Annotated in this window: 44 protein-coding genes, 3 tRNA genes and 1 pseudogene (1 of these 48 only partly in view); 25 read left to right on the forward strand and 23 right to left on the reverse strand. The window is 69.6% G+C overall.

The window, feature by feature from the left end; translation table 11 throughout:
• Nucleotides 1–28: 28 nt before the first annotated feature.
• A complete protein-coding gene (locus Q9R22_RS01850; RefSeq protein WP_311253976.1) occupies nucleotides 29–793 on the forward strand; it encodes a 3-oxoacyl-ACP reductase in 765 nt (254 codons plus the stop codon).
• Nucleotide 794: 1 nt separating this feature from the next.
• A complete protein-coding gene (locus Q9R22_RS01855) occupies nucleotides 795–2,171 on the forward strand; it encodes an LLM class flavin-dependent oxidoreductase (protein WP_311253977.1) in 1,377 nt (458 codons plus the stop codon).
• A 108-nt stretch (nucleotides 2,172–2,279) separates the two neighbouring features.
• Here the strand turns inward: Q9R22_RS01855 and Q9R22_RS01860 are convergent, their stop codons facing one another.
• A complete protein-coding gene (locus tag Q9R22_RS01860; RefSeq protein WP_311253978.1) occupies nucleotides 2,280–3,539 on the reverse strand; it encodes a phospholipase D-like domain-containing protein in 1,260 nt (419 codons plus the stop codon).
• Nucleotides 3,540–3,954: 415 nt separating this feature from the next.
• On the opposite strand from Q9R22_RS01860, the gene Q9R22_RS01865 reads away from it, so the two are divergent.
• The 3 genes from Q9R22_RS01865 to Q9R22_RS01875 all read left to right on the forward strand — a co-directional run bounded on the left by Q9R22_RS01865 (nucleotide 3,955) and on the right by Q9R22_RS01875 (nucleotide 7,668).
• Complete coding sequence (locus Q9R22_RS01865) at nucleotides 3,955–4,761, forward strand: exodeoxyribonuclease III (RefSeq protein ID WP_311254038.1); 807 nt, start codon at nucleotides 3,955–3,957, stop codon at nucleotides 4,759–4,761.
• Nucleotides 4,762–4,764: 3 nt separating this feature from the next.
• Nucleotides 4,765–5,679: a hypothetical protein gene (locus Q9R22_RS01870; RefSeq protein WP_311253979.1), complete on the forward strand. Its 915-nt coding sequence runs from the start codon at nucleotides 4,765–4,767 to the stop codon at nucleotides 5,677–5,679.
• 186 nt (nucleotides 5,680–5,865) lie between these two features.
• Entirely contained in the window at nucleotides 5,866–7,668 is a 1,803-nt protein-coding gene (locus Q9R22_RS01875; protein ID WP_396415657.1) for a glycoside hydrolase family 13 protein, read from the forward strand.
• A gap of 81 nt (nucleotides 7,669–7,749) precedes the next feature.
• On the opposite strand, the gene Q9R22_RS01880 is transcribed toward Q9R22_RS01875, so the two are convergent.
• The 5 genes from Q9R22_RS01880 to Q9R22_RS01900 form a co-directional block, all read right to left on the reverse strand.
• Nucleotides 7,750–8,205 carry a hypothetical protein gene (locus Q9R22_RS01880; protein WP_311253980.1) on the reverse strand — a complete coding sequence of 152 codons (456 nt, stop codon included), beginning with the start codon at nucleotides 8,203–8,205 and terminating at the stop codon, nucleotides 7,750–7,752.
• A gap of 340 nt (nucleotides 8,206–8,545) precedes the next feature.
• Nucleotides 8,546–8,618, reverse strand: a tRNA-Phe gene (locus Q9R22_RS01885).
• A gap of 75 nt (nucleotides 8,619–8,693) precedes the next feature.
• Nucleotides 8,694–8,767: transfer RNA gene (locus Q9R22_RS01890), tRNA-Asp, on the reverse strand.
• A gap of 89 nt (nucleotides 8,768–8,856) precedes the next feature.
• Nucleotides 8,857–8,929, reverse strand: a tRNA-Glu gene (locus Q9R22_RS01895).
• Nucleotides 8,930–9,144: 215 nt separating this feature from the next.
• Nucleotides 9,145–10,092 (reverse strand): universal stress protein, encoded by a 948-nt coding sequence (locus Q9R22_RS01900; RefSeq protein WP_311253981.1) that lies wholly within the window; start codon nucleotides 10,090–10,092, stop codon nucleotides 9,145–9,147.
• Nucleotides 10,093–10,253: 161 nt separating this feature from the next.
• On the opposite strand from Q9R22_RS01900, the gene Q9R22_RS01905 reads away from it, so the two are divergent.
• The gene (locus Q9R22_RS01905; protein ID WP_311253982.1) at nucleotides 10,254–11,615 is read left to right on the forward strand and encodes a D-arabinono-1,4-lactone oxidase; all 1,362 of its coding nucleotides are present in this window, start codon (nucleotides 10,254–10,256) and stop codon (nucleotides 11,613–11,615) included.
• Between the two features lie 38 nt (nucleotides 11,616–11,653).
• On the opposite strand, the gene Q9R22_RS01910 is transcribed toward Q9R22_RS01905, so the two are convergent.
• Together Q9R22_RS01910 and Q9R22_RS01915 are read right to left on the reverse strand one after the other, a co-directional pair.
• Nucleotides 11,654–12,748 (reverse strand): LLM class flavin-dependent oxidoreductase, encoded by a 1,095-nt coding sequence (locus Q9R22_RS01910; protein WP_311253983.1) that lies wholly within the window; start codon nucleotides 12,746–12,748, stop codon nucleotides 11,654–11,656.
• A 164-nt stretch (nucleotides 12,749–12,912) separates the two neighbouring features.
• Nucleotides 12,913–14,328, reverse strand: a complete 1,416-nt coding sequence (locus tag Q9R22_RS01915; RefSeq protein WP_311253984.1) for an FAD-dependent oxidoreductase — start codon at nucleotides 14,326–14,328, stop codon at nucleotides 12,913–12,915.
• A gap of 249 nt (nucleotides 14,329–14,577) precedes the next feature.
• On the opposite strand from Q9R22_RS01915, the gene Q9R22_RS01920 reads away from it, so the two are divergent.
• Nucleotides 14,578–16,038 (forward strand): NCS2 family permease, encoded by a 1,461-nt coding sequence (locus tag Q9R22_RS01920; protein ID WP_311253985.1) that lies wholly within the window; start codon nucleotides 14,578–14,580, stop codon nucleotides 16,036–16,038.
• A 25-nt stretch (nucleotides 16,039–16,063) separates the two neighbouring features.
• On the opposite strand, the gene Q9R22_RS01925 is transcribed toward Q9R22_RS01920, so the two are convergent.
• Complete coding sequence (locus Q9R22_RS01925; RefSeq protein WP_206478759.1) at nucleotides 16,064–17,008, reverse strand: spermidine synthase; 945 nt, start codon at nucleotides 17,006–17,008, stop codon at nucleotides 16,064–16,066.
• Between the two features lie 181 nt (nucleotides 17,009–17,189).
• Nucleotides 17,190–17,483, reverse strand: a pseudogene (locus Q9R22_RS01930) (MTH1187 family thiamine-binding protein); the annotation flags it as partial.
• A 94-nt stretch (nucleotides 17,484–17,577) separates the two neighbouring features.
• Between Q9R22_RS01930 and pta the strand changes: the two are divergent.
• Together pta and Q9R22_RS01940 are read left to right on the forward strand one after the other, a co-directional pair.
• On the forward strand, nucleotides 17,578–19,671 hold the full coding sequence (gene pta / locus Q9R22_RS01935) for a phosphate acetyltransferase (protein ID WP_131332142.1): 2,094 nt from the start codon (nucleotides 17,578–17,580) through the stop codon (nucleotides 19,669–19,671).
• A 118-nt stretch (nucleotides 19,672–19,789) separates the two neighbouring features.
• Complete coding sequence (locus Q9R22_RS01940; protein ID WP_131332141.1) at nucleotides 19,790–21,022, forward strand: acetate/propionate family kinase; 1,233 nt, start codon at nucleotides 19,790–19,792, stop codon at nucleotides 21,020–21,022.
• 143 nt (nucleotides 21,023–21,165) lie between these two features.
• Here Q9R22_RS01940 and Q9R22_RS01945 read toward each other — a convergent pair whose 3' ends face one another.
• On the reverse strand, nucleotides 21,166–21,669 hold the full coding sequence (locus Q9R22_RS01945) for a phosphoribosyltransferase (RefSeq protein ID WP_064846448.1): 504 nt from the start codon (nucleotides 21,667–21,669) through the stop codon (nucleotides 21,166–21,168).
• A 98-nt stretch (nucleotides 21,670–21,767) separates the two neighbouring features.
• Here Q9R22_RS01945 and Q9R22_RS01950 point away from each other — a divergent pair, with 98 nt between their 5' ends.
• Nucleotides 21,768–23,330, forward strand: a complete 1,563-nt coding sequence (locus tag Q9R22_RS01950; protein ID WP_131332140.1) for a nucleobase:cation symporter-2 family protein — start codon at nucleotides 21,768–21,770, stop codon at nucleotides 23,328–23,330.
• A 170-nt stretch (nucleotides 23,331–23,500) separates the two neighbouring features.
• Here Q9R22_RS01950 and Q9R22_RS01955 read toward each other — a convergent pair whose 3' ends face one another.
• Nucleotides 23,501–25,411, reverse strand: coding sequence for an ABC-ATPase domain-containing protein (locus Q9R22_RS01955; RefSeq protein WP_131332139.1), 1,911 nt, complete (start codon nucleotides 25,409–25,411; stop codon nucleotides 23,501–23,503).
• 173 nt (nucleotides 25,412–25,584) lie between these two features.
• Between Q9R22_RS01955 and Q9R22_RS01960 the strand changes: the two genes are divergently transcribed.
• Together Q9R22_RS01960 and Q9R22_RS01965 are read left to right on the forward strand one after the other, a co-directional pair.
• Complete coding sequence (locus tag Q9R22_RS01960) at nucleotides 25,585–26,736, forward strand: helix-turn-helix domain-containing protein (RefSeq protein WP_085106766.1); 1,152 nt, start codon at nucleotides 25,585–25,587, stop codon at nucleotides 26,734–26,736.
• On the forward strand, nucleotides 26,733–27,563 hold the full coding sequence (locus Q9R22_RS01965; protein WP_085106765.1) for a hypothetical protein: 831 nt from the start codon (nucleotides 26,733–26,735) through the stop codon (nucleotides 27,561–27,563). Before Q9R22_RS01960 ends, Q9R22_RS01965 begins: the two co-directional genes overlap by 4 nt.
• On the opposite strand, the gene Q9R22_RS01970 is transcribed toward Q9R22_RS01965, so the two are convergent.
• Nucleotides 27,535–28,782 carry an MFS transporter gene (locus Q9R22_RS01970; RefSeq protein ID WP_131332137.1) on the reverse strand — a complete coding sequence of 416 codons (1,248 nt, stop codon included), beginning with the start codon at nucleotides 28,780–28,782 and terminating at the stop codon, nucleotides 27,535–27,537. The genes Q9R22_RS01965 and Q9R22_RS01970 overlap by 29 nt on opposite strands.
• Nucleotides 28,783–28,857: 75 nt before the next feature.
• Here Q9R22_RS01970 and Q9R22_RS01975 point away from each other — a divergent pair, with 75 nt between their 5' ends.
• From Q9R22_RS01975 to Q9R22_RS01990, 4 genes are all read left to right on the forward strand, one after another.
• Complete coding sequence (locus Q9R22_RS01975) at nucleotides 28,858–29,910, forward strand: hypothetical protein (protein WP_131332136.1); 1,053 nt, start codon at nucleotides 28,858–28,860, stop codon at nucleotides 29,908–29,910.
• Between the two features lie 739 nt (nucleotides 29,911–30,649).
• Entirely contained in the window at nucleotides 30,650–33,313 is a 2,664-nt protein-coding gene (locus Q9R22_RS01980) for an excinuclease ABC subunit UvrA (RefSeq protein WP_131332135.1), read from the forward strand.
• A gap of 244 nt (nucleotides 33,314–33,557) precedes the next feature.
• Nucleotides 33,558–34,880, forward strand: coding sequence for a VWA domain-containing protein (locus Q9R22_RS01985; protein WP_131332134.1), 1,323 nt, complete (start codon nucleotides 33,558–33,560; stop codon nucleotides 34,878–34,880).
• A gap of 376 nt (nucleotides 34,881–35,256) precedes the next feature.
• A complete protein-coding gene (locus Q9R22_RS01990) occupies nucleotides 35,257–35,385 on the forward strand; it encodes a hypothetical protein (RefSeq protein ID WP_276401450.1) in 129 nt (42 codons plus the stop codon).
• Nucleotides 35,386–35,534: 149 nt separating this feature from the next.
• On the opposite strand, the gene Q9R22_RS01995 is transcribed toward Q9R22_RS01990, so the two are convergent.
• Nucleotides 35,535–39,143 (reverse strand): bifunctional proline dehydrogenase/L-glutamate gamma-semialdehyde dehydrogenase, encoded by a 3,609-nt coding sequence (locus tag Q9R22_RS01995; RefSeq protein ID WP_131332132.1) that lies wholly within the window; start codon nucleotides 39,141–39,143, stop codon nucleotides 35,535–35,537.
• Nucleotides 39,144–39,277: 134 nt separating this feature from the next.
• Nucleotides 39,278–41,368, reverse strand: coding sequence for a glycoside hydrolase family 15 protein (locus tag Q9R22_RS02000; protein ID WP_131332131.1), 2,091 nt, complete (start codon nucleotides 41,366–41,368; stop codon nucleotides 39,278–39,280).
• Between the two features lie 210 nt (nucleotides 41,369–41,578).
• Here Q9R22_RS02000 and Q9R22_RS02005 point away from each other — a divergent pair, with 210 nt between their 5' ends.
• The 3 genes from Q9R22_RS02005 to Q9R22_RS02015 all read left to right on the forward strand — a co-directional run bounded on the left by Q9R22_RS02005 (nucleotide 41,579) and on the right by Q9R22_RS02015 (nucleotide 43,440).
• Nucleotides 41,579–42,037 carry a DUF805 domain-containing protein gene (locus tag Q9R22_RS02005; RefSeq protein WP_131332130.1) on the forward strand — a complete coding sequence of 153 codons (459 nt, stop codon included), beginning with the start codon at nucleotides 41,579–41,581 and terminating at the stop codon, nucleotides 42,035–42,037.
• A gap of 363 nt (nucleotides 42,038–42,400) precedes the next feature.
• Nucleotides 42,401–42,829, forward strand: a complete 429-nt coding sequence (locus Q9R22_RS02010; RefSeq protein WP_242670554.1) for a metal ABC transporter solute-binding protein, Zn/Mn family — start codon at nucleotides 42,401–42,403, stop codon at nucleotides 42,827–42,829.
• Between the two features lie 329 nt (nucleotides 42,830–43,158).
• Nucleotides 43,159–43,440, forward strand: coding sequence for a hypothetical protein (locus Q9R22_RS02015; protein ID WP_193519133.1), 282 nt, complete (start codon nucleotides 43,159–43,161; stop codon nucleotides 43,438–43,440).
• A gap of 39 nt (nucleotides 43,441–43,479) precedes the next feature.
• Here the strand turns inward: Q9R22_RS02015 and Q9R22_RS02020 are convergent, their stop codons facing one another.
• The gene (locus Q9R22_RS02020) at nucleotides 43,480–45,330 is read right to left on the reverse strand and encodes an NAD(P)/FAD-dependent oxidoreductase (protein WP_131332129.1); all 1,851 of its coding nucleotides are present in this window, start codon (nucleotides 45,328–45,330) and stop codon (nucleotides 43,480–43,482) included.
• Between the two features lie 359 nt (nucleotides 45,331–45,689).
• On the opposite strand from Q9R22_RS02020, the gene Q9R22_RS02025 reads away from it, so the two are divergent.
• The 4 genes from Q9R22_RS02025 (at nucleotide 45,690) to Q9R22_RS02040 (ending at nucleotide 49,087) form a co-directional block, all read left to right on the forward strand.
• Nucleotides 45,690–45,824, forward strand: a complete 135-nt coding sequence (locus Q9R22_RS02025; protein WP_311253987.1) for a hypothetical protein — start codon at nucleotides 45,690–45,692, stop codon at nucleotides 45,822–45,824.
• 215 nt (nucleotides 45,825–46,039) lie between these two features.
• The gene (locus tag Q9R22_RS02030; protein WP_035960928.1) at nucleotides 46,040–46,357 is read left to right on the forward strand and encodes a metal-sensitive transcriptional regulator; all 318 of its coding nucleotides are present in this window, start codon (nucleotides 46,040–46,042) and stop codon (nucleotides 46,355–46,357) included.
• Between the two features lie 86 nt (nucleotides 46,358–46,443).
• Nucleotides 46,444–46,653: a heavy-metal-associated domain-containing protein gene (locus tag Q9R22_RS02035; RefSeq protein ID WP_131332128.1), complete on the forward strand. Its 210-nt coding sequence runs from the start codon at nucleotides 46,444–46,446 to the stop codon at nucleotides 46,651–46,653.
• Complete coding sequence (locus Q9R22_RS02040) at nucleotides 46,640–49,087, forward strand: heavy metal translocating P-type ATPase (RefSeq protein WP_311253988.1); 2,448 nt, start codon at nucleotides 46,640–46,642, stop codon at nucleotides 49,085–49,087. The genes Q9R22_RS02035 and Q9R22_RS02040 overlap by 14 nt, the downstream gene beginning before the upstream one ends.
• Nucleotides 49,088–49,229: 142 nt before the next feature.
• Here the strand turns inward: Q9R22_RS02040 and Q9R22_RS02045 are convergent, their stop codons facing one another.
• The 4 genes from Q9R22_RS02045 to Q9R22_RS02060 all read right to left on the reverse strand — a co-directional run bounded on the left by Q9R22_RS02045 (nucleotide 49,230) and on the right by Q9R22_RS02060 (nucleotide 53,298).
• On the reverse strand, nucleotides 49,230–49,679 hold the full coding sequence (locus Q9R22_RS02045) for a hypothetical protein (RefSeq protein WP_131332126.1): 450 nt from the start codon (nucleotides 49,677–49,679) through the stop codon (nucleotides 49,230–49,232).
• Nucleotides 49,680–49,759: 80 nt separating this feature from the next.
• Complete coding sequence (locus tag Q9R22_RS02050; RefSeq protein ID WP_242670552.1) at nucleotides 49,760–50,401, reverse strand: hypothetical protein; 642 nt, start codon at nucleotides 50,399–50,401, stop codon at nucleotides 49,760–49,762.
• 63 nt (nucleotides 50,402–50,464) lie between these two features.
• The gene (locus tag Q9R22_RS02055) at nucleotides 50,465–52,129 is read right to left on the reverse strand and encodes a PLP-dependent aminotransferase family protein (protein ID WP_131332125.1); all 1,665 of its coding nucleotides are present in this window, start codon (nucleotides 52,127–52,129) and stop codon (nucleotides 50,465–50,467) included.
• Nucleotides 52,126–53,298 (reverse strand): ATP-binding protein, encoded by a 1,173-nt coding sequence (locus Q9R22_RS02060; RefSeq protein WP_131332124.1) that lies wholly within the window; start codon nucleotides 53,296–53,298, stop codon nucleotides 52,126–52,128. Before Q9R22_RS02060 ends, Q9R22_RS02055 begins: the two co-directional genes overlap by 4 nt.
• A 177-nt stretch (nucleotides 53,299–53,475) precedes the next feature.
• Here Q9R22_RS02060 and pdxS point away from each other — a divergent pair, with 177 nt between their 5' ends.
• Complete coding sequence (gene pdxS, locus Q9R22_RS02065; RefSeq protein ID WP_131332123.1) at nucleotides 53,476–54,405, forward strand: pyridoxal 5'-phosphate synthase lyase subunit PdxS; 930 nt, start codon at nucleotides 53,476–53,478, stop codon at nucleotides 54,403–54,405.
• Complete coding sequence (gene pdxT / locus Q9R22_RS02070) at nucleotides 54,402–55,058, forward strand: pyridoxal 5'-phosphate synthase glutaminase subunit PdxT (protein WP_131332122.1); 657 nt, start codon at nucleotides 54,402–54,404, stop codon at nucleotides 55,056–55,058. Before pdxS ends, pdxT begins: the two co-directional genes overlap by 4 nt.
• Before the next feature lie 75 nt (nucleotides 55,059–55,133).
• Here pdxT and Q9R22_RS02075 read toward each other — a convergent pair whose 3' ends face one another.
• The 3 genes from Q9R22_RS02075 to Q9R22_RS02085 form a co-directional block, all read right to left on the reverse strand.
• Nucleotides 55,134–56,123, reverse strand: coding sequence for a YgcG family protein (locus tag Q9R22_RS02075; protein WP_242670550.1), 990 nt, complete (start codon nucleotides 56,121–56,123; stop codon nucleotides 55,134–55,136).
• 138 nt (nucleotides 56,124–56,261) lie between these two features.
• A complete protein-coding gene (locus Q9R22_RS02080; protein ID WP_131332121.1) occupies nucleotides 56,262–57,152 on the reverse strand; it encodes a universal stress protein in 891 nt (296 codons plus the stop codon).
• 53 nt (nucleotides 57,153–57,205) lie between these two features.
• Nucleotides 57,206–57,671 carry the end of a universal stress protein gene (locus Q9R22_RS02085; RefSeq protein ID WP_131332120.1) on the reverse strand. The gene runs 530 nt beyond the window's last position, so 466 of the gene's 996 nt are visible here — the last part of the coding sequence; its start codon lies beyond the right edge, outside the window; its stop codon occupies nucleotides 57,206–57,208.

Here is a 57,671-nt window from a genome sequence, read left to right on the forward strand (position 1 = left end):
TTCTTCGCCGTGAGCCACAGGAGTGAGCATGCGGATCGAGAACACCATCGTCCTGGTCACCGGCGGAGCCCGCGGGCTCGGGGAGCACCTCAGCCGGGCGTTCGCGCGGGAGGGCGCGCGCGTCGTCGTGAACTACCACTCCAGCGAGGAGCGGGCCCGCGCGCTGGTCAGCGAACTCGGGGAGGACAGGGCACTCGCGGTCCAGGCGGATGTGACCGACGCCCACCAGGTTCGGGACATGGTCGCCCGGGCCCGGGAGCACTTCGGCGCGCCCATCACCGTGGCCGTGAACAACGCCCTGGTGGACTTCAGCTTCAACGGGGACGCCCGACCCACCCTCGAGGACCTGACCGCCGAGAACCTTACGCAGCAGTTCCAGGGCGCCGTGGTGGGCGCTCTCAACGTGATGCAGGCGGTCACCCCGGGTATGATGGAGGCCGGTGAGGGGCGCATCATCAACATCGGCACCAACCTCTTCCAGAACCCCGTGGTCCCCTACCACGACTACACCGCCGCGAAGGCCGCCCTGCTCGCCCTCACCCGCACCGCCGCCAAAGATCTCGGCCCGCAGGGCATCACCGTCAACATGATCTCCGGCGGCCTGCTGCGAACCACGGACGCGAGCGCCGCCACCCCGGACGAGGTCTTCGACTTCATTGCCGCCGGCACTCCCCTGGGCCGCGTGACCACCCCCGAGGAGTTCGCGGACACCGCCCTGTTCTTCGCCTCGGACTGGTCCCGCGGGGTCACCGGCCAGAACCTCGTGGTCGACGGTGGACTGGTGATGGACTGACATGGCCGCCCCGCACGACACCGCGCGGACCCCGTCCGCCGCCCCTGCGGCGTCCACCCGTCCCACCCAGGTGAACCAGCCGCCCGGGACACCCGCCCGGACGCTGCACCTCAACGCCTTCCTCTACGGGGCCGGCCACCACCAGGCCGCGTGGCGCGCGCCGGGCTCCCCGGTGCACCGCCTCACGGACATCGCCTACTACGAGGAGCTCGCGCGGACTGCCGAACGCGGTCTGTTCGACGCGGTGTTCTTCGCGGACGGGCACAGCGTGGGTGACGTCTCCGGCGGGCCCCGCTGGAGCCTGGAACCCCTGACAGCGCTGTCCGCGATGGCGCGGGCCACCGAGCGCGTCGGCCTGGTGTGCACGGTGTCCACCACGTTCTTCACCCCGTTCCACGCGGCCAGGATGCTCGCGTCCTTGGATCACATCTCGGGCGGGCGAGCGGGGTGGAACGTGGTGACCTCCATGTGGGACTCCGAGGCCCGCAACCACGGCTACCGGGCCATGCCGACCAAGGATGAGCGCTACGAGCGCGCCCGCGAGTTCGTGGAGGTGGCCCGCGCCCTGTGGGCCAGCTGGGACGAGGACGCCGTCACCGCAGACCCGGAGGGCCGGTGGGCTGAGCCCTCCAAGCTGCACCGCCTGCACCACGAGAGCCGCCACTTCCTGGTGGATGGACCCCTCACGGTTCCGCCCTCCCCCCAGGGGGAACCGGTCCTCTTCCAAGCGGGTGCCTCCGGGCCCGGCAAGGCACTCGCGGCCGACTTTGCAGAGGGGATCTACGCCGTGGCCTACGACCTGCCCGCCGCGCAGGAGTACTACGCGGCGGTGAAGGCCGAAGTGGCCCGCGCCGGGCGTGATCCCGGTTCCGTGATCGTGATGCCCGGTCTGGTCACGTACGTGGGCCGCACGCACGAAGAGGCCCTCGAGAAGCAGGCCCGCGTGGACCGTTTGCTCCCTGTGGAGCAGTCGCTCGCACAGCTCTCCACGTTCGTGGAGCAGGACTGCGCGCAGTGGGACCTAGATGCGCCCGTGCCCACGCTGCCGCCCCTGGAGGAGTTCACCGGTCCGCAGGGCCGCTACGGCACCATCCTGCGGATCATCGAGGCCGAGCGCCCCACGGTCCGCCAGTTGCTCGGCCGCCTCGCCGCCGGCGGGGGTCACTGCACGATGGTGGGCACCCCGGAGTCCATCGCGGATCGCATGCAGGAATGGTTCGACAACGCCGGCGCGGACGGCTTCAACCTCATGCCGCCCGTCCAGCCGGACTCCCTGGACGACTTCGTGGACCTCGTGGTCCCCGAACTCCAGCGCCGCGGCCTGTTCCGCACCACGTACACCGCCACCACGCTGAGGGGTCACCTCACGCGGGGTTGAGGCCCCGCTGCGCAACCCCGCCACAGGACGACGACGCCGCCCCGCACGGCGGGCGGGGCGGCGTCGGCGGCGGCGCCAGCGGTGTCGTCGTCGATCGGGAGGGTCCGGTCAGAGGAACGGGCGCAGCGGTACCAGGATCGTCTCGGCGACCCGGGCCATGGGGTGGCGATCGCGCCATTGGGGCGAGGACAGCTCCTCACAGTGCTCGCTGTCAGCGAGGAAGACCTTCTCCATCTCGGCCGCGAAATCCGGGTCCACGATCTCCACATTGGTCTCGTAGTTGAACGAGAGGGAGAGCCGGTCGATGTTGGCGGTGCCCACGGTGGACCACTCGCCGTCGATCGTGGCGGTCTTGGCGTGGATCATGCAGGCGGCATACAGCAAGATGGTGACCCCACCCTCCAACAACTGGCCGTAGAACCCGCGGGACACCCAGTCCGCCAGGATGTGGTTCGAGTCCTTGGGGACCATGATCCGCACATCCACCCCGCGAGCGGCCGCGTCCAGGAGGCAGTCCAGGATCTGCTGGTCGGGGATGAAGTAGGGCGTGTTCACCCAAATGTGGTGCTGCGCCCTGTTGATCGCGTTCATGTACATCTCGCGGATGGGGTACACGAGCTGGATGGGCAGGTTCGCGGAGACCCGCACCTCCAGGTCCCAATTCTTGGGCGCCACCCAGTCGATGGCGTGTTCCGGGTCCCGGTCCTCGTTCCACACGCTCGCGATGGAGCTGCGTAACCCCCATACCGCAGGCCCGATCTCCCGGATATGCGTGTCCCGCCACTGCCGGGAATAGAGAGAACCGAAGTTGTAGCCCCCCACGAAACCGATGTTGTCGTCCACCACCAGGATCTTGGAATGGTTGAAGCCCGAGAACCGCAGGGGCCCCTTCCAGAACGGGCGGCGCACCACCGGCATCCGGTACACGTGGACCCGGTCCGAGAAGTCGTAGAAGGAGGACGGGATCACGAGGTTCGCGAACCCGTCGTAGATGATGAACACCTCCACGCCCCGATCCGCGGCCCGGTTGAACGCGTCCAGGAAGCGCTGACCCGTCTCGTCGTTCTTCCAGATGAACGTCTCCATGTGGATGGAGTGCTGGGCGTTGTCGATGGCATCGAGCATGTCCTCGTACACCGACTCACCCGACGTGTAGATGGTGATGTCAGAGTCCTGCACGTGCGCGTTGAACGTCCCGGGGTGCGGGGCGTCACGCTGCTGACGCCCGTGATGCTTCCACCAGTCGAGCCCGGCGAGCGAGGCGATCACCACGGCCTGCGCCCCCAGCAGGGCACCAGCACCCGCACCGGCCGCTTTCAGGAGGATACGGCGTTCTCTGATCTCGGCTAGCGCCCGCCTTGCGTCCATGACCTCACACTACTGCGGCGTCACATGGCGCGTCCCGGATCATGACCGGACCGGCCCTGGGAATTCACACCGCCCGTCCCGCGACCAGGGGCACTGAGGTGTTACGCGGCGGGAATCCGCCGAATGGCAATCCGCCCCGTCCCATAAGCCCTCGTGGAAGGACGACCTCGTGGGCGACGCCGCCACACAGAACCCGGGCGCCGCCGCGTCCGTGGCCCCGGACGTCACCGCGAGCGAGGCCAGCCAGGACGCGAACGAGGCGCAGGACCAGGCTGGCGAAGCCATGGAGTCCGCTGCCCCGCAGGCCTGCGACAACACCGTCGGAACCGATCCGCTCGGTCCCTCGTACGAGAACCCGGGCCGTCGTCCGCCCGCGGTTTCCCAGCGTGGGCCGCGGCTCGCTACGGTGGACCCCATGAGAATCGCCACGTGGAACGTGAACTCCATCCGCGCCCGCGCCGACCGCATCGAGGCGTGGCTCGACCGCTCGGACGTGGATGTCCTGGCCATCCAGGAGACCAAGGCCAAGGACGAGAACTTCCCATGGGAGCTGTTCGAGTTCGCGGGCTACGAAGTGGCGCATTTCGGCGTGAATCAGTGGAACGGCGTCGCCATCGCGTCCCGCGTGGGGCTCAAGGACGTGGAGCGCACGTTCCCCGGTCAGCCCACGTTCGGCAAACCCGGCCAGGAACCCGCCCAGGAGGCGCGCGCGATCGCCGCCACGTGCGACGGCGTGCAGATCTGGTCCCTCTACGTGCCCAACGGTCGCGGCCTGGAGGACCCCCACATGCCGTACAAGCTCGAGTGGCTGCGTGTCCTGGAGGGCCACGCCGAACAGTGGCTGCAGGAGGACCCGCAGGCCCAGATCGCACTTGTGGGTGACTGGAACGTGGCCCCGCGTGACGAGGACGTGTGGGACATCCAGCTCTTCCGCGACGGCGGGTACACCCATGTGAGCGAACCCGAGCGCGCAGCCTTCAACGCGTTCATCGAGGACGCCGGGTTCCAGGACGTGGTCCGCGAGCGCCACCCCGGACCGGGCGTGTACACGTACTGGGACTACACGCAGCTGCGCTTCCCCAAGAAGGAAGGCATGCGCATCGACTTCCAGCTGTGCTCCCCCGCGCTCGCGGCCCGTGTGCAGGACGCGTGGATCGATCGCGAGGAGCGCAAGGGCAAGGGCGCGTCCGACCACGCCCCGGTCGTCATCGAGATCGACTGAGCCATGCCCCTGATCAACGTGGGCAGCGCCTACCGCAGCATCACGGGCCCGCCCATGCGCTTCGCGCTGCGGATCTACGTGCCCCAGCAGGATCTCGACGCCGCCTACGCACCCGGCATCCCCCGCGCCCTGGACCCCTTTACCGCGGGCGTGCACGAACTTTCGGAGCAACTGGCCCGACTGTCCGACACCTCCCAGCCGTTGCTCCCGCCCGCACGCGAGCCGCTGTGGACCATGCCGTTCTCCACCGCACCCGCCGGTTCGCGACGCCTGCCCGGACCCACCGGCGACTTCCCGGTCTTCCACCCCACGCAACGGCTGCGTCGATCCCTTCGCCTGTTCACGGCCGCGGAGAACGACGACAGCGCCCAGTTGCTGCCGCTACTCGTTCCGGAGAAGCAGGTCAGCGACGCTGCGAAGGCCACGTCCCGCGAGACGTTCGACCCCGTGTACACCCGTGAGTCCGCGTACGTGGTCCCGCTCGCGTGGTTCGCGGCCTTCGCCCCAGAGGACCACGTGACCTCCTACCACTCCGGGCACGAGGTGCACCGACTCATCGCCCCCGCGGACGCCGCCGCGCGCCGGGTGATCCAGGCCGCCCAGACCGTGGAGGACGCCGCTCAGCAAGCCTCGGGGGGCGCTGACGAGCACGACCTCCCGGACGAGGCGCGCCAGGCTGCGGCGTTCGCGCAGGACCTCACCCGCCTGGGGCGGTGGCTGGGCGCGTTCAGCGCTGCCTCCGTGGTGAGCCTGGACTACGGGTCCATCGCGGATCGGCTCCAGCCGGACGAGAGCCCCCGGGACATGGCGGACGCCGTGGAACTGCTGCGCGAAGGGGATCTGGCGGCGGCCACCGCGGCGCTGCGCCGGATCTTCATGCGCTGGGCACCGCTGGCCCACTTGCAGCAGGCGAACTGAGGCGGGGAGGGGCGGGGGGCCGTCGTCCGACGCATCTGCGCCAACCCATCCCTGCGCTTTTACTCAGCTAAAGCAGCTCAGCGTCCGAAAATCTGCTTTAGCTAAGTAAAAGCGGGGGGGGGGACGCTCGACGATGGGGGCGCGGTGGCTGCGAGGCCCCCGTGGGAGATGGGTAGCCTGGATCCCGTGACTTCCGACCCCTCAACGCACTCCGACCACCGCACCACGGCTCCCTCCGCCCGGTCCGACCAGACCGCCTCGGTCTCCACTGCCAGCGCCAGCGACACCAGTGCCCGTACCGCGACAGGCACCGAATGGTGGCGCGACGCCGTCATCTACCAGGTGTATCCCCGCTCCTTCAAGGACTCCAACGGGGACGGCATGGGGGACCTGGGCGGGGTCACCCAGAAGCTGCCATACCTCAAGCACCTGGGCGTGGACGCGGTGTGGCTCTCCCCGTTCTACCTCTCCCCGCAGCACGACGCCGGGTACGACGTCGCGGACTACCGCACCGTGGATCCGCGCTTCGGTTCACTCGAGGACTTCGACCGGCTGCGGGAGGAAGCGCACCGGTTGGGCCTGAAGATCATCGTGGACCTGGTACCCAATCACACGTCCGAGGACCACGAGTGGTTCCGGGCCGCCCTGGCCTCCGAGCCGGGCTCCCCGGAGCGGGACCGCTACATGTTCCGCGAGGGCAGGGGCGAGAACGGCGAGGAGCCGCCCAACAATTGGAAGTCCTTGTTCGGGGGGCGGGCGTGGACCCGGGTGCCGGACGGGCAGTGGTATCTGCACCTGTTCGATTCTTCCCAACCAGACCTCAACTGGGAGAACCCGGAGGTGTGGGAGAAGTTCCGGGCGATCCTGCGGTTCTGGCTGGACCGCGGGGCGGACGGTTTCCGGGTGGACGTGGCCCACGGCATGATCAAGGCCCCGGGCCTGCCGGACTGGGACGAGCAGGTCCACATGGTCGAGGGCACGGATGCCCAGGGCGCCCAGGACGAGCCCGACGGCCCCAGCAAGACCATGGACACCGGCCCCTACTTCGACCAGGACGGGGTGCACGAGATCTACCGGGACTGGCACACGGTGCTTCAGGAGTACCCCGGTGATCGCATGCTCGTGGTGGAGGCATGGGTGGGTCCCGCCGAGCGCCTGGCTCGCTATGTGCGCCCGGACGAGGCGCAGCAGGCCTTCAACTTCGACTTCCTGGTGGCCGGGTGGCATCGCGACCGCATGCGGGACACCATCGAGATCTCCCTGCGCGCCAATGCGGCCGTGGGCGCGCCGTCCACGTGGGTGCTCTCCAATCACGACACGGTCCGCCACGCCTCGCGCTACGGGTTGAGCTCCCGCACGGCCTACCCCAACGGGATCGGCGCGCAGGACGAGCAACCGCACGCCGGTCAGGGGCTGCGCCGGGCGCGCGCCGCCACCCTCGTGGAGCTCTCCCTCCCGGGTTCCGCGTACATCTACCAAGGCGACGAGCTCGGTCTGCCGGAGCACACCGAGTTGCCGGATGCCGCGCGGCAGGACCCCACCTTCCATCGCACCGCGGGTTCGGAGCTGGGGCGCGACGGCGCTCGCGTCCCCCTGCCGTGGGCTCCCGTGGGTGACGGGCTGGGTTTCGGTCCGGATCCGTGGTTGCCGCAGCCCGAATCCTTCGCTGGGATCACGGTGGACCACCAACTGGGTGACCCGCAGTCCACGCTCAACCTGTACCGCCGGGCTCTGGAACTCCGGCACGACCTGGAACTGGGCACGGCCGAGTTCGCGTGGCATCCTCTGAGCGAGGGTGACCAGGACGTCCTCGCCTACACCATGTCGTGCGGGACCGGCGAGACCGTGCTGGTGGCCGCGAACCTCGGGGAGAGCGAGATCGGTTTCGACGAGCTCTCTCGCGGTGAGCTGCTTCTGGCAAGTGGCCAGAACGCCGTGGTCAACGACCGGTTGAGCGTGGACAGCGCGGTCTGGCTGCGCCTGACGTGATCCCCGCGCCGAGGCTGACCCCCGTCTAAAGGGCGAAGCCCGGGGCGAATGGCAAAACGGATCTCGGAACGGACCTCGGGATCAGTGGCGCGGTGTGCTCGCGCAATTAGCCCGCAACCACGACTCGGCCGGCTCCAACGCCCGGTGGATCCGCACGGCCTCCGAGGGCTGGAGGGTGGCGCCGGCGTCGTCGAGGATGTCCCGGACGTCGTCGAACGCCGGACGAACCTCGGCGGGGAGCTTCCCACGGAGTCGGCTGACGGACTCAAGGGCCTGTTCCAGGGTGTCCTCGTTCGCGTCCTCGTCCTCGCTGCGATCGGTGAGGGGCAGCAGCTCCAGCCCGCTGTAGACCTCGGCCACGTCGAAGCACGTCTGGGTGTCCGCGGGGCTCGCGGACGGCGCGCGGGGCGCGGCGCTCGCGGACGGCGTGATGGGTGAGAGTTCGATCATGGTGGTCTGGCCCTGCCGCGCGCCACACGCCGTGAGGAGCACGATGAGACCGGCCCCCGCCAGCAGTGCGCGCACTTGGTGATTCACAGCTGATCCTTCCGATCCGGCCACCCGGGTCCGTCCGATCCGGCGTCGGGTCCCGCTGCGCTCGCTGACCCAGGGCTGCTGGACCGACGCAGCGGAACCGCGCAGTCCTTCCGCAGCGTCCGCGAACGGCCCACTCCACGCTAGGGTCCCAACCTCGGCGCACCCTGGAGGTCGGGTGCACGCCACCACCACGCCACCAACCCGCAGCAGTGCTGGTCGAAGATACCGCCCGGCCCATGCCGAGCTACTTCGAGGGACCCGCCCGGCGAACGTCGGGCCGCTCCGAGAAGCGGGAGGACATGAAGAAACCCCCGCGTGTAGAAGCCACGCGGGGGTTCAGTGGCTCCGACCGGCGTCGATCCGGTGACCTTACGATTTTCAGTCGTACGCTCTACCAACTGAGCTACAGAGCCAGGCACGTTCCCGGAGGCAACCTCCGGTGATATGCCGCGACGGCGCGAAAAGTTTCCTTTTCATCGCCGCCTAAGCGACCCTGACGGGACTTGAACCCGCGACCTCCGCCGTGACAGGGCGGCGCGCTAACCAACTGCGCTACAGGGCCTTGATTGTTTCCAACGAGTGAACATCCTACCAGGACGAACGACTCACTGTGCAAATCGCTCACCCCGCGGTACCTCGCACGGGAAAACGTACCCCCAACGGGATTCGAACCCGTGCCGCCGCCGTGAAAGGGCGGTGTCCTAGGCCGCTAGACGATGGGGGCCAGAACGCCGTCCGAGCATCACCAGCGGCAATATCGGACGATGGACCGTGAGTAGCTTAGAGGCAAACGGCTCGGTTGCACAAACCCGCGCGGTGTCCCGCCAGGCCCGCGCACGCCGCGGAACGGCGGGGATGGCACCCCGGGGGGCGGCACCCCGATGGGGCACATCGCGTTCGACACCAGGCGTCGGCACCGAGCAGCGGCGCCGCCTCGATTCAGATCGCGACGTCCGGTCTGTCCGAGAGTCGCGGGTCCCGGATGCACGGCACAATCATGGCCGGCCCGGCACTGTTGTGCAGCACCCCTTGGGACGTGGAGCCCAACAGCATGCCCGCGAATCCGCCGCGACCGCGGGTCCCCGTGACCACCAGTTGGTTCTGGGCCGAACGTTCCACGAGGACGTGGATGGGGGATCCGTCCACGAGCTCGCCGGTGATGTCCAGGTTCGGGAAGTGCCCGCGCAGCCACCGCACGCCGGCGTCGATCGCGGCCTGGATCTCCCCGCGCAGGTTGTCGAAGTCCACGGGCGAGGGCAGCCACGCGGAGGATCCGGAGTCCGACGGCGCGGCGCACACCACGGTCAGCGGCACCCCGAGCTGTTCGGCCTCCTCCGCGGCCCACAGCATCGCGGAACTCGCCTGTTGGGAACCATCCGAGCCCACGGTCACACCGTCCACGAACGCCTGACGGCGGCTCACGTTCTCGTGCAGTTGGTACTCCCTGCCCCACTGAAGGGGGATGATCCCCACGGGGCAGTGCGCGTGGGCGGGCACCGCGGTGGACACCGAACCCAGCAGGCGGCCGATCAACCCGCCCCGACCGCGGGAGCCCAGGACCAGCAACTGGGCGTCCTCGCTCAGTTCGAGCAACACACTGGAGGGGTCCCCGGCCTGGACGGTGGACCGGACGTCCACGTCCAACTCGGCCACGTGGCGTCGTGCCTCGCCCACGAGGTCCTCCACGGCCCGGTTCATGGCGGCGTCGTCGAACGCGGCGTAGCCGACGTCGAAAGTGGAGCCCCCGATCATCGGCACCGAGTAGGCGGTCACCACGTGCAGCGGCGCCCCGCGGCGGTGGGCCTCCCGGGCGGCCCAGTGCAGGGCGGCCATGCTCTGCTCGGAACCGTCCACACCCACGACGATCTCGGCCTCACGTGCGTTCATGGTGCTCCCTCCCTGGGCAGGATGTCCTGGTGCCAGCCTAGTCGTGTGCTCCCCCACACCGCGGAGGCGGTGAGATGATGGACGAGCCCCGGGGCGTGCTCCACGCAGCGCGTCCCGGAGGACGACATCGAGGGGCCGAGCCCCCGGAACGGAGGCGAGCCATGAGCGCAAGAGCCGAGCACCCCACCATGGCGGCGCAGGTCAGGGGCGGCACGTGGCGGTCGTGGGGCGGCAACCTTACCTTCAAGCCGGCCGTGACCGTGCGCCCCACGGACTCAGACCAGGTGCTGCAGGTTCTCCAGGAGGCCGCCTCGCAGGGCGTGGCGGTGCGCCCGGCCGGGTCCGGGCGCAGCTGCTCCCCTCTGGTCCCCACCGAGGGCGTGCTGCTGGACACCTCGGCGCTTAAGGGTCTGGTGTCCGTGGACGAGGACCACCAGCGGGTCACGGTGTTTGCCGGGACCACGCTGCAGGAGCTGAACCTGGCCCTGGAGCAGCACGGGCTGGCGCTGGCCAACCTGCCCGACTCCTCGCACATGAGCGTGGGCGGAGCACTGGCCACGGGCACCCACGGCACGGGGCTGGGCCAGCCATCGCTGGGCGGGCAGGTGGTCGGGCTGAGCCTCGCAACCCCGGGGGGCGAGCTGATCTCCTGCTCCGATACCCACCGTCCCGAGCTGCTCGACGCCGCCCGGGTGAACCTGGGCGTGCTGGGCGTGGTGGTCTCCGTGACGTTCCAATGCGTCAACGCGTTCCGGCTGCACTGCGCCGAGTTCCGCGAGCCGATCGGATCCCTGCTGGACACCATGCAGGAGCGGATGTCCGCCGCGGACCACTTCGAGTTCTCGTGGATGCCGGGCACCACCGTGGCCCACACCCGCATCCTGAGCCGGTTGCACCGCCTCCCGGAGACCTACACGCGCCCCGCCTCGCTCATCTCCCGGGCGCTGCGACGCACGGACGACGCCGTCCTGCGCACCTCCCTGACCGCCGGGCTGGGCCGCGTGGGGAACCTGATCCCGCGTGCGGTGAGCCGGCTCAACCGGATCGAGTCCCTCGCGGAGAGCTCCCGGCGCTACACGGACGTGTCCTACCGCGTGTTCACGGTGGCCCGCCCGGTGCGCTACGTGGCCGCCGAGTACGCCCTACCGCTGGAGGCCACCGCCTCCGCGGTGCGCGAACTGCGCACCCTGGTGGACGCTCACGTGTACGACCTCGCGTTCCCCATGACCGTGCGCTGCTCCCCGCCGGACCAGGGGCACCTCTCCCCCGCGGGAGGCCGGTACACGGGGTGGATCAACCTGCGCCAGTACGGCCGGCGACCCAGCCAGACCTTCCTCACCGCCGCCGAGCAGATCCTTGTGGACCACGGCGGCCGCCCCCACTGGGGCACACTGCACACCCGGACCGCCGAGGAACTCGCGCCCCTCTACACACAGTGGGACGAGTTTCTCACTCTGCGCGCCGCCATGGACCCCCAGGGCACCCTGCTCAACCCCCACCTCCGGAGGCTGCTGGGACTCTAATGCCCGCTCGTTCCGCCCCTGCGCGGAGCCTGCACTGCTTAGAGCAGACCGTCGGCTTCGAGGAGCGGACGGACGCCCTCGCCGAACCAGTAGGCCTCCTCGAGGCACGGGTATCCGGAGAGCACGAACTCGTCGATGCCCGCGGCAACATACTCCGCCATGAGGTCGGCCACCTCCCGGTGGGACCCCACCATGGCCGTCCCCGCTCCACCACGCAGTAGGCCCACTCCTGCCCACAGGCCGGGGTGGACCTGCAACTTGGTCGCGGAACCACCGTGCAGATCCAGCATCCGGCGCTGCCCCTCGGACTCGGAACGGCGCAGCGCTTCCTGCTGCTCCTGGATCATCCGTTCGTCCACGCCCGCGAGCATGCCCTCGGCCACCGCCCATGCCTGAGCCGACGTCTCCCGCGAAATGGTGTGCAGACGGATGCCAAAGCGCACGCCGCGTCCGCGTGCCCTGGCGAGTTCACGGATCCGGTCGATCTTCTCCTTTGCCTGTTGCGGTGGTTCGCCCCATGTGAGGAAGACATCCGCGTGTTCCGCAGCCACGGTGGCCGCAGCTGCGGAGGAACCCCCGAAGTACACCTGCGGACGGGGCGCAGGCGGGAAGTCCAGCCTGGCCTGCTCCACGGCGAGGTGCTCACCTCGGTAGTCGAAGGGTGGCTCGTGATCCCACAGACGGGACACGATGTCCAGGAACTCTCCGGTCCGAGCGTAGCGACCGTCTTTGTCCAAGAAGTCCCCGAAGGCGCGCTGCTCGGTGGACTCCCCGCCGGCAACCACGTTGACGTTGAGCCGGCCCCCCGTGAGGTCCTGGTACGTGGCCGCCATCTGGGCCGCCAGGGTGGGGGACATGGCTCCGGGACGCAACGCCACGAGGAACTTGAGTTTTTCCGTGTGCTGGGAGATGGCGGCCGTGGTCAACCAGGCGTCCTGGCACCACAGGCCCGTGGGCGAGAGCACGGATTCGAAACCGTTGTATTCCGCCGCCTGCGCCACCTGCACCAGATAGGGCAGACGCGGCCCACGCAGGGTCTCCGTGGCCTGAATCCTCGCCCCGTGGCCTCCGCCCACGATGCCGCGGGAATCCGACGCGGTGGGGAGGAACCAATGGAGGGACATCGGGGCCATGGGAAACACTCCTGTCGTAACTGTTCGGTCCAGGCCACGCTACGACTGACGGAGCTGAGGCTCACGCGTCACGTCACTCAAGGACACACAACCGATCCCACCCAGCGCCTGGGCAGGCGTCGACCCAAGGGCGTGCAGGGGAGGGGAGGACGACCCGATGGGCGCTACTGCTGGACAGCTCCGCGGGAGACCGCCACCATCTCGTCCCGCTCCACGACCTTGACGCGCTCGCGGGGGTTGCCCTCGGCGTCGTGGGAGGACTGGCCCAAGCTCTGTTCGTACTCGTCCAGCACGAGCCAGCCGTCCCACGTGGTGTACTGAACGCCCTTGTCCTCGAGCAGTTCCACCACGGCCTCGGGCTGCGGGTGATCCGGATCCGCGAGGGACGCGCGGTCCTCCATGATGTGGTTCACGGTCTCGAGGGCGTCGGACTTGGTGGCCCCGATCAGGCCCACGGGGCCGCGCTTGATCCAGCCCGTGGCGTACACGCCGGGAACCGGGGAACCGTCTGCCTCGATCACGCGGCCCTCCTCGTTGAGGATCACACCGCGTTCGGGATCGAACGGCAGCTCGGGCAGGGGCGAGCCCAGGTACCCGATCGCGTGGTAGACGGCCTGCACGGGGAACTCGGTGTACTCGCCCGTGCCGGTCACGGAGGCGTCCCCGTTGAGCCGGGTACGTTCCATGCGGATGGCGCGGACCTTGCCGTTCTCGTCCCCGAGGATCTCGTCCGGGGTCTGCAGGAAGTGCAGGTGCAGGCGGCGGGACGCCGTCTTGGGGGAATCGTCCTCGCGCCACTTCTGCAGCGTCTTCATCATGACCTTGATCTGGTTGTTCTCGGCCATGGCCTTCTCGGAGGCCTCGTCGAACTGGAAGTCGTCGTCGTAGACCACGATGTCCACGTCACGGGACTTAGCGAGCTCACGCAGTTCGAGCGGCGTGAACTTGATCTGGGCCGGACCGCGGCGGCCGAAGATGTGCACGTCCGTGACCGGGGACTTGCGCAGCCCCTGGTACACGTTGCCCGGGATCTCGGTCACGAGCATGTCCTCGGCGTGCTTGGACAGCACGCGAGCCACGTCCAGGGCCACGTTGCCGTTGCCGATCACCGCGATCTCCTTGGCCTCGAGCGGCCACGTGCGCGGGTAGTCGGGGTGGCCGTCGTACCACGCCACGAAACGGGCGGCGCCGTAGGAGCCGTCCAGGTCCGCGCCGGGGATCTGCAGCGGCGCGTCGTTGACCGCACCCGTAGCGAAGATCACGGCGTCGTAGTGGGTCAGGAACTCCCCGAGGGTGATGTCCTTGCCGTACTCCACGTTGCCGAAGAACCGGATGTCACCGCGGTCCAGGATGGAACGCAGCGCCGTGATGATGCCCTTGATCCGGGGGTGGTCCGGGGCCACGCCGTAGCGGATGAGCCCGAACGGGGTGGGGTAACGGTCGAACAGATCCACGCTGACCTCGAGCTCACCCTCACGGACCGCCTCGGTCTTGGTGAGCATGTCCGCGGCGTAGATGCCGGCCGGGCCTGCGCCGATCACGGCCACGCGCAGCGGACGTTGGGTGTTGGAAGTTGTCACGGAATTCCTTTCGACGCGCACGCGTGTCTCACGTGCTTGCAGGGACTTGGATCAACGGTAGTGAACGCGGGTCAGTCTTGCCTAACCACGCGGAGGAGCTCGCGTGGCCGCCCGCACCACATGCGCGCCCCGCCCTGCGGAACCGGCGGGGCAGCACGGTACGCGGGCGGCGGCGTCGTAGTATTTCTACACAAACATCCCCCACCCGTCCCGTTCGGCGCCCGAACGCGCCCACCCGTGAGGATCCCTATGTCGTCATCCACCCCGCCCGCTCAGCGCAGCGAGCCCCGAGGCGGGCTGGACCGCTTCTTCTCCATCACCCGGCGCGGTTCCACTGTGGGCCGGGAGGTCCGCGGTGGCGTGGCCACGTTCATCGCCATGAGCTACATCGTGGTGCTCAACCCGCTGGTACTCGGCTACGGCCAGGACGCGGCGGGCAACACCCTGGGTGGCGCGCGGGTGGCCGCCGTGACGGCCCTGGTGGCCGGCGTGATGACCATCGTCATGGGCGTGTGGGCCCGGTCCCCGTTCGGCATGGCCGCGGGGCTGGGCGTCAACGCGTTCCTCGCCGTCACCATCGCCACCAACCCAGGGCTCACGTGGCCCGAGGTGATGGGCCTGGTGATCTGGGCCGGCGTGATCATGGTGGTGCTGGTGCTCACCGGCTTCCGCACCGCCGTGTTCAACGCGGTGCCGGCGTCGCTGAAGACGGCCATCGTGGTGGGCATCGGACTGTTCATCGCCCTGATCGGCTTCGTCAACGCCGGGTTCGTGCGCCGCATGCCGGACGCCGCCGGGACCACCGTGCCCGTGCAGCTGGGCAGCGGGGGCCAGCTCTTCGGGTGGCCCACTCTGACCTTCGTGGTGGGGCTGCTGCTGACCGTGGCGCTGATGGTGCGCAATGTGAAGGGCGGAATCCTGATCTCGGTGGTGCTCACCACCGTCCTGGCGCACGTGCTGGAGGCGGTGGCACCCTCGGGATCCTCCACCGAGAACGCGTACGGCTGGTCGCTCGTGGTGCCCGCCACTCCGGACGGGTTCTTCGGCCTCCCGGACCTCTCCCTGATCGGCTCGGCGGCGCCCCTGGAGGCGTTCCAGCAGCTCGGGGCGATCTCCTGCCTGCTGCTGATCTTCACCATCCTGCTGTCCGTGTTCTTCGACGCGATGGGCACGATGGTCGGGCTCTCCCAGCAGGCCGGTCTTGTGGCCGAGGACGGCCAGATCGAGCACGTGGACCGTGTGCTGCTCGTGGACGCGCTGGGTGCCGTTGCCGGTGGCGCCGGGTCCGCGTCCTCCAACCAGATCTTCGTGGAGTCCTCCACGGGGATCGCCGACGGCGCCCGCACGGGTCTCGCGAACGTCGTCACGGGCGCACTGTTCCTGGCTGCGATGTTCCTGACGCCGCTGGTCAGCCTGGCCCCGTTCGAGGCGGTGGCGCCCGCCATGGTCGTCGTGGGCTTCCTGATGGCCCGCAACGTCGTCGACATCGACTGGCAGGACTGGGGCGTGGCCGTGCCCTCTTTCCTCACCTTCGCCGTCATGCCGTTCACCTACTCCATCGCGGACGGCATCGGTGCGGGCTTCGTCTCCTACGTCTTCATCCGTCTCGTCCAGGGCCGCGCAAAGGACATCCACCCGCTGATGTATGTGGTGGCGCTGGCCTTCGTGATGTTCTTCGGCGTGGGCGTCATTGAGGGCTGGGCGGCCTGACGCCCGTTCCCTGACGACGACGGCGCTACGCGGCGTCGTCTCCGCCCGTCACCGGCCCCTCCGGGATCGGGTCCGCCGGCTTGTCGTGCCACGGCTGGGTGCCGGCGGCCAGTTCGCGGCACCACGCGGTGTCCTTGTACTGGGCCGGCAGGGAACCGCCGAGCAGCTCGCGGGCCAGCGCGGCGGCGTCGGCGGAACCGGCCTGCGGCAGCGGTGCGTGGGAAGCGGCGAGCACCACGTTGCCGTAGCGGCGGCCCTTGAGCATCGCGGCGTCCGCCACGGCGGCCACGTGCTCGAAGACCTCGAGCAGCGCCGCGATCTCCGCGCGCGTCCCCTTGAGGTTGCGGGTGTCCCCCACGTTGAGCAGGTAGAGACCGGCCGGGGCCATCACCCGGTCCACGTGGTGCGCGAACTCCAGTGTGCGCAGGTGCCCAGGCGTCTGCTCACCGGCGAAGACGTCGCGGATCACCAGGTCCCGTGACCCCTCAGTGAGGGACTCGGTCACCGCGCGGGCCTCCCCCGCCCGGATCCGCAGCAGGGGCGCGCGGGGCAGCTCCAGCCACTCGCGCACCAGGCGGGCGAGGGCGGCGTCGAGTTCCACGACCACCTGCCGCGCCTGCGGGTAGCGCCACGCGAGGTAGCGGGCCATCGAGCACGCGCCGCCGCCCAGGTGCAGCACGCGTAGCGCGGTGGGATCCAGGCGGGAAGAGACGTGCTCCTCGGCCACCGTGGAGAACCAGCGCATGTACTCGAACTCCAGCTGCTCCGGGTGGTCCGGAACGATGTGCGAGGACGGCACCCCGTTCACGCGCAGCACCCACGCGCCGGGCACGTACGTGTCCTGCTGCAGCTCCACAGTGCCGGTGTCCGTGACCCAGGTGCGCTCCACGAGACCGGGGGCGTCCGACGACGTCACCCGCGCGGGTTCAGCAGCCTGCTTCCGGTTCTTCTTCTGGCCCTTCCTGCTCACAGAGCGCGGCGAGGGGTCACTGCCGGCCGTCCGCGGACGGTTCGCTCCGCTCGGCGGCGTGCTTGCCTGCAGTGCGTTGAGCCGCCGAATCCTGGCCGCCGGCATCCTGCCCGGCCGCGCCGTCGGAACCGCCTGCCGTGATCCCGCGGCGCTCCTTCGAGCGGCCAAGTTCGTGGCTGTGCAGCGCGGACTCCAGGCGCTCGAGCTTGCCCGTGAGCTCACCGGTGTGGCCGGGGCGGATGTCCGCCTTGAGCACCAGGGACACGCGCGGACCGTACTCGGCCACCGCGGCCGTGGCTTCCTTGACCACAGCCATGCACTCGTCCCATTCGCCCTCGATCGTGGTGAACATGGAATCGGTGCGGTTGGGCAGCCCCGACTCGCGCACCACGTGGACGGCCGCGGCGACGGCGTCGTGGACGGAGGCATCGGGATTGTCCCCACCGCTCGGGGAGACTGAGAAGGCAACCAGCATGTGACCAGTGTGGCACCGGCACTGCGCGGGCGCGACCCCCGCCCCGGTCCATAGACTGGAGGCACAGCCGACCGATCGCGAGGGAGCACGTTCCATGACGCAGGGCATCTACATTTCCGCCATGACACCGCGGAGCGGCAAGACGCTGGTGGCACTGGGCCTCGCGGACACCATGTTCAAGCGCACGGACGCCCTGGGTTTCTTCCGTCCGGTCTTCGACGGCGCGGCACCGGAAGACGACTCCGTCCTGCAGCTCATGAAGCGCACCTTCGACCTCCCGGACTCCCGGTGCCGGGGCGCGGTGTCTCTGGAGCGCTGCCGCGAGATCCTCGCCTCAGGTGAGCACGACGACCTCGACTCCGCCGCCATGGCCGTGTACTCCGAGATGGCGCTGGAGTGCGATGTGCTCGTCGTGGACGGCACCGACCTGCTGGCCCACAACGCGGTCACCGCCGAGTTCGACCTCAACGCCCGCCTGGCCAACAACATGGGCTGCTCAGTGGCCGCGGTGATCGGAGCCCACGAGTCCGGGCGTGTAAAGGACGTGCTCAACGCGATCGACGTGACCCGCACTGAGCTGCGCCAGGCCGGGTGCGACATCTACGCCGTGATCGTCAACCGCGCGGACCCGGAGCAGGCGGAGCAGATCCGCCGGGAGGCCAAGCCCGGCAACCACAACCTCCCCGCGTACGTGATCCCGGAGATTCCCGCGATCTCCAACCCCACCGTCGCCGAGCTCGTGGACGCCCAGGGCTACGGCACGGACTTCAACTCCGCGTCCCTGGACCGCGACATCAAGGCCGTGAAGGTGGCCGCGATGACCGCCGGGAACTTCCTGGACCAGATTGCGGACGGGGACCTGGTGATCACCCCCGGGGACCGGACGGACGTGGTCTCGGCAACCCTGGCGTCGTCGTTGGCGCCCACGCTGCCGGTGCCCGCCGGGATGCTGCTGACCGGAGGCTTCCGGCCCGCCGGCGCGGTGGGCTCGCTGCTGGGCGCGGCTCCATTCCCCGTGCTGACCACCGAGCAGGACACCTTCACCACCGCGCAGGCCGTGGCCGGCACGCGCGGCACCCTGGCCGGCGCGCACTCCCGCAAGATCGCCGCCGCGCGCGGCGCGTGGGCGGAGCACGTGGACAGCGACGAGCTCTCGGGGCGGCTCACCCTGCCGCGGCCCGTGCGGCGCACCCCCCTGCGGTTCCTGCACGAGCTCGTGGAGTCCGCGCGGGCGGACCGCAAGCGGATCGTGCTGCCCGAGGGAGACGACCCCCGCATCCTGCGCGCCGCGGAGCTCATCCACCGGCGCAACTTCTGCGACCTCACCGTGCTGGGCGATCCCGAGACGGTCCGATCGCTCGCGCAGTCCGAGGGCATTGAGCTCGACTTCGACGCCGACGGCCTGGACCTCGTGGACTTCCAGCACGACGCCGCACTGCGCGAGAAATACGCCGACGAGTACGTGAAACTGCGCTCCCACAAGGGTGTGAGCAAGGGACAGGCCCTCGAACGGATGACCGACGGTTCCTACTTCGGGACCATGATGGTGCAGATGGGGGACGTGGACGGAATGGTCTCCGGAGCGGCCCACACGACCGCCAACACCATCCGCCCCGCCCTGGAATTCGTGAAGACCCGGGAGGGCGTGAACATCGTCTCCTCGGTGTTCTTCATGCTGCTCGCGGACCGCGTGCTCGTCTACGGCGACTGCGCTGTGAACCCCAACCCGGACGAGCAGCAGCTCGCGGACATCGCCCTGGCCTCCGCGCAGACCGCCCGCGAGTTCGGCGTGGAGCCGCGCGTGGCCATGCTCTCCTACTCCACCGGCGGGTCCGGTTCCGGGGAGGACGTGGAGCGCGTACGCGCCGCGACCGACCTCGTGCGCGAGGCCCACCCCGATTTCGAGGTCGAGGGGCCCATCCAGTACGACGCCGCCGTGGATGCCTCGATCGCCAAGTCCAAGCTCCCGGGGTCGAACGTGGCCGGACAGGCCACCGTGTTCGTGTTCCCGGACCTGAACACGGGCAACAACACGTACAAGGCCGTGCAGCAGTCGGCGGGCGCGGTGGCCGTGGGGCCCGTGCTCCAGGGACTGCGCAAACCCGTGAACGACCTCTCGCGCGGGTGCACCGTGGACGACATCGTCAACACGGTCGCGATCACCGCGATCCAAGCACAAACACTGTGACGACACGGCGGCCCCGCGCGCGGGGCCGCCGTACCCGCGTTGGTGACGCAGCGGCGTCGTCAACCCCGAACTCCGCCACTGGCAACCGCGGCCCGCGCGCCGCCGAAGGGAAACCACCATGCTCGTACTGGTCGTCAACTGCGGCTCGTCCTCCATCAAGTACCAGGTGCGGGAGGTCGAACCGGCGGACGGGGAACCGCAAGCCTACACTTCCTCCATGCCCGCGATCGACGAGAACGTCCCCCTCGCCACGGCCACGGCGGGAATGGCCGGCGGCGAGGTGATCACCAAGGGGCTGATCGAGAACATCGGCACGTCGGAGATCCAGGACCACACCCAGGCCCTGAAAATCCTCGCCCAGCGTCTGGACGAAGAGCTCGGCGGGCGCACCATCGACGCCGCGGGCCACCGCGTGGTGCACGGCGGCGAGCGCTTCTCCGCCCCCGTGCTGGTGAACAACGAGATCATCCGGGCGATCGAGCGGCTGGCCCCGCTGGCACCGCTGCACAACCCCGCGCATGCCCTGGGACTGCGGGCCATCCAGAAGACCTATCCGGGGATGCCCCAGGTGTGCGTGTTCGACACCGCCTTCCACCGCACGATGCCCGAGAAGGCCTGGCGCTACGCCGTCCCCGAGCAGTGGTACGAGCTACACGGGATGCGCCGCTACGGTTTCCACGGCACCTCGCACGACTACGTGACCGGCAAGGCTTGCGAGTTCCTGGGCATCCCGCGGGAACAGTTCAACACCGTGGTGGCCCACCTGGGCAACGGCGCCTCGGCCACCGCCATCCGCGAGGGCCGCTCCTACGACACCTCCATGGGCTACACCCCCCTGGCCGGACTGGTCATGGGCACCCGTAGCGGGGACCTGGACCCCTCCGTGGTCACCGCCATGCTGGAGCGCAACCCCGGGATGAGCGCCCAGGACATGAACCGAATCCTCAACAACGAGTCCGGTCTGCAGGGCGTCTGCGGGGACTCGGACATGCGGGCCGTGGCGCAGCGGGCCAGCTCCGGGGACCGGCGGGCACAGCTCGCACTGGACATGGCCGCCTACCGCCTGGCGAAGTACATCGGCGGCTACCACGTGGCAGTCGGTGGAGCCCACGCGCTGATCTTCACCGCGGGCATCGGCGAGAACTCCCCCAAGTTCCGCGCCCTGGTGTGCGACCAGTTGGGCGCGCTCGGGATCACCCTGGACCCCACGCTCAACGAGGCCCCCCGGGGGGACGTGGCCCGCATCAGTGCGGAGACCTCCGCAATCGAGGTCCTCGTGGTGGCCACGGACGAGGAGCGGGCCATCGCGGAGGCCACGGCCGGGCTGGTGTGGGAGCGGGTCAAGAAGTAACACCTCGCGCACCAGACCCCCCCCACGCCCCATCCCCCCCCTCCCCCGCAATCGCGTGCTTTAACGGAGCAGGTGCCATCTACTGTTCGGTAGACGGCACCTGCTGAGTTTTTGCAGCGCGCGGGGCGGCGCCGACGGGCGGATCAGCCCTGCTTGGTCACCGGCTCCTGCGCGGACCACGGGAAGACAATCCACTCGTCCGTGGACTTCCAAGAGAAGTCCGGACGGACCTCCGAGCGGGGCTTCTCGTAGACCACGGCGGAACGGCACTCGGCGCCATAGCCGCGCAGCAGCTCCAACACGAGGGAAAGGGTGCGTCCGGAGTCCACGACGTCGTCCACGACCAGCACCTTCTTGTCGCTGATGGAGTCCGTGTCCAGCATGGGGGCGAGCAGCACCGGGTCCGGAAGGGTCTCGTGGACGTCCGTGTAGAACTCGACGTTCACGGCGTCAGAGAGCTTCACGCCCATGGCGTAGGACAGCGCCCCGGCGGGCAGCAGACCACCGCGCGCCACCGCGATGATGATGTCCGGGACGAATTCCGAGTCCACGATCTGCTGGGCGAGTTCCCGGGTGGCGGTCCCGAACCCCTCCCAGGTCAGGATTTCCTTGTTGTCCAGTTCGGTGGAGTCCGCGTGAAAGGCCATTCCCGTAGGGTAGTCGGTTTCGCGCGGCGGGCACTGCACGCGCCGCGCCCGCCTACACTTTCCGTGTCCCCTCACGACTGCCCCGATCGAGGATCCTCATGCCCAGCAGCGCATCACCCGCCCTTTCCCACGAGCGGGGGTCCCGCCCCGAGGACGAACGGCTGGGCGCCGGGCGCACCGTGGCGTACGCCGTGCAGCACATCCTCACCATGTACGGCGGTCTGATCGCCGTGCCGCTCGTGGTGGCCAGTGCCGCCGGGTACGACGCCGCCACCACCGCCCTGCTCGTGGCCGCCGCCCTGTTCGTGGGCGGGTTCGCCACGTTCCTGCAGGCGTGGGGGCTGCCGCGGATCGGTTCCCAGCTGCCGCTCGTGCAGGGGGTCTCCTTCACCGGGATCGCCACGATGCTGTCCGTGCTGGCCACGGGGGGCGGCATCCAGTCGGTGATGGGCTCCATCATGGTGGCCTCCGCCTTCGGGTTCCTGGTGGCGCCCTTCTTTGCCCGCGTGCTCCGCTTCTTTCCGCCCGTGGTCACGGGGTCCATCATCACGACCATTGGCATCACCCTGGTGCCCGTGGCGGCGTCGTGGTCCATGGGCGGGGACGAGAAGGCACCCGGCTACGGCTCGCTGGGCAACATCGCCCTGGCGGGGGTCACGCTGCTTGCCGTGCTGCTGCTGTCCAAGTTCGGCGGAGCGGTGCTGTCACGGCTGGCCATCCTGGTGGCGATCGTGGTGGGCACCGTGGTGGCGTGGGCCACCGGCATGGCGGACTTTTCGCACGTGGGGCAGGGGCCGTGGGTTGCGCTGCCCTCCCCGTTCCACTTCGGTGCACCCACGTTCCACATGGCGGCGATCGTGGCCATGGGCATTGTGATCCTGGTGAACATGGCGGAGACCACCGCTGACATCCTGGCCCTGTCCGAGATCACGGGCTCGCGCATCAACTCGGCACGCATCGCGGACGGGCTGCGCGCGGACATGCTGTCCTCCGCCGTGGCGCCGGTGTTCAACTCCTTCACGCAGACGGCGTTCGTGCAGAACGTGGGCCTGGTGGCGATCACCAAGGTCAAGAGCCGCTACGTGGTGGCCCTGGGTGGCGTGTTCATGGTGCTGCTGGGCATGCTGCCCGTGCTCGGCCAGGTCATCGCCGCCATCCCCCTGCCGGTGATGGGCGGTGCGGGCTTCGTGCTCTTCGGCACCGTGATGTCCTCGGGCATCCGCACGCTGGCCCGCGTGGACTACCGCGGCGGCATGAACCTGATCATCGTGGCCGTCTCCCTGTCCTTCGGCATGGTCCCGATCGTGGTCCCCACCTTCTACGACGCGTTCCCCGACTGGGTGGGCATCATCTTCTCTTCCGGTATCTCGTCCGCCGCCGTGGCCGCGCTGGTCATGAACTTCTTCTTCAACGAGATGGGCCGCAGCCGGCGCACCACCGAGGCCATGGGCATGAACACCGTGGGGCTGCGGGTGCTCTCCCCGCGCGAGGCCGGCGCACTGCAGGACGGCGACCAGTTCGTGGACGGCCGGCTGCTGGATGCCCAGGGGCAGGAGATCCCGTTCGCGTCCTCCCAGGAGCAATACGAGTCGGTGCGCGAACGCATCAACGCGGGCGAGCTGACTTCGCTGGAGGACATTCGCCGCGCGGTGGATAACTAACCCCGGACGACGTCGCCCCCCACCTGCGCGTCTCTCCTCCCCTTCTCCTCCGCGAGTCTCGGCCTGTGCACCGCCGGTGCTCCACCGCCGCGGATTTCTGCCCCTCCTCTGCTCCGAGGGAGCAGCCGTACGAGGGGACGCACACCGCTGCCGGGGTCACGCGCTGCCCCTCATCGGCGCACCCGGTGGTAGGCCGCCACCACGTCCTGTGCCCTGGGCAGCGCCAGATGTCCCGGGTGGCCCCTGTGGTGGGCCAGGGCGTCCAGTCCGTCCCGCACCACCCGCTCCAGGGCCGCGTCCACCAGCTCGGTCAGAAGAGTGCGGCCGTCGGCCGTGCGCTCGACCTCCTCCAGAAGCCGCGCAATCGCTTCCGTCTGCGAAGGGTCCACGAGCTGGCTCAGAGCGGAGAGGTCCACGTCCTCGCGGCCCCACTGGATGGTGTCGAGACCGCGAGCGCGAGCGGGTTTGTCCCTGCCGCCCTGCTGGGTGGCGCCATGGCGCGGACCGGACCGGGAGGCATCGTGCCCCGCGGCACCGGGTCCGGACGGGGTGGTACCGCGTTCGGCCGGGACCGTGCCGGACGCTTCCGAGGCGCCGCCAGGAACGTGCGGGCGGATCTCCCCGAAGGACGCCGCAGGACGCATGTCCTCGGGGCGCGGGAAATCCCGCACCACCTGCCGGGCGCGCTCGGTGACATCCACGGCGCGGTAGGCGTCCATGGCCACCACCAGGTCCGCGACGTCCAGGAACGCCCCGGAGCCACCCGTGACCAGGATCGAAGACACCCCACGCTCCGTGTAGAGGGCCCCCACGCGGTCCACGAACGGTGTGATGGGCTCGCGTTCGCCCGGAACCATGGCGCGCATGCGTTCGTCCCGGACCATGAGGTTGGTGGCGCACGTGTCCTCGTCCAGCAGGAGCACCGCCGCCTGCGCCTCGACGGCCTCCACCGTGGCCGCCGCCTGGGACGTGGAGCCGGAGGCGTTGGACGTGCTGAAGTCGCGGGTGTCCGCGCCGGTGGGCAGGTTGTTGATGAACGGCGAGACGTCCGTGTGGCTCACGGCCCGGCCGTCCTCCGCGCGCACGGACATGGCGCTCGGCAGGGTGACCACGCGTTCGCGGCCGTCACCGGGAACGTGGCTGTAGACCCCGCGCTCCAGGGCCTGCAGCAGCGTGGACTTGCCGTGGTAGCCGCCACCCACGACCACCGTGACGCCCTCGGGGATCCCCATGCCGCTCACGGTCGACCCGTCTTCGAGCTCGAGCTCCACGCGCAGCTCCGGAGGCGTCTCGAACGGGACGGCGCCCCGGGCCAGCGGTTCGTCCCGGTGCCCGGAGGCGCGCGGCAGCACGGCGCTGTCCGCGACGAACGCCACGAGTCCACGCTGCGACAGCTGCTCCCGCAGGTGCTGGGCGTCCAGGTGGGAGGTCACGTGGGCCTGCAGGGCGCGGGCGTCCAGGTTCTCGTACCGCAGCGCGCGCTCGACTACGCCCGGCAGCACCTCCGTGAGCAGCCGGTGCGCGGCATGGCCCTTGATGCGGCGGCCCGCGGCGGGCAGGGCGATCTCGCAGCGCACCTCCACGGCTCCCGCGTCAGCGGTCTCCGACGACGCCGCACGGCCGGCTCCGCGCCCCCGGTCCACCGTTCCGGCGTCCCCCGCACGGCGCATCCCGGACTCGCGTGCCGGGGCGGGATCCACCGCGTTCCCGGGATTCGGAACGATCACGGAGGAGCGCTCGAGGATCTCCTGGCCCGTGCGCTGGATCGAGATGCCACCGGAGTCCTTGCCGCCGCGCGGACCCAGGTCCCGGGCGGCCCGGGCGAACTCCCGGGTGAGGAAGTCCCCGGCGGCCACGCGGGCGTCCCGGGTGGCGATCAGCTCGGGCGGGATCCTCGTGTCGGACAGGCTGACCCGGATCCGGGCCAGGGACGGCGGGGCGTACGGGTCCGACTGCACCCGGTCCACGATCAGCTCCGCATCCCCCAGCCGCCACGAGCCCTTGAGCTGCTTGTAGGCGCCGTAGCTGCTGCCGTCCAGGCGGCGGAGGGTCTGGGCGAGGTCCGTGCGCGGTGAGCTCATGGGTCCATGGCACCACACGAACCGGGGGTTCAGCACGCCCTGGCGCCAGCTCTTCCACGGAGCCGGCGAACGAACCAGACGCAGCAGCTTGGCAGGATCCAGAAGGATGGGCGGGCCAAGATTGACGCCACGAACCCGCGACTACTGTTTCTTCATATGCTAAGTTTCGCAATATGCGAAACGAGCAGTTTGAAGAAACAGTTCTCCTGCGTGAGTGCACGGGGCTGCTTCGATCCCTCCTCCCTGGCTCGTGGGACATAGAGGCCCAGCAAGAACCGCGCCGCGTGGGCTTCGGTGGCACAGACGGCGGCGGGCGCGTTGTTCGCCCGGATGCGATCGTCACCATCACGCCCCCCGCCGGAGAACCGCTCAAACTGGTCACAGAGGTGAAACGTTCGGTAGGTGGTCAGCTGCTCTCCCAGGTCGCCAACCAGGTTTCGCACTATGCCTCCATGGCGGGCGGGGAACCAGCACTGTTCGCGGAATACATACCCCCCTCCGTTCGTGGACGGTTGGAGGAACTGGGCATCAATAGCGTGGACACCACGGGATGGGTCCGTATCGTCTCCAGCTATCCCGCGATTCTCATGACGCACCCCGGGGCCACCCGGGCACCTTGGGTACGTGATGAGACAATTCAACGCCTCACGGGCCCCTCAACCTCCCGCGTCCTCCGACAGTTGATCACCTCTGATGCCCCCCTCGGTGTGCGAGAGCTTGCCCTGGCATGCAGTGTCAGCCCCGGCACAGTTGCCAAGCTCCTACCCACCCTGACAAGAGAAGGCATCATCACCCGGACCCCCCGGGGGGGGATTCAGTCAATCCATCGCCGGGAACTTATTTACCGATGGGCGCAGGACTACAGCTTCCTCTCCGGCAATCGGCACCCCCTCTCCCTGCTTGACCCCAGGGGCCCGGAGCATGCCTTGACGATGCTGCACGGCAGAGAGGATGTTCTGCTCAGTGGTGTCCATGCAGGACGTGCCCTGCTGCCGGAGGGAACCACTGCCGTGGTCCCCGCAAAACGCGTCCTGGCGTACACCGCAGACCCACTCCTTCTCGCCGAAGATCTGGGGCTGCGACGCGGGGAGCGAGCGCGAGCAAACGTTCTTCTGGCTGCCCCCATGGACGGCAGACTTATGGAGGAGGGGTGGGTCTCGCCCCGGACGGAACTCAGACTTGCGCCCACGGGACAGGTTCTGGTGGATCTCCAGTCCAGTGGTGGCCGAGAAGCCGACCTGGCGCACCAAGTGATGGAACGGCTGCCAGACGACGGCCGACCTTGGATCAGCGGAGAGACCGGCACGTCTTGGAGGTTCAAATGACTGCTCCCGTCGAATATGTCATGGCCAGGTCCGCACTCATCGACGCGCTTATCGCACTGCGCGATCACAGCTCAACCATCATCCTCATCGGGGCGCAGGCCGTCTACGAGTGGACGGGGGAGGGTGAACTTGCCGTCGCCGTCATGACCACGGACGCAGACCTAGCCCTAGATGCCAACAGGCTAGACCCCACACCTGAAATCGCCGCGACCCTCACAGCGCACGGTTTCTCCCGCCGCCCCGGTGGGAATCCTGGACAGTGGCTGAGCAGCAATGACATAGCCGTCGACCTCATGGTGTCCGAGCACCAGGCAGGGAAGGGTCGCCGTTCGGCCAAGATCCCACCGCACGAAAGTTTCGTGGCCAGACGGGGCCGTGGGCTGGCCCCCGCACTCATCGACAATGAATTGCGCACCATCGAGGCCCTCAGCCCTCGAGACTTTCGGAGGGCGCAGGTCTTAGTGGCGTCTCCGGCTGCGCTAATCGTGGCCAAGTGCATCAAAATCAAGGAACGCCACGAGGCAATGCAGGCGGGCGAGCGGAACCGCATCAAGGCCAAAGATTCGCTGGATATTTTTCGTCTCTTGTACGCCACAGAAACTGCGCCTCTCGCTGACAGGTTCATGATCCACCGCAGCTCTCCCGAAGCCGACAGTGAGTCCCGCGAGGCAATCTCGTTCCTGGCAACGCGCTCTGCCGACACTAACTCGCTCCTGCCACAGCTGGCCGCGCACGCCGCCGATGACGACGCAGGGGAGGTAGCAGAATCGTTCGTCCTCTTGGTGGAGGAATTGCTTCTCAGGCTCCAGGAACTGGACGGTCAGTAACCCGCCCCAGCACCAGCGCCACCACCAAGCACAGCACGTACGCCCCGGCGACGGCGGCCCATCCGGCGGTGAACGCCCCCGTGAGGTCCACGAGCTGGCCCACCACCACGGGCCCGAGCGCGAAGCCCAGGTACATCCCGGTGGCCACCAGTCCGGACGCAACCCCGATCCGTTCCTTGGGCACGGCGGCCACGATGCCCGAGTTGATCACTACGTTCGCCGCCAGTGGCAAAGCGGCGTGGAAGGCGACGCCCAGCCACATGAGCCAGTGCTGCTGCGTCGTCTCCGCGAGCACGAGCAGCCCGAGCCCCACGATCCCGCCCAGGCTCATGACCTGGATCAGCGGTGCGGGTCTGCCGAGCCTGCCGGTCACCCGGCCCCACCCGATCCGGCTTCCGATCCCGATCACCCCCATCATGCCCAGCAGCAACCCGGCCACCGTGACGGTGTACCCCATGGCCCGCACCGCGAACAGGGACGCGTACACATTCACGCCCTGCGTGCCCACCGCGTTGAGGAAGGACGTCAGCGTCAGCAGCCACACCGCGGGCGGCAGCGCCCCCGACGACGCCGCGGCGGAGGGCGCGACGGAAGAGGGAGCGGGCAGCGTCGTCGGGGTGTTCTCTCGGGCGCGGCGCTGCAGCCGGGTGACCACGGTCCACCCCGTGACGAGCAGGGGAACGCACAGCAGCGCGCCGAACAGTGCGGCACCCCGCCACCCGAACGCCGCGCCCGCCACCGGGAACGTGAGGCCCGCGACCAGCAGACCCACCTGCACCCCGGACTGCTTCCACCCCATCCACGCGGAGCGCTGGGCCAGCGGCACGCGCTGCGCGACGATGCGGTTGGTCACCGGGTTGGAGAAGGACTGCGCAAGACCCGCAATCAGGGCCGCGACCATCAGCATGGCGTAGGACTGCCACGTGGCGCTGAGCAGGAACGCCACCAGCACACCCCCGAAGATCAGGGTGAGCTGCACGCGGGTGTCGATGCGGTCCGCGAGCACTCCCAGCAGCGGCGCCGCGAGACCCGCTACCACGAACACCGCCGTGATGATGAACCCATACTGCCCCTCGGTGATCCCGTAGCTCTCCACGATGGTGGCGCTCAGCGCACCCACCCCGTAGTTGAACACCGGCCCGGCGGCCATCGCGGCCATGAGCACCGCCAGCAGGATTCCGGGGGCCTTGCGCGTCGGCGAAGATGGGGTGCGGGTCACAGTCGATCACCCTAGCCCCGCACCGCGCCCTCGACCTCCCGTAGGCTTTCCCCACGACTGAGAAAGGCGGACGTCATGAGTGACTCACTGGATCCGGAGCTCGCCCGGGCCCTGCAGGAACCGGCGCGGCTGGTGCGCGCGGACCCTGCACTGCTGGACACGGTCCGCCAGGCGGGTTCCCCTGCCCAGGCGGAACTGATGCGCCGCGTTTCGGACGTGCGCACCGTGGAGGACCGGTACGCGGCGGCCGCCATGCTCGCCGCCCTCTTCGGCCACCGCGGCCCGCTGGACCAGGCCGCCCACAGCTACGGCAGCACCCCGCCGTCCGAACTGCTGGACCTCGCCGATGTCCCGGCGCTGCGGCCCGCCCTGCGGGATGCGCTGTCCTCCCCCGTCCGCACGGGCCTGCTGGAGTGGGCCACCACCGCAAACCCTTCTCACCCGCCCCTCGAACTCGCCATGGCGGCCCGGGATCTCGGGCTGTCCGACGCTGCAGTGCTGCGTTCCGTCGCGGATCGCGCGGACCAGGTCGCCCACGACGCGGCACCCGCGCAGCGGGAGCCACTGGCCCGTTTCTCGGAGGTGCTGCGCGCGGCGGCGGACAACCCCCGGGACGGCGGAGCGGCGGCGTCGTCCGCGCCCGGTTCGATGCCGACGCCGCAGGGTCCCGTCGGCTCGCAGGGCCCCGCGGTCACGACCACCGGCATCCCGGCCTCCGAGATGCTGGGCGAGGACGAGTTGGACGAGCCCTCCCGGCCCGGACATCGCTACCCGGGCGAGGGCGTGCCCGTGCGCGACTCGATCGCGGGCCCCGGCGCCAACGCACCGCGGCAGACCTGGGAGCCGGGCAGCCTCTCGGGACGTCCCATCGGCGGCGAGTCCCAGGACGAGAACGACGCCGCCCACCCGGCCGGTCCCTCGGGCTCGCCCGACCGCCACAGACCGCCGGTGCCCCCGCGCGAACCGTCCACCAACGAGCTGTACTACGGCGTGGGCAGCGACCGGTACGCGGACCGGGACCCGGACAGCGAGCAGACCCGGGCCGAGGACCGCCACGTGGCCCGCAACTGGGCCATCGTGTTCGCAGTGATCGTGGCGGTCATCGTGGTGCTGGTGCTGCTGTTCTGACCGCGGTAGGACCGCCGACCCCCGCCGAGCCGGTTGGTTGGCCAGATCCGCCAGGCTCTGCCTGTTGCGCCGCCCGAACGAGTCCAGCTGCCCGTCGGTGAGCGGCTCGGTCATCAGCGCGTAGTCGTAGACCGGGACGATCTTGAGCCTGTCGCGCTCGAGCAGGGACGGGAACACGTTGGTGGCCAGCACGGCGCGAGGCGCCCGCACGAGCACGGCGTCGGTGTGGGCCACCACGCCGTCACCCGAGGTGTCCCGCTCGGTCACGCGGCTGTATTCGTGGATCTCGCCACCCAGCTCCGCGACCACCCGGGCCAGTGTGGCGGGGTGGCCTATGGCACACGCCCGCTTCCTCCACCGCCCGGCGAGGTATGTGGGGAGTGGACCTGCCCACGCACCGCGCGCTCATCCAGGAAGACGCTGGAGCCGTCCTCAGCATGGGGTTTGTTCAGCCACTGCACCCGGTGAGGCTCCACGGCCGGGTTGAGAATACCCGCGCGCTCGAAGTCCACGTCCATCCCATGGTGCTCAATCGGGGCGAGTGCGGCCGCGCTCCGGGCCGCTCTGCGGGGCGTTCGAACAGCACTCGACCGCGCCCCGTGGTGATGAGCGGTCATGCGGCGCCCGCGGGGATGTCGACGGTGCTGAGGACGCTGTATGGCTGGTTGTCCCCCATGCCGGACACCGCCGAAGGGCAGGCCCGCTCCGCCTGACGGAACCCCCGGGTAGCGTGAACCAGGTGACTACTGAACAGAACGACACCGCATCCTGGCAGCACGGCGTGGTGGTGCGCGGCGCGCGCCAGAACAACCTCCGGGACGTCTCCCTGGACCTGCCCCGGGACTCCATCGTGGTGTTCACGGGGGTGTCCGGCTCGGGGAAGTCGTCCCTCGCGTTCGGCACGCTGTTCGCGGAGTCGCAGCGACGCTACCTGGAGTCCGTGGCGCCGTACGCGCGGCGGCTGATCGACCAGGCGGGTGTCCCGGACGTGGACGTGATTGAGGGGCTGCCGCCCGCCGTCGCCCTCCAGCAGCAGCGCGGCGGGGGCGGAGCGCGCTCGGACGTGGCCACCGTGACCACGCTGTCGAGCCTGGTCCGGATGCTGTACTCGCGCGCCGGTTGGTACCCGCCGGAACAGGCCATGCTCTACGCGGAGGACTTCTCCGCGAACACCGTGCAGGGCGCCTGCCCCACCTGCCACGGGATCGGGCGGGTCTACGAGGTCACCGAGGACACCATGGTCCCGGACCCGTCGCTGACCATCCGTGAGCGCGCCGTCGCCTCCTGGCCCGTGGCGTGGGCGGGGAAGAACCAGCGGGACATCCTGGTCTCCCTGGGCTACGACGTGGACACCCCTTGGAAGGACCTGCCGAAGAAGGACCGGGACTGGATCCTCTACACCGAGGACCGCCCCACGGTGGGTGTGTACCGCGGGCTCACCCCGAACCAGACGCGCAGGGCCCAGCAGGAGGGTGTGGAGCCCACGTACCAGGGCACGTTCGTCGGAGCGCGGCGCTACGTGCTGGACACCTTCGCCAACGCGAAGAGCCCGAGCACCAAGAAGCGCGCGGCCCAGTACCTCACGAGCGAGCTGTGCCCGGAGTGCCACGGCAAGAAGATCAAGCACGAGTCCCTGTCCGTGACGTTCGAGGGCCTGGACATCGCCGAGTTCTCGCACCTGCCGCTCGCGCGCCTGGCGGAGATCGCGCGCTCCGTGACTGCCGAGGGCTGGACCCCCGGCGAGGCGCAGCACCTGGATGACCACGTGCTCGACGCCGAGGCCCGCGCCGCCTCCACCGCCTCGCGGGTCGCGGAGGGCGGTGCCTCGCACGACGCCGCCCCGGACGTCCGGCGCACCCCGAACCTCTCCGTGGAGAAGCGGGCCGCCGCGCAACGCCTCGCCGCGGACCTCGCGGCGCGGCTGCAGCCCATGATCGACCTGGGCCTGGGCTACCTCTCCCTGGACCGCACCACGCCCACACTCTCCGGTGGTGAGCGGCAGCGACTGCGGCTGGCCACCCAGCTCTCCTCCCAGCTCTTCGGGGTGGTCTACGTGCTCGACGAGCCCTCCGCAGGTCTGCACCCCCGGGACCTGGACGCGCTCATCGGGATCCTGCACGGACTCAAGGACCGCGGCAACAGTCTGTTCGTGGTGGAGCACTCCCTGACCGTGATCCACGAGGCGGACTGGCTCGTGGACATCGGCCCGGACGCCGGCGAGCGCGGCGGGCGGGTGCTCTACAGCGGTAAGCCGAACGGTCTCGCGGAAGTTCCCGAGTCTGCGACGCGCCGCTACCTCTTCGCCGAGCATGCGCCGTCGGCAGAGGCGCGCGAGCCCCGCACGCCCCAGGGGTGGCTGGAGCTCGAGGGCGTCACCCGCAACAACCTGCGCGGCCTGGACGTGAGCTTCCCCGCCGGGTGCCTCACCGCCGTCACCGGCATCTCCGGCTCGGGCAAGTCCAGCCTGGTCAGTCAGGCGCTGCCGGTGCTGGTGCGCGAGCGGCTGGGCCACGGCGGCCCGGAGGACACGGAGATCACCGGGGACCCGGAGGCGGACCTGCTGACGGCCGACGACGCCGCGGACGACGTGCGCGGGCACGTGGTCTCCCTGCCGGAGGGCGTGCGGCGCGTCGTCGTGATCGACCAGAAGCCCATCGGGCGCACTCCGCGCTCCAACGTGGCCACCTACACCGGTCTGTTCGACGCCGTTCGCAAGCTCTACGCGGCAACCGACGAGGCGAAACGGCGCGGTTACAAGGCCGGACGGTTCTCGTTCAACGTGGCCGGTGGGCGCTGCCCCACGTGCGAGGGCGAGGGCAGTGTGATGGTGGAGCTGCTGTTCCTGCCGAGCATCTACGCGCCCTGCCCGGACTGCCACGGCACCCGCTACAAGGCCGAGACCCTGGAGGTGCTGTGGCGGGAGCGCTCCGTGGCGGATGTGCTGGCCATGAGCGTGGACGAGGCGCACACGTTCTTCGAGGGCGAGGACGCCGTCCACCACACCCTGGGCGTGCTGCGGGACGTGGGACTCGGCTACCTACGGCTGGGCCAGCCCGCCACCGAGCTCTCCGGCGGGGAGGCGCAGCGGGTCAAGCTCGCCTCCGAGCTGCAGCGGGCCTCGCGCGGGGACACGCTCTACGTGCTGGACGAGCCCACCGCGGGACTGCACCCCGCGGACAGCGACCGGCTCATGAACCACCTGCAGGGGCTGGCAGACGCGGGCAACACGGTGGTCATGGCCGAGCTGGACATGCGCATGGTTGCCCAGGCCGATCACGTGATCGACATGGGCCCGGGTGCCGGCTCGGACGGCGGGCGGGTGGTTGTCGCGGGCACTCCCGCCGACGTCGCGGCGCACCCGGACAGCGCCACTGCACCGTACCTGCGGGCCGTGCTGGGCTGACCCGGCGGTCGGGCCGGGTGGTCTGCACGGGCAGGGGGATGGCCCGGCCCCAGCGGCGGCGCCAAACGGCGTCATGCCGCCGCGGCGTTGTCGAAACCTCGTAATGTTGTCCCCGGGGAAGACGTCGTGTGTGCCACCTCACCACGGCGTGGGGACGCACCGCGGCCGCATCACTGCGGGCAGCGGGCTGGCTGTGCACCACCGCCCGCAGGGGCCGTGACGCACGAGACGGGGGAACACCGAGATGACTGATCCTGGAACGCACCGGCGCCGCGGAGCGCACCGCGCCGAACGCCGCGGGCCGAGCGGAACGCTGCTGACCTTGCTGGCCCTGGGCCTGGTGGCCGTCCTGCTGCTGCTCGCCGCCGTCTTCCTGATCCCGCGCGGGGACGACGCCGCGAGCGAGAAACCCTCGGACGCGGCCTCGAGCGCCGCGTCCGGTGACGCGAATACGGCGGGTGGGGAGCCCGTCGTCGTCGCCCGCGCCAAGACCAGCGCGACCACCTGGTCCGCCGTGCTGCAGGACAGCAACGTGGAGCTGGGGCGCCCCCAGGAGGACGCCGGCACGCGCGAGCTGGTCTCCCGTGCGCTGGGCGAGGCCGAGAACGGGCGCGCGGATAAGGCCGCCACGGACGAGGCCCTGAAATTCCGTGCGCGCACGGAAGGCGACGCCGCGCCCGTGCGCAGTGCCGACGAGCGCCTCGAGCAGCTCGTCAAGCACTCCACCGCGGCGACCACCGCCAGCCCGAGCCCGCTGAGCCCCGCCCTGGCCGCGGGCGCGGCCTCCGGCGCCCCGCCGCGCAGCGCGACCGTGGTTTCTCGCGCGGAGTGGGACGCCTACCGCTCCCGTAACGCGGACACGGAGCTCGTGGCGAGCACCCCCGGTGACGACGCCCCCACCGCGAACGACGCCGCCCTGCAGCAGGCGCTCGCCCAGTGGCAGCACCTGGCGGAACCGTTCCACGCACTCGTGGCGATCGACGCCTCCGGGTCCATGGGCGAGAAGGTGGACCAGGACGGCTCCACCCGCATGGATCTGACGAAGGCCGCCGCCGCGACCGCCGTGGGGCTGTTCCCCGAGCACGACGCCCTCGGCCTGTGGACCTTCCAGCGGCACCTGGACGGGGACAAGGACTACCGCTCCCTCACCCCGGTGCGCGAGCTCTCCGCCTCGGTGGACGGCGGCACCCAGCGGGACCAGCTCTCCCGGGACGCGGAGTCCCTGACCTACGCCCCCGACGGCTACACCGGCCTGTACGACACCACCCTGGCCGCCTACCGCGAGGTGCTCCACGAAGACGCCCCCGGGCATCTGCGCACGGTGATCGTCCTGACCGACGGCATGAACCACGACCCCGGCTCCATCTCCCTCGACAACCTGCTCACCATGCTCAAGGACGAGCAGGACCCGGACAACCCCGTGCGCATCATCACCGTGGGCATCTCGAAGGACGCGGACGAGGACGTCCTGAAGCAGATCGCGGAGGCCACGGGCGGCTCCTCGCACATCGCCCGCACCCCGGAGGATATCCAGGACGTGTTCGTCAAGGCGCTCACGAGCGAGTGACCCGGTCCTCCGGCAAGCGCCAATCCCCATAGGACGAACAGAGGATCCCACAGGAGGGCATGGCCGAGAACCGCGGAGTCGGCCCAGGTCGAGTGCCCGAGAACCACCGAGCCCCATGCGCCCGCCGTGCCGGCTCCACCCCGCAGGAGCACCGCGGCGGCCCCGAGCCACGAGACCAACCGGATCCAGGCATGCATGGGGGCAGTGCGGTGATCCACCCATGGAATCACTGCTGCGGCAATCTGGCGCCCGCAATAGCGCCGAGCATCATGTGAAACTGCGGCCCTCCTTCACGCTGCATCTCCACGGTGGCAGTCCCCCAAGAGTGGCCGTTCGGCCAATGCTCCCGTGCCCTGGCACTCGGTACCGTGGAGACATGACTGCGCAGGTCTCACGACGGACCCGGCTCTACTTCCCCGGCGCCCTCCTGCTGGTGGCGGTGCTCGTGATGGTGGCCGGTGGGCTGACGTGGCGGCAGCAGAAGGAGAACACCAGGGGGCGGTGAATCTGAGGCGCGAAATGCCCCGGGGTCGGGAGCCGCACCGTGGGCCGGGGAGCGGCGCACCGGGACCGCCCCTCACGGCACGAGCCGCGCCACCGTGAATCGGGAGCGCGACTCGTGGTCGGTCAGGCGTCAGGGGCGACGCCACCGGGTCACCGCACCAGCTCGTCCACCACCCGCTGCATGGACTGGCTGTGGTTGCCGAAGCGGTGCATGGTGATGGACACGGCCTGCTCGGCCAGCATGTACATCATCTCCACGCGCCCGGCGCCCACCACGTCCTCGGTGATCAGGGCGATGTCCGGGTGCTCGGCGCGCACCGCGTAGAGGTCCTTGAGGTCCTCCTCGGAGCCGTCCCACGGGGAGATCACGCGGACGCGGGCGCCGTGGCGGACGTCGAGGGCGTCGTCGTCCAGGGCGCGCAGGTCCGAGAGCTGACCCAGCGGGCCCAGGGAACCGGTGCCCAGGGCGTGCGCGAACTCGGCGTCGGACGCCGGGTTCAGCACCGTGGCGAACAGCCCGTTCACGGCTGCGGGCAGCGAGTCCGCGGCGCTGAGGACCACCTGCGAACCCGAGCGCACGGCCGCGAGGCCCACGCGCAGGACGTCCGTGAGGGACGCCCCTTCCTGGGCGCGCACCACCACGGTGCGGGGGCGGTAGCGGAACATGTTGGCCTCGCTGAGCAGGGCCGTGGGGTCCTTGACCTGGCCGAACTCGCGCTGCCACTCGGACTGGTCGGACTGCGCGGCGCGGCGCAACCACACGAGGTCCTCGTCCGAGATCAGCGGGGTCACGGCGTCCAGTGCGCGGTGCACACGCGGGTCCAGAACCCACGCACCGGCCGCACCGCGGTCCGTGCTGGAGGACGAGAACCCGGCGCGCTTCCAGCGGCCCAGCGACGCCAGGTAGTTGGGGCCACCGGCCTTCGCGCCGAGACCCACGGAGGAGCGCTTCCAGCCGCCGAACGGCTGGCGCTGCACGATCGCACCCGTGATCCCGCGATTGACGTAGAGGTTGCCCGCCTGGACGGTGTCCACCCAGCGCAGGATCTCGTCCGCGTCCAGCGAGTGGATGCCCGCGGTGAGCCCGTAGTCCGTGGCGTTCTGCAGCTCCACGGCCTCCTCGAGGCTGTCCGCGGACATGAGCCCCAGGACGGGGCCGAAGCACTCGGTGAGGTGGAAGAAGGACCCCGGCTTCACACCGGTGCGGATCCCGGGACGCCACAACCGCCCGGTGTCGTCCAACTGCTTGGGCTCGATCAGCCATTCCTCGCCGGGTTCCAGCTGGGTCAGCGCCCGCAGTAGCTTGTCGCCGGGCTGTTCCACGGTGGGGCCCACGCTCGCCTGAAGGTTCACGGGCCAGTCCACGACCATGGAGGACGCCGCGTCCACGAGCTGACGGCGGAACCGCTCGGACGTGGCCACGGACCCCACGAGGATCCCGAGCGATGCCGCGGAGCACTTCTGCCCCGCGTGACCGAACGCGCTGGACACCAGGTTCCACACCGCCTGGTCACGGTCCGCGCTGGGCGTGATCACGAGCGCGTTCTTCCCGGAGGTCTCGGCCGTGAGGGGCCGCGCGGGATCCCACGACGCGAACAACTGCGCCGTCTCGTACGCGCCGGTGAGCACCACGCGCTCCACGTCCGGGTGGGAGATCAGCTGCTGACCGGCCTCCCCCTCCACGGGGGCCACGAGTTGCAGCACGTCCCGGGGCACACCGGCCTCCCACAGTGCTTCACACATGGCGGTGGAGCAGCGCCGCGATTCGGGGGAGGGCTTGTGGATCACGGCCGAGCCCGTGGCCAGGGGCGCCACCGTAGTGCCCGTGGGGATGGCCAGCGGGAAGTTCCACGGCGGGGTCACCACGGTCACGGCGTGCGGCACGAAGTCGCCGCCGTCCACGGCGGCCAGCTCGAGCGCGCGCCGTGCGTAGTAGCGGCAGAAGTCCACCGCCTCGGAGACCTCCGGGTCGCTCTGCCCCAACACCTTGCCGGTCTCCGCGCCGGCCACGGCCATGAGGTGACCGCGGCGCGCGGCCAGGATGTCCCCGGCGCGGTTGAGGATCTCGGCGCGCTCGCGAGCGGGCGTGGCGGCCCATCGCTGCCCCGCGGCCTTGGCGGTGGCGACGACGTCGTTCACGGCCTCGACCGCATCCCCCGAGTTCTCCTCGACGTCCCGCAGCAGCTCGGGGACCGCCAGCGATTCGTACCACTGTGGGTCCCCGATGCGTTCGGCGATCTCCTCCGCCCACTTCTGGTTGGCGGGGACGGAGACGTCCGTGTCCGGTTCGTTGCGGAACGGCTCGTCCAGAGGGATCGTGGGGGTCTCCCCCGCGGTTTCCGCGCAGCGGTCCTGCACGCGCCGCGGATCGAGCGCCTGGGGATCGTCCTCGAGGTCAGCGAGCGCCGCCCGGAACCGGGCCTCCTCGCGCTGGAAGACCCAGTTGTCCGGACCCAGGTCGAAAATCCCGGACATGAAGTTCTCGTTCGCGGAGTTCTCCTCAAGCCGCCGCACCAGGTAGGACACGGCGACGTCGAACTCCGCGGGCTTGACCGCCGGGACGTAGAGCAACAACTGGCCCACGTCCGTGGACACGGCCTCGCTCTGGGAGGTGGCCATGCCCTGGAGCATCTCGAACTCGATGCGGTCGGTGACACCGCGCTCCGCCGCGAGCAGGTGGGCGAACGCGATGTCGAAGAGGTTGTGCCCCGCGACCCCCAGGCGCATACCGCGCATGCGCTCGGGGTGGAACAGCCACGAGAGCACGCGCTTGTAGTTGGTGTCCGTGGCCTGCTTGGACTCCATGGTGGCCAGCGGCCAGCCGTGCATCTCCGCGTCCACGTTCTCCATGGCGAGGTTCGCGCCCTTGACCAGGCGGACCTTGATCTGTGCGCCGCCGTCCGCGACGCGCTGCCCGGACCACTCGGAGAGCCGCTGGATGGCGCCGAGGGCGTCTGGAAGATAGGCCTGGATGACGATGCCGGCCTCGAGGTTCTTCAGCTGGGGCTTGTTCAGCAGCCGCTGGAACACCTCGATGGTCAGCTCGAGGTCCGAGTAGACCTCCATGTCCAGGTTGATGAACATCTTGCCGGTGCCCTTGGTGGCCGCGGTCTCGTACAGCGGCAGCAACCGCTCGACCACGCGCTCGGCGGTGCGGTCGAAGCCCCAGTGGGACAGTTGCGGTACCACGGAGGAGACCTTGAGGGAGACGTAGTCCACGTCCTCGCGGCGCAGCAGGCCCTCGGCGTCCGCGAGGTGCTTCTTGGCCTCGTCCTCACCGAGCACTTCCTCGCCCAGCAGGTTGATGTTGAGCCGGTGCCCGTGCAACCGCAGGGCCTTGACGGACTTGCCGAACGGGCCGGGGCGGGCGTCCACGACCATGTGTCCCACCATTTGCCGCAACCGGGTCCGTGCCGCGGGGACCACCACGGAGGGCAGCATCCCGGACAGCGCCGTGCCCGCCTGGATCTGGGCCCGGTCCGTGGCGGGCATGGACTGCGGGGTCAACGTCGCGATGTCCTGCAGGGCCTTTGCCGCGGCCTTGGTGTCCTCGGTGCGGACGACGCGATCCACGAATCCCACCGTGAACTCCAACCCGTTGGGGTCCTGGAGCACGGCGGCCAGACGGTCCTCCGCGGGGTTCTTCTGGGTGTTCTTCCGCTGGTTCTCCTGAGCCCTGAGCAGCCACGTGCGCACGAGGTCCACGGCGGGATCGGCGAGGGCGTGAGGATCGGTTCCGGTATTGACGGTGCGTGCCATTGCAACGCCTCCAAAGTCTCGGCCCGGGAAGGGTGCCGAGGCACTCCCTCGGCCACCAGCCGAGTCTCACCGGGCCCGGCGTGGCTGGTCCTCACACGCTATCGTGATCCCCGCCACGGCGAAGAATCGCCGGCCTACGACCGATCGAGCTCCGTCTGCAGGATGTCCAGCACCCGGATGAGGTTCAGGTGGGCCTCCACCTGCGGGAAGTTGCCGGTGGCCCGGCGCTGGGACGGCGAATAGGTGGAGGGCAACAGACCCAGCTCGTTGGCGGTGCCGAGCACGAGATCCGTGAGCCGCGTGGCGTCCCCCGTGTGACCGCACAGCGCCAGCTGCTCGGCCAACTGCAGGGTCGCGGACACGGATGGCACCGACTGCCCCGCGAAACCGTCCTGACCGATCGAGGACGCGAACGCCTCGGCGTCGTCCAGGTCGGTGAGCTGCGGGAGGTTGCGGTAGCGGTGCAGCAGCCCCGATCGGTCCGTGAGCTCCTTGCGGATGCGCGCCACGGTGCCGAACATGCGTTCGTCGTCGTAGGCCACGAAACCCACCGTGGGCAGCTGCAACAGGGAGGCGTCCACGTCCGTGGAGCCGTAGTACTGCACGAACGAACCCACCTGGGGGTCGTAGCCGTTGGTCCAGATCTCGTGCGCGAGCTGGTCCCGGTGTTCCTCCCACGTCTCCACGTCCCCGGGCAGCCCGTGGATCCGCACGGCGTCCACGCCGGCCTGCAGCGCGGCCCACATCATCACGCGCGAGTGCGTGTAGTACTGGAGTTCGCCGCGCATCTCCCAGACGCCCTGGTCCTTCTCCTCGTAGTTGGCCACGACGGCGCGCAGCAACGCCTGCTGCAACGGCCAGGACAGGTGGTCCTCCTGCACGCCGCGCCGGCGCAGCATCTCGAACACCCGCAGCACGTGACCGGCCACGTCCGCCTGGTAATGGTTGCCGGATGCGTTGCCCTCGCGCACCGGGCGCGATCGCTCGTAACCCGGCAGGTCCACGAGGCGTTCGCGGATCTGTCCGGAGCCGTCCAGCGTGTAGATGTTGGAGGGGTTGTCCACGTCCCCGGCCACGGCGCGCAGCAACCAGTTGCGCAGTTGCGCGGCCTCCCGGTCGTGGCCGTGGTCCAGCATGATCTCCAGCGCGGAGGCCACGTCCCGGGGCCACGCGTGGCGGTGGTCCCAGTTGCGTTCCCCGCCCAGCACCTCCGGCACGGACGTGGTGTCCGCGGCGATCAGTCCGCCCGTGGCCTGGTGCATGAGCCCGCGCACCACGAGCAGGCTGCGGCGGATGATGTCCTCGGGGGCATCCTGGCTGCTCGTGAAGTGCACCGTCTCCTGGGCGTCGGCGTCCGCCGGGCGGTCCCCGTGGCGCCCCACGTCCCGGCCGGACGCGGGCTCGCCCGCGTTTCTTCTTTCCGCCGACGACGCCGCCCACGCGCCGTCGTCACCGTCCTCCGGGAGTTCGGGGTCCGCGGTGGGGTCCGTGAGCGGATCGTATGGTTCGTACAGATCCGTCCACTCCTGCCACAGGTTCAGCGTGGCCGTGAGGGTCTCATTGACGTCCACCGCTTCCGGCGGGACGCCGTGGGACGGGAACCACGTGAGCGTGAAGTCCCTGGTCTGGCCTGCGGCCACCGTGAAGGAGCCCGCATGGCGCCGCTTGCTGCGGTCCGGGTCCGCCTCCGGCAGCGGGTCACCGTGGAACACCACGGAATCGGGGCCGGCCATGCCCACGAGCACGGACTCCGCGACCGCGCCCTCCTCCGATTCCTCCTCAAGCACGTCGAAGCGGCTCAGCCACGGGACCGACGAGCCGTAGTTGAAGCGCAGCCGCAGGTCCTGGAACATCTCGACCTCGCCCGTGAGGCCCTCCACCCGGCGGATCAGTTCCGTGCGGGAGTTCAGGGGCATGAAGTCCGTGACCCGCACCGTGCCGGTGTCCGTGGTCCACACGGTGTGCAGCACGAACGTGTTCTCCGCGTAGAACCGCTCCACCGCGGTGACGCCGGGCAGGGAGAGGTCCACAGCGGCGTCATCGTTGACCGCGCAGTACGGCGCCAGCAACCAGCGGCCGTGGTCCGGGGTGCCCAGCAGCGCCGCGAACAGCGCGGGCGAATCGAAGCGCGGGACGCACCACCAGTCCACCGAGCCATGACGGGAGACCAACGGCCCGCTGCGCATGTTGGAGAGCAGGGCGTAGTCCTCGATCTTGGAAGCCATGGACCCAGAATCCCATAAACGCCCCCGGCGGCTCACGCCGCACGGAACTCTGGCCGTTCGGCCAGTGCCCGCTGGGCGGGCGCCCGATACCGTGGATGCTCCATCCGGTTCCGTCCGACGGCTCCGGGGCCCGGGCCCCCTCGGCCCGGCGGACGCCACCGCGAGCGATGCAGGAGGACACCACCTGTGACCATGCCCTACAAGCCAGCAGTGTTTCGCGCCACCCAGCCCGGCGAGCGCGTGGGCCCCCTGAAGGCCCTGCGCAACTTCTTCGGCAGGGGCTTCCAGTTCTCTGGCCGCGCATCCCGTTCCGACTACTGGTGGATCGCCTTGTACGCCGCGCTGCTGTCCTGGGGCGGCCAGCATGCGGACGAGCACGATTACTTCAGCGGACCCCTGACCGACGGACCCGAGTGGATCGCCGTGGTCTACCTCCTCCTGGCCCTCGCGCTGCTGGCTGCTGCGATCCTGTGCGTGGTCTTCGGGATCGCGCTGTCCGTCCGGCGACTGCACGACGCCAATCTCTCCGGGCTCTGGTACCTCCTGATCCTGGTCCCCTTCCTGGGCGCTCCGGCACTGCTCATCCTGGCGCTGTTGCCCCCGGACCCGAGGGGCGTGCGCTTCGACAACCAGCTCCTGCCGCAGGCACCGGGCGCGGGCTCTCGCTGAGCGGTTTCCTCAGCCACAGCACGTGGACGCGCACGGGCCCGGCAGCACCATGCGGCCAGTGCCTCCCCACTGCCACCCGGTGGCGCCACACCTCGCAGCGCGTGCCCAGCACCCGCCCCGCCCCTCAAGTTCGGCACACCGAATATGTACGATTCAACATGGCGGAGATCCACGACTACGAGCCCACCCTCACGGACGTGGGCAAGGCGTCCGGTGCCTAGCTGGTCCTGGACAACGGGCTCAGCCTGGAGGGCTGGCTCGGGCAGTTCGTGGCCTCGGCCAACGTGCCGCACGCGGTGGTCTCTGAGGGTGTTCCCACGGTGGACATCGCGGACCAGCCCGGAACACCCAATCCCCACCTGGATGAGCCCCACGAACGGGCAGCGCTACGTGGACACCATCGCGACCGCCCTGAGCGACCTCGATCCCGAGCACGCCGCGCAGTTCCGGGAGAACGGCGACAGGTACAAGGAGCAGCTGGACGAGGTCCGCGCGGACCTACGGGAACGGCTGGACCGGGTCCCCGCGAACCAGCGCGCACTGCTCACGTGCGAGGGCGCCTTCTCCTACTTCGCGCGGGACGCCGGACCGAGCGAGCATTACCTCTGGCCCGTGAACTCCGAACAGGAGGCGGGTCCACAGGAACTGCACTCGGCGATCGACACCGTGCCGCAGAACCACGTCCCGGCGGTGTTCTGCGAGTCGACCGTCTCGGACCGCCAGATGCAGCAGGTGGTCGAGGCCACGGCCGAGGTGGTGACGGGGTCCTCGGACCACTCCCCCAGGTTCTAGATGGCCCGCAGGTAGTTCTGGTGGCTCACCGAGAGCTTCGCGACCGACATGGTGGGAGACTCTAGCAAGGCAGAGAACCTCTCACCGAGCAACCGGACGTCATGCAGGCGCTCCACGGTGCGTCCTGGCGCGGGAAGTTTATGTCGTGTGCATACACTCCGGTAGACCACCCGCTTGGGTGGACGTCACACTACCCTGTCACCGCCCCGCCAGGCGGTTTACAGGTGGAGCGGAGGGCCTACCTGCTGCCCCCTCATGAACCGACGTCGAGCCCCCTCGGGACGACCGCCGTCGACCCCTCTTCCCCCGTTCCCGCCCGCGTACCGGGCGTGCCGCTCGACGCCGTGGCCCGCGCCGCCACGAGGGGCATCCAGATCTACCCCTCCGTGGCCTCCGCGCAGTTCAGCATCACTGGCAGCCCTCGGGCCCCCGAGCTCACGGTCACGCTGGTCTTCACTCCCGCCCTGGAGAACCAGCGGATCAAGGACGAGATCCGCTACGAACTCATCCCGGGGCTGGAAGTCATCATCGGCGCCCCGTTCGCCCGGGTGACGCTGGACTACACGGATGCAGCGCCCGCCCTCACCCCGGCGCCCGAGACCACCGCCTGACGGAGTGGCGGGAGCCGCCCTTTGACCCTTTTCTCGCGGTCACCGCACATGGTGCGATTCCTGCAGCTGATAGACGGGCGTGTCCATCCCCAGCTCCCGGGCCTTGAGCTGCAGCGCGAGGTACTTCGAGTAGTGGCGGGACTGGTGCAGATTGCCGCCATGAATCCACAACTGCGGCACCGCTGTGGGCTTCCACATGTTGCGCAGCTCCCCTTCCCAGGGACCGGGGTCGCGGGTCGTGTCCGAGCCGTACCCCCAGCACTTGCCCACCGCGTCGGCAACCTCCGGCGAGACGAGATCCGCGAGCCACGCGTTCATCGATCCGTACCCGGTCGCATAGACGAGCAGGTCCGCGGGAACCAGCCGGTCGCCGTCGATGACCACCCCCTCCGGCACGATCTTGGTGACCTGACCGCGCTCCAGCTGGATCCGGCCGTCGATGATCAGCTGCGATGCACCCACGTCGATGTAGTACCCGGATCCGCGCCGCAGGTACTTCAAGAACAGGCCTGAGCCGTCCTCGCCGAAGTCCAACTCGAAGCCGGCGTCGGTGAGCGCACGGTAGAAGTCCGCGTCCCGCTCAGCCATCTGCTCGTACACAGGAATCTGCGCAGCCGGCAGCAGCCGGTACGGCCACGAGGCGAAGAGCATGTCGGCCTTCTCCGTGGTCACCCCGTTCTCCAGGGCCTCCTCCGAGTAAAGCGCGCCCAGCGCCAGCTCCCGCAGGGAGTCGCTGCGGGAGATGTGCGTGGAGGAACGCTGGATCATCGTGACCTCGGCGCCCTTCTCCCACAGGGCTGCCGCGATGTCGTGGGCCGAGTTGTTCGACCCGATGACCACAGCGTGCCTGCCCTCGACGTCCTCTTCACCACCCGTGAACTCGGAGGAGTGACCCTGCCACCCGGCGAAGTCGTCGGCGCCCTCGAAACGGGGGATGTTCGGGTAGCCGGAGACACCCAGCGCGAAGACGAGTTGGGTGGGGTGCAGGATGACCTCCTCGCCACGGCGGTCCACCCGCACGGTCCACGTGCCCGCGCCCTGGTCGAACTGCGCGCCCAGGCACCGTGTGCCAGCCCAGTAGTCGAGTTCCATGATGTCCACGTAGTGCTCGAGCCAGTCCCCCATCTTGTCCTTCGACGGGAAGATCGGCCAGTCGTCGGGGAAGGGCAGGTAGGGCATGTGGTCGTACCAAACCGGGTCGTGCAGGTGCAGCGACTTGTAGCGTTTGCGCCACGAGTCACCCGCCCGCTCGTTCTTCTCGACGACAATCGTCGGCACGCCGACACGTCGCAGCCGCGCGGCGAGCCCGATGCCACCCTGACCCCCGCCGATGATCAGCACGTATGGCTGCTCGTCGAAACCGAGCCGGGCGTCCCGCTCCGCCCGGGACTCCTTCCACGTCTTGCGTCCCCGGGTGATCTCGTGGGTGACGCCGAGCTCACGGCGGGGGCCCTTCTTCTCCTCGTGCCCCGTCAGTTCCTGCAGGGTGGTCAGCAGTGTCCAGCAACGCCCCTCCACGAGCCTCAGGTGAGCCCAACCACGCCCGGCGGCGGTCATGAAGTTGAGCCATGCCTCTGCGTTCTCGGCCGTGCCCGATGCGGGCTCGGCGAGCTGCCAATCGTGCGGATCGACCGTCGGCAGCTGGGCCTGGAGCATCGCCGCGATCTCATCGATGCCTTCGAGCGTCTTGAGGTTCCATGTGAATGCCACGAAGTCACGCCAGTAGCAGTCCTCGGCGAAGAGTTCCCGCAACGCGTCCTCGTCGTGCGCACGGAGGGCCCGGTCGAAGGCGGCGAGCCACTTCTCGACGGCGCTGCTGGCCGCCTGCGGATCGTCACTCCCTGCGGAGCTCTCGCCGGGATCGGTTGCATGATCGTGGGTCTGAGTCATGTCACTTCCTAATGTGGCTGAGCTATGATTTGTGTCACACTAGCGCGCTTCACCCGCCGACAACACCGGGCAGGACGAAAGCCCTGGGTCGCCACGATCTCCAGCGATCCGGTCTGCCGACCGCGCGTCCGGATCTGCGAGTGGATGACGACGCCGCCGCCCGCACCGTGAAGCCCCATGGCACCAAGGCGTGCAGAGGCCTGCCTCCCAGAACACGGGAGCCTCGAGGTTGGCCCGGGCGGCCCCCACTGCACGTCGGCACCGTTGACCGCCCCGGTAACGTGGGGGTTTTTTGCATAACGAGCCCCTCCGGCCCATCGGCAGGGAAGCGAGAGGCGGAACGGACAATGGTCGGCATCGTGCTGTACATCATCGAGGGCGCGCTCTTCTACTGCTCCAGCCGCCTCGTCATCGCGGCGATCGTGGCCACATACCGGCACAACGGGGCCGTCGTGCGACGAGATCACACGAAGGCCGGTGCGCCCCCGGCCTGACTCCGGCGGTCACGCCAACGACCCTCACGCCCGCCAGCCAACAGTCCCCCATGGACCCCGCCCGCCCTGAGACCCGCCGGGCGCGCGCGGCCACCGCCACGGCCAGCACAACCGAGATGACCGACCTGCTGCGCACCTCGATGCGCACCGTCCTGCACCCGCACGTGTCCACCACCACATTGCGACAATACCCCCATAGGGTATAATTTGGACCCATGAGCAGCCCCGAGACCCCCACCCGCGGGTACACCCAGGACAAGGCGGCCTACGCCCGGCGTCTCAAGCGCATCGAAGGTCAGGTGCGCGGTGTGCAGCGGATGATCGATGAGGACACCTACTGCATCGACGTCCTCACCCAGATCTCCGCCATCCAGTCCGCCCTGAAATCCGTGAGCCTGGGGCTCATGGAGGAGCACCTGGGTCACTGCGTCAAGCACGCCGTGGAGGCCGCCCACGACTCCGGGGACACCTCGGACATGGACGCCAAACTCGCGGAGGCCAACGCCGCGATCGCGCGGCTCGTCAAGAGCTGAGCGGGCGCCGTCGGCCCATGCCGCGGCTACCAGGACTTCGGGCCGTACAGCCCGGCAAGAGAATCACGAGCATCGAGGAGAATCCCATGAACACCACCGTCAACGTTTCCGGCATGACCTGCGGACACTGCGTCGCCTCCGTGAAGGAGGAACTGGCCGAGGTCCCCGGCGTCACCTCCGTGGCCGTGGACCTCAACGCCGGCGGCGTCTCCCCCGTGACCATCGAAAGCTCGCGCGAACTGACCTCGGACGAGATCTCCGCGGCTGTGGAAGAGGCCGGGTATGCCATCGTCTGAACCGGCCATTGCCGAGCCGCAGGTGCACGGGCCGCTGCGTGATCTGGATCTGCGGATTACGGGCATGACGTGCGCGTCCTGCGTTGGGCGGATCGAACGGAAGCTGCGCAAGATCGACGGCGTGGATCCCGCGGTCAACCTGGCCCTGGAGTCCGCGTCCGTCAAGGTCCCCGGAGACGTCTCCGACGAGCAGATCCTGGACACCATCCGCAACGCCGGTTACGGCGCCGAGATCACGGGTGGGGACCGCGTGCAGCGGGCCTCCGCTCCTGCCGAAACGCCCAGACAAGCCGACGACGCCGCTCACGCGGGTACGCGGGGCGGGGCGTCATCGGCACTCGGGACGACCGACGCATACCCCCGCGGGCATGCGTCCTCGGAGACAACCCCCGAGCGAACCGCCGAGGAGACCCTGCGGGCCGAGAACGAGCACCGGGATCCCGCGCTCGAGACCACCCCCGCGCAACGGCGGATGAGCGACCTCAAGAAGCGGTTCATCGTGGCCGCGGTCTTCTCCGTGCCGGTCTTCGTGATCTCCATGGTCCCCGGCGCGCAGTTCTCCCACTGGGGCTGGGTGGCCGCGCTGCTGACACTGCCCGTGGTCACGTGGGCGGCCTGGCCTTTCCACAAGGCCACCGCCGTGAACGCGCGCCACCTTTCCACGACCATGGACACCCTGGTGTCCCTGGGCGTGACCGCGGCCTACCTGTTCTCGCTGGGCCACCTGCTCGTGGAGCCGGACATGACCGCCCATGCCCATCCAGACATGGCCATGGACATGTCCAGCCACCAGTTGTACTTCGAGTCCGCGGCCATCATCACCACGTTCTTGTTGCTGGGCCGCTGGCTCGAAGCGCGCGCCAAATCCCGTTCGGGTGAGGCACTCAAGGCGTTGCTGGATCTCGGCGCGCAGCAAGCCACCGTGGTGGATGAGGACGGCACCGAACGCACGGTGCCCGTGTCCGAGCTGCGCGTGGGGGACACCTTCACGGTGCGCCCGGGCGAGAAGATCGCCACGGACGCCCTGGTCGTGGAGGGCGAGTCCGCCGTGGACGCCTCCATGCTCACCGGGGAATCCGTTCCCGTGGAGGTGGGCCCGGGGGATGAACTCACGGGTGCCACCGTGAACACCACGGGTCGTCTGCTGGCGCGGGCGACCCACGTGGGTGCGGACACCGTGCTCGCCTCCATGAGCCGAACCGTGGCGCGCGCGCAGGCCACCAAGGCCCCCGTGGCGCGTCTCGCGGACCGGATCTCTGCCGTGTTCGTGCCCGTGGTCATGGGTATCGCGGTGCTGACCTTCGCGATCTGGTGGCTCGTGTCCGGGGAACTGAACCAGGCGTTCGTCGCGGCGGTCTCCGTCCTGGTGATCGCGTGCCCGTGCGCCCTGGGTCTGGCCACCCCCACGGCCATGCTGACCGGGACCGGGCGCGGCGCTCAGCTGGGCATCCTGATCACCTCCGCGGAGGTACTGGAGGACACCCGCTCGGTGGACACCGTGGTACTGGACAAGACCGGGACCGTGACCCACGGGGACATGGCGGTGACCACCGTGACGCCGGTGAACTCGTGGTCGCGGGATCAGGTGCTGGATCTGGCCGCGGCCGTGGAGAGCTACTCCGAGCACCCGATCGCCCAGGCGATCACCGCAGCCACGCCCCACCGCTACGAGGTCTCCCGCTTCGAGTCCGCCCCGGGCGGCGGCGTCAAGGGGTACGTCCCGGACGGCATGAACGCGCGCGCCGTCGTGGTGGGCCGGGAATCCTGGCTCACCCAGAACGGGATCCGGCTGACCGCGGACGAGTCCGAGGCCCTGCGCCGCGCCCGCGAGGACGGTTTCACCACCATCCTCGTGGCCGTGGACGGGCGCGTGGCCGGGTTCATCGACCTGCAGGACACCGTGAAGGACGAGGCCCCGGCCGCGATCGCGGAACTCCAGCGGCTCGGGCTGCGCCCGGTGCTGCTCACGGGGGACAATGCCGCCGTGGCCCGTTCCGTGGCCGCCCACGTGGGGATCGCCCCGGAAGACGTGATCGCGGACGTCACCCCGGACGGCAAGGTCCAGGCCGTGGAAGAGCTGCAGTCGCAGGGCCGCGTGGTGGCCATGGTGGGTGACGGCGTCAACGACGCCCCCGCCCTGACCCGCGCGGACCTGGGCATCGCCATGGGTTCCGGCACGGATGCCGCCATGCAGGCCGCGGACATCACCGTGGTGCGCAGTGACCTCACGGCCATCCCGCTGGCGATCAAGCTCTCCCGGCAGACGCTGCACATCATCAAGTCCAACCTGTTCTGGGCGTTTGCCTACAACACCGTGGCCATTCCGGTGGCGGCCCTGGGGTTGTTGAACCCCATGATCGCCGGCGCCGCCATGGCCTTCAGCTCGGTGTTCGTGGTGCTGAACTCGTTGCGACTGAAGCGGTTCGCGCGCTGACCAGCCGGTCGCACGGCCGCCCAGCACGGGTCACGCGACCAGAGCCGCACGGCACGGGTGACACGGCGTAAGAAAGCGAGGCCCCGGGGAACCACTGGTTCCCCGGGGCCTCCGCTCTCTATAGGAGCCCTGATCCCTGCGGTCAGCGAGCGCTCGAGCCCGGCTCCTCGCCCTTGGTGTCCGGGCGCACGCGCTGGCCGAACTGGGGTTCGTCGGTGGTTGCCGCCCCCGCGGCACCGCCGGTACCGGACGACGTCGTCCCCGAGCCTTCCCCGCGCGCCTGTTCGGCCTGCCGGCGGGCCTTGTTCTCCGCGTACAGCTTGGCGGAGGACCGGTTCACGCCCGTGCCCTGACCGAGCTCTTCCGCGTTGGGCTTCTCGAGCAGCATGAGGGTCGCGCACACCACCACGGAGGCGATGAACGCGATGCCCGCCGCGATCAGGCCCAGGCCCACGCGGGCGGCGTTGTCCGTGCCGCCCGCGGCCACCACGGACACCACCACGAAGGCCACGACCGCCAGAACGGCCGAGATGATCAGAGGCCCCTTGATATCGGTTCTGCGCCGGCCATTGTGCTCAGTGCGCTGGGCCACGTGATTCCTCCTGGCGGTGGTCGGGGTGTGGGGCGGGGGTAGGGAATCCGCCCGCGAGTTCAACGTGTCAGTCTACGCGTTCAGGCCGTACGGCCCGGGTCCGTCAGGGCCTTGTCCGCTGCGCGCGCATCGTGGCGCAGGCTCAGTGCGGCGATGAGCTGGGTGACGCCGATGATGATGGCCGCACCGCCCACCACACCAAGTTCCGCCTTGGTTCCGAGGGTCTCCACGAGCACCATGCCCATGGCCGCGAACACGGTCACCGCGCCGCACAGCGTCCAGTCACGACCCATCGGGAACTGCCCGCGGAAACGCATGCCCAACACCAGTTCGGTGATCCCGCACAGGCCCAGGATCACGGCGGAGAACAGGACGAAGAGCCAGTCACTGCTCGCGACCACCGCGGTGAGCACACCGCCCAGGACGTACAGCACACCGTAGGACTGCGGGATGTTCCGGCTCGGGCCCAGGTCCACGTCCTCGCGGCGGTTCAGGCGCAGCTGCAGGAAGATCGCGGAGACGCCCGTTCCCACCAGGAAGAACGCCATGACCCACCGGCCCGTCCCGAGGGACGGTTCCTGCCAGAAGACGGTCACCGCCGCGAAGATCAGCGCCACCACGGCGCGCAGCAGGGTGGGTCCCCACAGGTCGTGGCGCACGTCGGCCCCGCGGGACCTGCCGCGGTCCTGCCCGCCGTGCGGTGCGGAAATCTGTTGGGGCACGCCGAGAACTCCTGAATCTGCCGGGGATGTCCCGCCCAGTCTAACGAGCTTCCCTGGACGGGTTCAGGGCTCGCCCAGCACCTCCCGCAGCATCCGGGCACCGCGTTCCACGTCCCGGTCCGGCGCGGTCAGGCCCAGCACCACCCCGCCCCGTTCGTCGGGTCCCCGGTCCGCTTCCGTCAGCGACGACGACGCCCCTGCCCCACCACGTTCACCACCCTTGCGGCCCTGCCCCGTCCAGTACGCACCCAGGGCACCCACGAGGACCCCGCGGCGTCGTGCGCGCTCGATCGCGGCGTCCTCGTCCGGGACGGTGAGCACCGCGTGGGCACCGCCGGCCATGGGCAGAACGCTCACGTGCGGGAGGTCGCCGAGGACGTCGGAGAGCAGCGAGCGGCGTCGTCGGAAGGAGCGGCGCATCCTGGCCGTGTGGCGCTGGAACTCCCCCGAATCCATGAACCGCGCGAGCGCTTCCTGGGCGATGAGCGAGACGGGCGAACCCAGCTCCGCACGCGTGCGTTCGAGGTCCGGGAGAAGGGAATCCGGGGCCACGAGGTGCCCCACGCCCACGGAACTGCCGAGCACCTTGGCGAAACTGCCCAGGGTCACCACGGTGTCCCGGGCGGTGTCCAATGCCCCGAGGGCGGGCAGGGGTTGGGCGCTGTGGCGCAGTTCGGAGTCGTAGTCGTCCTCGAGTACGAGCGCGCCGTGCTCACGGGCCCACGCGAGCAGTTCCATCCGGCGCGTCACGGGCATGGTCCCGCCCAGCGGGTACTGGTGTCCGGGCGTGAGCACGATGGCGTCCGGCGCGGGGGCGACGTCCCACCGCCCCGCCGCGCCCCACCACCCGCTGGGCAGATGCTCGGGCACGAGACCGTGCTCGTCCACCCCCACCGGCAGGGCGATGTGCCCGAGCGCGCGCACCACACGACGAAGCGCGGGGTACCCGGGATTCTCCACGGCCACGCGCAGCCTCCTGCCGCGCGCGAGCCCCAGCACCCGCAACGCGAGCTGCAACCCGTCCCGCACGCCCGCGGTGACGAGGATGTCCTCGGGAGAACGCACGATCCCGCGATTGAGCCGCAGGTAGTCCGCGAGGTGGTCCCGCAGATCGGTACGCAGCGTGCGCCCCGTGGCGACGCCGCTCGCCGCGTCCCGCCACGCCCCGCGCCACGCGGGGGTGTCCAGGGACGTGATGGTGCTCTTCCCAGGGCGCAGGTCGATCATCTCGGGCCGCACCGCGGACCGACGGGCCGTGCGCTGCGAAGGGAGCGCGGGCGACGTCGTCGGGGCGGGAATGCCCGCGGCCGGTATGTCAGCACGAGGCGGCGTGGGGGTGGGATGCTGTCCGGCGCGGGGCGACGCCGCGGCGTCGCCCCCGGGCACCGGGCCGGACGGGCGGGCTCGAGGAGCATCGGCGGTCGCAGCGGCAGCACGGGCAACGGGCCCTGTATCGCGCCGCATGTCCAGATGCGGGGTGATCCGCGTGGCACCGCGATCGGCCACGAGGTAGCCCTCACCCGCGAGGACGTCCCACGCGGACGTGACCGTTCCGCGCGAGATTCCCAACCGGGCGGCCAGGGCCCGGGACGAGGGCAGGGGGTCGCCCGGGCGCAGCACCCCGCGCGCCACGAGCTCGCGGATCTGCCGCACGAGCTGCTCCCCCAGACCCGTGCTCGCGGTGCGATCGACGGTCAGGGGGAGGTCGGTGTCCCTGGCGTGCCTCATTCCCGGGACTGCCGGGCGATGAAGCCGGCCATGCCGGGAACGGTGAACGCCACCTGACCGTGATCGGGAGCGTAGATCATCCCCTTCTGGATCAGTTGCGCTCTTGTAGGGCCCAGGCTGCTGGCCTTGGTACCGAGCCGGGCTGCGAGTTCACCCGTGCGGGAGGGGCCCGCACCGTCCACCGCCATGACGCTCATGTACTCGCGCTCCTTGGGCGTCGCCCTGCCCCAGCGGGCCGGGAAGAATCCGGAGTCCAGTTGCGCCCACCCCTTCTCGATGGCCACCCTCGAGTCCTCGACCGTGAACGGCGTGGTCGGCGCGACTTCCCACACTGCTTTCCCGAACTCCTGGATGAAGTACGGATAACCACCCGACGCCGCGACGATGGCGTTCAGCGCCTCGGTGTCGAATTCGGCGCCCACGTCCTTGGCCGGGCGTGCCACCGCGTATCGCGCTTGCTCCGGGTCCAGCGGTCCGATGACCCGGTAGTCGAAGAGTCTTTCCGCATAACTGCGTGTGGCGCTCAGGATCGTGGGAAGGTTCGGTAGACCGGCGCAGATCACGTAGAACGGCCAGTCACGCTGGCCCGCGATGTGCTGGACCGTGACGATTGCGCTCATCATGTCCGGGTCCAGGTCCTGCATCTCGTCGATGAACAGGCCGAATGCGCTGTGCTGTGCCTTCAGTGGTTCGCTGAGATCCTCGACCAGCTCTTCCAGATCGATGTCGATCCGCCCGGACTGCGCGCGTACGGGATGAAGATCGACACTGGCCGAGACACCGCTCGTCCCCACGGAGACACTGAAGGACTGGATGGTCGTGAGCGCATCAGCGAAGAACTGACCGGGGTGACGGCCGAGATGACGCCGAGCCGCCACCACGAGTTCCCGGGCGAACCTGTCTCTCACGTCCTGCCTGCCCCGAGCCTCCGGCCGCCCCTCCAGCTGGACGGTGAGCCAGCCGTGATTGTCCGCGTGCGCACGCAGGACGTTGAGCAGAACGGTCTTTCCGACTCCCCGTAGACCCGTGAGCACCATGCCCCTGTTGGGGCGGTGGAGCTTGGCGCGCGCGATCATGAGGTCGAAGGCGGAAATCTCTGCCTCCCGGCCACTGAGCACCTTGGGACGCAGCCCGGATCCGGGGCTGTAGGGGTTGGCTGCGAGGTCCATGTACCGAAGTGTAAAGCGTTATATGAATATTTTTATACTTACTTAGATTTCGATAGCGTCTCGATCGACGGCTGCCAGAGGCCGCGGATTAAGTGCCGGTCGTTGCGTAAGTGGACCACTTCATTTCGTCGATTTTGGCTCTGTCAATGGACCATCCACGCTGCCAGGATGGAGGCCATGACCGAAACCTTGCAGACCTCCGCCCAGAACCCCACCCCCGTGACCGGATCGCGTCTCGTCAAGCGCGGCCTGGCCGACATGCTCAAGGGCGGTGTGATCATGGACGTGGTCACCGCTGAGCAGGCCCGGATCGCCGAGGACTCCGGAGCCGTGGCTGTGATGGCGCTCGAGCGCGTTCCCGCGGACATCCGCTCCCAGGGTGGCGTGGCGCGCATGAGTGATCCCGATCTGATCGAGCAGATCATCGACTCGGTGTCCATCCCCGTGATGGCCAAGGCGCGGATCGGGCACTTCGTGGAGGCCCAGGTGCTCGAGCACCTCAAGGTGGACTACATCGACGAGTCCGAGGTGCTCTCCCCCGCCGATTACGTCAACCACATCGACAAGCACCGCTTCAACGTCCCGTTCGTGTGCGGTGCGACCAACCTGGGTGAGGCGCTGCGCCGGATCACCGAGGGCGCGGCCATGATCCGCTCCAAGGGCGAGGCCGGAACGGGGGACGTCTCCGAGGCCACCAAGCACATCCGCACCATTCGCGCCCAGATCGCCGAGCTGCAGGGCCTCTACACCTCCACCCCGGACGCCCTCTACGTCAAGGCCAAGGAACTGTCCGCGCCGTACGAGCTGGTGGCGGAGGTCGCCCGCACGGGCAAGCTCCCCGTGGTGCTGTTCACCGCCGGGGGGATCGCGACCCCCGCGGACGCCGCCATGATGATGCAGCTCGGTGCGGACGGCGTGTTCGTGGGCTCGGGCATCTTCAAGTCCGGCAACCCCGCCGAGCGCGCCCGCGCCATCGTGGCCGCGACCGCCTACTACGACGATCCCGCCCGCATCGCAGAGGCCTCCCGCGGCCTGGGCGAGGCCATGGTCGGCATCAACGTGGCGGACCTGCCCGCACCCCACCGCCTCGCGGAGCGCGGCTGGTGAGCTCCGCCCCCACCGTCGGTGTCCTGGCGCTGCAGGGCGGGGTGGCCGAGCACCTGGCGATGCTCCAATCGCTGGGTGCCCGGGCGGTTCGCGTCCGTTCCGTCTCGGACCTGCTAGGCGACGACGGCGCTCCCGCCGTGGGCGCGCTCGTCCTGCCCGGGGGTGAGTCCTCCACGATGGACCGGCTGTGCCGCACGTTCGGTCTGTTCGAGCCCCTCCAGCGGGTCATCCGCGCCGGCCTGCCCACTCTGGGCACGTGCGCGGGACTCATCATGCTGTCCACGCGGATTGCGGATCCCGCGCCGGGGCAGCAGAGCCTGGGTGTTCTGGACGTCACGGTGGACCGCAATGCGTTCGGCTCCCAGGTCGACTCCGCGGAAGTTTCGCTCCCCTGGGCCGGCACCGCTGGCCACGCGGAGACGGACGACGACACCGCGATGGCCCCGAGCGGCGTCGTCCGCGCGGCCTTCATCCGAGCACCCTCGGTGACCGAGGTGGGGGACGGTGTGCAGGTGCTGGCCCGCTACCGCGACACGGTGGTGGCCGTTCGCCAGGCCAATGTCCTGGGCATCAGTTTCCACCCCGAGCTCATGGGAGAGACCACCGTGCACGAGGAACTGCTGAGCATGGTCCGGACGGGCGCGAACGCATAGCGCGGGCCACGGCCCCGCGTTCGTCCCGCGGCGGCCGCTCGGAGTATCGAAGAGACGTTCCCGGAACGTCCCTGGTCAGAAACTCCCTGATGAACCCCCGCCGGTGAACCCGCCGCCCCCGCCGAAGGACGACGGGGACGAGCTCCCGAACGACGACCCCGCCGAGGATGCCGCCGAACCGTTGTACACCGCCGGGTACATCACGTAGAGCGGCAACCACGAGCGGAACGTGGGCGCGTACCGGATCTCGTGCTCGATGCCGTCCGCGTCCTTGGCCCGATTGGGTTTGTCGTTGAGCCCGGGGGCCTTGCGGTTCTGGAGGCGGTACTTGTAGTACGCCTGGCGCATCCCGTCCGTGATCTCCTCGTCCGGGTGCTCCCGCTGGAACTGCTCGATCTCGCCCTCCGCCTGCTCCCGGATCCGTTTGTTCTGCCGGTGATGGCGCCACCAGCTCAGCAGGACCACCAGGACCGTCACGCCCACGAGCCCCAGGACCACACGGGCCGACATGTTGCTCGTGGCCTCCCGATCAGCGGCCGCTTGCGGATTCGCCTCGTCGTAGACCTCGGCGATGGTGTTCGTGAACGCTCCCGCGTAATCCTCTTTCTTGAACCCCGGTTCCAGCTCGTCCTGCATGATGTTCCGGGCGTCCCTGTCCGAGAGCACCTCGCGGGCCCCGTCCGCGACCTCGATGCGCAGCTCACGTTCGCCCATGTCCGCGACCACGAGCACCCCGTTGTTGCGGCCGTCGTCTCCCACGCCCCAGTCCGTGGCCACCGTGCGGGAGTAGTCCTCGATGCTCTCTCCCTGGGTGTCGTCCACCGTGAGCACGGCCGCGCGGATGTACTCGTTCTCGGAGTTCTTCTCCCCGATCAATCGGTTCAGCTGTGCTTCCTGGTCCGGGGTCAGCAGGTCCGCCTGGTCCTGCACCGCACCCTCGGTGGGGCGGGGTGGCACGTCCAGGGCGTGGGCGGGAGCGGCGACTCCCGCGACGAGCACCGCCCCCAGCGCGCCGGTCGTGATGATGCGCCGCAGGGGCGCCATCCTGAGCGTCTCGGTGTCCACGGATCCTCCCGGGTTTCGTCACATGCTGGTCGGCACAGGTTCTCGCAGGCCAGGGTGCGGGTACGACGACGCCGCGCGGCCCTGCGATCCCGGCGGCGCGTTGCTCTCGAGACCCAGTGGGTTTCGAGAGCGCCCGACTCAGCGGCGCGCGGTGGGGACCACCATCACGGGGCACTCGGCGTCCGCGAGTGCGGCCTGGGACACCGAACCCATGAGCAGACCGCGGAACCCGCCGTACCCGCGGGTGCCCATGACGAGCAGCTCGGCGGTGCGGGAGGCGTCCACGAGTGCGTCCGCGGGGCGGCCCTCCAGCACGCGGGTCTCGATCTCCAGGTCCGGGAAGTCCTTGCGCAGTTCCTCGGCCACGGAATCGGTGAGATCCTTGGCCGGGGCCATGAGCTGTTCCTGCACGGCGCGATCCAGCTCGGCGGAGTTCATGGGCAGGTAGCTCGTGGTGGGGACCACGCTCACGATCGCGAGCCGCAGCCCGTGATCCGCGGCGTACCGGGCGGCCTGCGGGACCGCCTCGTTCTTGGCGCCGAGCTTGTCCACGCCCACGACCACGCGACCCTCGAAGCTCTCACCCTCGGGCCGGGTCTCACGTTCGTCAGGGCGCCACTCCTCCGGGAGGATCACCACGGGCGCGGCGGAGTGGGCGGCCACCGCGGCGGAGACCGAACCCACGCGCCCGCGCACCCCGTGGTGCCCGCGCTTGCCGAGGACCACCACGGAGGCGTCCTGGGCCTCGTAGACGATCACGCCGGCGGCGTCGCCGCGCTCGATGATGCCCTGCCCGGTGACGCCGCCCGCCTTGGCCTTCTCCACGGCGCGTTTGGCCAGCCGCTCCGATTCCTGGTGCAGCGCATCCGCGAAGGCTCCATAGATGGACTGGTCCAGGCCGGTCTGGCGGCCCGTGGAGAGCACGATCTTCAACGGCTCCTGCCGCTTCTGGGCCTCGAGGATCGCCCAGTCCAGGGCCCGCTCACTGTGATCGGAACCGTCGTACGCCACCACGATGTTCTGTGTCATCTGTCTGCACCTAGTTTCTTAACTGTGTTTCGAGGGGGAGTGCGGATCGGGACTCAGCGCCCGCTGGGGACCACCATCACGGGCCCGGCAGCGGAGCTCAGCACGGCCTGGGACACGGATCCGAGCAACAGACCCGTGAACCCACCGATCCCGCGGGAGCCCACGACCACAAGGTCCGCGGTCCGGGTGGCCTGCACGAGCACCCGGCCGGGGCGGCCCAGGAACGCGTGCTGAGTGACCCGCAGCCGGGGTTCCCGCTCAGCAATGGTGCGCGCCAGTTCTGAGAGCCGTTCAAGCGATTCCTGGAAGTAGTAGGTCTGGTTGTACTGGTCCTGGAACCACTCCGGGGTCCCGGACAGGGCGCCGTTCACGGAGACGAGGCTCAGGGTCGCGTCATGGGACAGGGCGTACTGGATCGCGTGCGCTACCGCGGGGTTCTTCTCCCCCGCGCCGTCCACGCCCACGACCACGGAGCCGGAGAAGTCCATCTCGGAGGCAGGGGTGCGGGTTCCACCCTGG

Source organism: Kocuria sp. PD6, from assembly GCF_031844145.1.
In the GTDB taxonomy this organism is placed as follows: domain Bacteria; phylum Actinomycetota; class Actinomycetes; order Actinomycetales; family Micrococcaceae; genus Kocuria; species Kocuria marina.

Excerpts from the sequence above, each read along its gene's own strand:
- Q9R22_RS01850 (WP_311253976.1), top strand. The coding sequence starts at position 29 with ATGCGGATCGAGAACACCATCGTCCTGGTCACCGGCGGAGCCCGCGGG.
- Q9R22_RS01855 (WP_311253977.1), top strand. The coding sequence starts at position 795 with ATGGCCGCCCCGCACGACACCGCGCGGACCCCGTCCGCCGCCCCTGCG.
- Q9R22_RS01860 (WP_311253978.1), bottom strand. The coding sequence starts at position 3,539 with ATGGACGCAAGGCGGGCGCTAGCCGAGATCAGAGAACGCCGTATCCTC.
- Q9R22_RS01865 (WP_311254038.1), top strand. The coding sequence starts at position 3,955 with ATGAGAATCGCCACGTGGAACGTGAACTCCATCCGCGCCCGCGCCGAC.
- Q9R22_RS01870 (WP_311253979.1), top strand. The coding sequence starts at position 4,765 with ATGCCCCTGATCAACGTGGGCAGCGCCTACCGCAGCATCACGGGCCCG.
- Q9R22_RS01900 (WP_311253981.1), bottom strand. The coding sequence starts at position 10,092 with ATGAACGCACGTGAGGCCGAGATCGTCGTGGGTGTGGACGGTTCCGAG.
- Q9R22_RS01905 (WP_311253982.1), top strand. The coding sequence starts at position 10,254 with ATGAGCGCAAGAGCCGAGCACCCCACCATGGCGGCGCAGGTCAGGGGC.
- Q9R22_RS01910 (WP_311253983.1), bottom strand. The coding sequence starts at position 12,748 with ATGGCCCCGATGTCCCTCCATTGGTTCCTCCCCACCGCGTCGGATTCC.
- Q9R22_RS01920 (WP_311253985.1), top strand. The coding sequence starts at position 14,578 with ATGTCGTCATCCACCCCGCCCGCTCAGCGCAGCGAGCCCCGAGGCGGG.
- pta (WP_131332142.1), top strand. The coding sequence starts at position 17,578 with ATGACGCAGGGCATCTACATTTCCGCCATGACACCGCGGAGCGGCAAG.
- Q9R22_RS01940 (WP_131332141.1), top strand. The coding sequence starts at position 19,790 with ATGCTCGTACTGGTCGTCAACTGCGGCTCGTCCTCCATCAAGTACCAG.
- Q9R22_RS01945 (WP_064846448.1), bottom strand. The coding sequence starts at position 21,669 with ATGGCCTTTCACGCGGACTCCACCGAACTGGACAACAAGGAAATCCTG.
- Q9R22_RS01950 (WP_131332140.1), top strand. The coding sequence starts at position 21,768 with ATGCCCAGCAGCGCATCACCCGCCCTTTCCCACGAGCGGGGGTCCCGC.
- Q9R22_RS01955 (WP_131332139.1), bottom strand. The coding sequence starts at position 25,411 with ATGAGCTCACCGCGCACGGACCTCGCCCAGACCCTCCGCCGCCTGGAC.
- Q9R22_RS01960 (WP_085106766.1), top strand. The coding sequence starts at position 25,585 with ATGCGAAACGAGCAGTTTGAAGAAACAGTTCTCCTGCGTGAGTGCACG.
- Q9R22_RS01965 (WP_085106765.1), top strand. The coding sequence starts at position 26,733 with ATGACTGCTCCCGTCGAATATGTCATGGCCAGGTCCGCACTCATCGAC.
- Q9R22_RS01975 (WP_131332136.1), top strand. The coding sequence starts at position 28,858 with ATGAGTGACTCACTGGATCCGGAGCTCGCCCGGGCCCTGCAGGAACCG.
- Q9R22_RS01985 (WP_131332134.1), top strand. The coding sequence starts at position 33,558 with ATGACTGATCCTGGAACGCACCGGCGCCGCGGAGCGCACCGCGCCGAA.
- Q9R22_RS01990 (WP_276401450.1), top strand. The coding sequence starts at position 35,257 with ATGACTGCGCAGGTCTCACGACGGACCCGGCTCTACTTCCCCGGCGCC.
- Q9R22_RS01995 (WP_131332132.1), bottom strand. The coding sequence starts at position 39,143 with ATGGCACGCACCGTCAATACCGGAACCGATCCTCACGCCCTCGCCGAT.
- Q9R22_RS02000 (WP_131332131.1), bottom strand. The coding sequence starts at position 41,368 with ATGGCTTCCAAGATCGAGGACTACGCCCTGCTCTCCAACATGCGCAGC.
- Q9R22_RS02010 (WP_242670554.1), top strand. The coding sequence starts at position 42,401 with ATGAGCCCCACGAACGGGCAGCGCTACGTGGACACCATCGCGACCGCC.
- Q9R22_RS02020 (WP_131332129.1), bottom strand. The coding sequence starts at position 45,330 with ATGACTCAGACCCACGATCATGCAACCGATCCCGGCGAGAGCTCCGCA.
- Q9R22_RS02030 (WP_035960928.1), top strand. The coding sequence starts at position 46,040 with ATGAGCAGCCCCGAGACCCCCACCCGCGGGTACACCCAGGACAAGGCG.
- Q9R22_RS02035 (WP_131332128.1), top strand. The coding sequence starts at position 46,444 with ATGAACACCACCGTCAACGTTTCCGGCATGACCTGCGGACACTGCGTC.
- Q9R22_RS02040 (WP_311253988.1), top strand. The coding sequence starts at position 46,640 with ATGCCATCGTCTGAACCGGCCATTGCCGAGCCGCAGGTGCACGGGCCG.
- Q9R22_RS02055 (WP_131332125.1), bottom strand. The coding sequence starts at position 52,129 with ATGAGGCACGCCAGGGACACCGACCTCCCCCTGACCGTCGATCGCACC.
- Q9R22_RS02060 (WP_131332124.1), bottom strand. The coding sequence starts at position 53,298 with ATGGACCTCGCAGCCAACCCCTACAGCCCCGGATCCGGGCTGCGTCCC.
- pdxS (WP_131332123.1), top strand. The coding sequence starts at position 53,476 with ATGACCGAAACCTTGCAGACCTCCGCCCAGAACCCCACCCCCGTGACC.
- Q9R22_RS02080 (WP_131332121.1), bottom strand. The coding sequence starts at position 57,152 with ATGACACAGAACATCGTGGTGGCGTACGACGGTTCCGATCACAGTGAG.